The sequence below is a fragment of the Spirillospora sp. NPDC052269 genome (genome assembly GCF_040679435.1).
In the GTDB taxonomy this organism is placed as follows: Bacteria; Actinomycetota; Actinomycetes; order Streptosporangiales; family Streptosporangiaceae; genus Spirillospora.
In genome coordinates this window covers 587,713-629,219 of sequence record NZ_JBFAUU010000001.1, presented here as the reverse complement: position 1 = coordinate 629,219, position 41,507 = coordinate 587,713, and the positions used below count along the sequence as shown (strand labels likewise).

39 protein-coding genes (1 of these 39 running past the window's edge) are annotated in these 41,507 nt (G+C 70.8%); 27 read left to right on the top strand and 12 right to left on the bottom strand.

Annotated elements, in window-relative coordinates:
* Positions 1-155: 155 nt before the first annotated feature.
* Together AB0L06_RS02990 and AB0L06_RS02985 are read left to right on the top strand one after the other, a co-directional pair.
* Complete coding sequence (locus tag AB0L06_RS02990; RefSeq protein ID WP_500229205.1) at positions 156-2,336, top strand: hypothetical protein; 2,181 nt, start codon at positions 156-158, stop codon at positions 2,334-2,336.
* Positions 2,333-2,707 (top strand): hypothetical protein, encoded by a 375-nt coding sequence (locus AB0L06_RS02985; RefSeq protein WP_500229204.1) that lies wholly within the window; start codon positions 2,333-2,335, stop codon positions 2,705-2,707. Before AB0L06_RS02990 ends, AB0L06_RS02985 begins: the two co-directional genes overlap by 4 nt.
* 9 nt (positions 2,708-2,716) lie before the next feature.
* On the opposite strand, the gene AB0L06_RS02980 is transcribed toward AB0L06_RS02985, so the two are convergent.
* Positions 2,717-3,583 (bottom strand): GntR family transcriptional regulator, encoded by an 867-nt coding sequence (locus AB0L06_RS02980; RefSeq protein ID WP_500229203.1) that lies wholly within the window; start codon positions 3,581-3,583, stop codon positions 2,717-2,719.
* A gap of 121 nt (positions 3,584-3,704) precedes the next feature.
* Here AB0L06_RS02980 and AB0L06_RS02975 point away from each other — a divergent pair, with 121 nt between their 5' ends.
* The 5 genes from AB0L06_RS02975 (at position 3,705) to AB0L06_RS02955 (ending at position 10,029) form a co-directional block, all read left to right on the top strand.
* Positions 3,705-3,923: a hypothetical protein gene (locus tag AB0L06_RS02975; RefSeq protein WP_500229202.1), complete on the top strand. Its 219-nt coding sequence runs from the start codon at positions 3,705-3,707 to the stop codon at positions 3,921-3,923.
* Between the two features lie 601 nt (positions 3,924-4,524).
* Positions 4,525-5,919 carry a GH39 family glycosyl hydrolase gene (locus tag AB0L06_RS02970; protein WP_500229201.1) on the top strand — a complete coding sequence of 465 codons (1,395 nt, stop codon included), beginning with the start codon at positions 4,525-4,527 and terminating at the stop codon, positions 5,917-5,919.
* A gap of 142 nt (positions 5,920-6,061) precedes the next feature.
* Positions 6,062-7,330 (top strand): cytochrome P450, encoded by a 1,269-nt coding sequence (locus AB0L06_RS02965; protein WP_500229200.1) that lies wholly within the window; start codon positions 6,062-6,064, stop codon positions 7,328-7,330.
* Positions 7,331-7,402: 72 nt separating this feature from the next.
* Positions 7,403-9,667 carry a 1,4-alpha-glucan branching protein GlgB gene (gene glgB / locus AB0L06_RS02960; RefSeq protein ID WP_500229199.1) on the top strand — a complete coding sequence of 755 codons (2,265 nt, stop codon included), beginning with the start codon at positions 7,403-7,405 and terminating at the stop codon, positions 9,665-9,667.
* Positions 9,664-10,029, top strand: a complete 366-nt coding sequence (locus AB0L06_RS02955) for an ACT domain-containing protein (protein ID WP_500229198.1) — start codon at positions 9,664-9,666, stop codon at positions 10,027-10,029. The genes glgB and AB0L06_RS02955 overlap by 4 nt, the downstream gene beginning before the upstream one ends.
* A gap of 14 nt (positions 10,030-10,043) precedes the next feature.
* On the opposite strand, the gene AB0L06_RS02950 is transcribed toward AB0L06_RS02955, so the two are convergent.
* The gene (locus AB0L06_RS02950) at positions 10,044-10,916 is read right to left on the bottom strand and encodes an NUDIX domain-containing protein (protein WP_500229197.1); all 873 of its coding nucleotides are present in this window, start codon (positions 10,914-10,916) and stop codon (positions 10,044-10,046) included.
* A 118-nt stretch (positions 10,917-11,034) separates the two neighbouring features.
* On the opposite strand from AB0L06_RS02950, the gene AB0L06_RS02945 reads away from it, so the two are divergent.
* From AB0L06_RS02945 to AB0L06_RS02925, 5 genes are all read left to right on the top strand, one after another.
* A complete protein-coding gene (locus AB0L06_RS02945) occupies positions 11,035-11,595 on the top strand; it encodes a PaaI family thioesterase (protein WP_500229196.1) in 561 nt (186 codons plus the stop codon).
* 56 nt (positions 11,596-11,651) lie between these two features.
* Complete coding sequence (sppA, locus tag AB0L06_RS02940) at positions 11,652-13,355, top strand: signal peptide peptidase SppA (RefSeq protein WP_500229195.1); 1,704 nt, start codon at positions 11,652-11,654, stop codon at positions 13,353-13,355.
* Positions 13,340-13,831 carry a flavin reductase family protein gene (locus tag AB0L06_RS02935; RefSeq protein WP_500229307.1) on the top strand — a complete coding sequence of 164 codons (492 nt, stop codon included), beginning with the start codon at positions 13,340-13,342 and terminating at the stop codon, positions 13,829-13,831. Before sppA ends, AB0L06_RS02935 begins: the two co-directional genes overlap by 16 nt.
* 92 nt (positions 13,832-13,923) lie before the next feature.
* Positions 13,924-14,256 carry a cupin domain-containing protein gene (locus tag AB0L06_RS02930; RefSeq protein ID WP_500229194.1) on the top strand — a complete coding sequence of 111 codons (333 nt, stop codon included), beginning with the start codon at positions 13,924-13,926 and terminating at the stop codon, positions 14,254-14,256.
* A gap of 29 nt (positions 14,257-14,285) precedes the next feature.
* On the top strand, positions 14,286-14,765 hold the full coding sequence (locus AB0L06_RS02925; protein WP_500229193.1) for a cupin domain-containing protein: 480 nt from the start codon (positions 14,286-14,288) through the stop codon (positions 14,763-14,765).
* 69 nt (positions 14,766-14,834) lie between these two features.
* Here AB0L06_RS02925 and hutI read toward each other — a convergent pair whose 3' ends face one another.
* Entirely contained in the window at positions 14,835-15,998 is a 1,164-nt protein-coding gene (gene hutI / locus AB0L06_RS02920) for an imidazolonepropionase (RefSeq protein ID WP_500229192.1), read from the bottom strand.
* Between the two features lie 207 nt (positions 15,999-16,205).
* On the opposite strand from hutI, the gene AB0L06_RS02915 reads away from it, so the two are divergent.
* Positions 16,206-17,273 carry a C2 family cysteine protease gene (locus tag AB0L06_RS02915; protein WP_500229191.1) on the top strand — a complete coding sequence of 356 codons (1,068 nt, stop codon included), beginning with the start codon at positions 16,206-16,208 and terminating at the stop codon, positions 17,271-17,273.
* A 138-nt stretch (positions 17,274-17,411) separates the two neighbouring features.
* The gene (locus tag AB0L06_RS02910) at positions 17,412-18,509 is read left to right on the top strand and encodes an FAD-dependent oxidoreductase (protein WP_500229190.1); all 1,098 of its coding nucleotides are present in this window, start codon (positions 17,412-17,414) and stop codon (positions 18,507-18,509) included.
* Between the two features lie 28 nt (positions 18,510-18,537).
* Here the strand turns inward: AB0L06_RS02910 and AB0L06_RS02905 are convergent, their stop codons facing one another.
* Positions 18,538-18,993: a MarR family winged helix-turn-helix transcriptional regulator gene (locus tag AB0L06_RS02905; protein WP_500229189.1), complete on the bottom strand. Its 456-nt coding sequence runs from the start codon at positions 18,991-18,993 to the stop codon at positions 18,538-18,540.
* A gap of 28 nt (positions 18,994-19,021) precedes the next feature.
* Here AB0L06_RS02905 and AB0L06_RS02900 point away from each other — a divergent pair, with 28 nt between their 5' ends.
* A complete protein-coding gene (locus AB0L06_RS02900) occupies positions 19,022-19,912 on the top strand; it encodes an LLM class flavin-dependent oxidoreductase (protein ID WP_500229188.1) in 891 nt (296 codons plus the stop codon).
* On the opposite strand, the gene AB0L06_RS02895 is transcribed toward AB0L06_RS02900, so the two are convergent.
* Complete coding sequence (locus AB0L06_RS02895; RefSeq protein WP_500229187.1) at positions 19,837-20,793, bottom strand: LysR family transcriptional regulator; 957 nt, start codon at positions 20,791-20,793, stop codon at positions 19,837-19,839. The two genes, AB0L06_RS02900 and AB0L06_RS02895, sit on opposite strands and share 76 nt — an antisense overlap.
* Before the next feature lie 85 nt (positions 20,794-20,878).
* On the opposite strand from AB0L06_RS02895, the gene AB0L06_RS02890 reads away from it, so the two are divergent.
* Positions 20,879-21,823, top strand: coding sequence for a threonine ammonia-lyase (locus AB0L06_RS02890; protein WP_500229186.1), 945 nt, complete (start codon positions 20,879-20,881; stop codon positions 21,821-21,823).
* Between the two features lie 61 nt (positions 21,824-21,884).
* A complete protein-coding gene (locus tag AB0L06_RS02885) occupies positions 21,885-22,265 on the top strand; it encodes a Rid family hydrolase (RefSeq protein ID WP_500229185.1) in 381 nt (126 codons plus the stop codon).
* Positions 22,266-22,308: 43 nt separating this feature from the next.
* Here AB0L06_RS02885 and AB0L06_RS02880 read toward each other — a convergent pair whose 3' ends face one another.
* Together AB0L06_RS02880 and AB0L06_RS02875 are read right to left on the bottom strand one after the other, a co-directional pair.
* On the bottom strand, positions 22,309-24,498 hold the full coding sequence (locus AB0L06_RS02880) for a hypothetical protein (protein WP_500229184.1): 2,190 nt from the start codon (positions 24,496-24,498) through the stop codon (positions 22,309-22,311).
* Between the two features lie 87 nt (positions 24,499-24,585).
* Complete coding sequence (locus tag AB0L06_RS02875) at positions 24,586-25,536, bottom strand: SDR family NAD(P)-dependent oxidoreductase (protein WP_500229183.1); 951 nt, start codon at positions 25,534-25,536, stop codon at positions 24,586-24,588.
* A 106-nt stretch (positions 25,537-25,642) separates the two neighbouring features.
* Here AB0L06_RS02875 and AB0L06_RS02870 point away from each other — a divergent pair, with 106 nt between their 5' ends.
* Entirely contained in the window at positions 25,643-26,497 is an 855-nt protein-coding gene (locus tag AB0L06_RS02870) for a helix-turn-helix transcriptional regulator (RefSeq protein WP_500229182.1), read from the top strand.
* Positions 26,494-27,366 (top strand): phosphotransferase family protein, encoded by an 873-nt coding sequence (locus AB0L06_RS02865; RefSeq protein ID WP_500229181.1) that lies wholly within the window; start codon positions 26,494-26,496, stop codon positions 27,364-27,366. The genes AB0L06_RS02870 and AB0L06_RS02865 overlap by 4 nt, the downstream gene beginning before the upstream one ends.
* On the opposite strand, the gene AB0L06_RS02860 is transcribed toward AB0L06_RS02865, so the two are convergent.
* Positions 27,354-28,136 carry an arginase family protein gene (locus tag AB0L06_RS02860; RefSeq protein ID WP_500229180.1) on the bottom strand — a complete coding sequence of 261 codons (783 nt, stop codon included), beginning with the start codon at positions 28,134-28,136 and terminating at the stop codon, positions 27,354-27,356. The two genes, AB0L06_RS02865 and AB0L06_RS02860, sit on opposite strands and share 13 nt — an antisense overlap.
* A gap of 95 nt (positions 28,137-28,231) precedes the next feature.
* On the opposite strand from AB0L06_RS02860, the gene AB0L06_RS02855 reads away from it, so the two are divergent.
* Positions 28,232-29,113, top strand: coding sequence for a LysR family transcriptional regulator (locus AB0L06_RS02855; RefSeq protein ID WP_500229179.1), 882 nt, complete (start codon positions 28,232-28,234; stop codon positions 29,111-29,113).
* A gap of 28 nt (positions 29,114-29,141) precedes the next feature.
* Here AB0L06_RS02855 and AB0L06_RS02850 read toward each other — a convergent pair whose 3' ends face one another.
* Both AB0L06_RS02850 and AB0L06_RS02845 read right to left on the bottom strand, forming a co-directional pair.
* A complete protein-coding gene (locus tag AB0L06_RS02850; protein ID WP_500229178.1) occupies positions 29,142-30,059 on the bottom strand; it encodes a GDSL-type esterase/lipase family protein in 918 nt (305 codons plus the stop codon).
* Between the two features lie 181 nt (positions 30,060-30,240).
* A complete protein-coding gene (locus tag AB0L06_RS02845; RefSeq protein WP_500229177.1) occupies positions 30,241-32,283 on the bottom strand; it encodes an RCC1 domain-containing protein in 2,043 nt (680 codons plus the stop codon).
* Positions 32,284-32,640: 357 nt separating this feature from the next.
* Here AB0L06_RS02845 and AB0L06_RS02840 point away from each other — a divergent pair, with 357 nt between their 5' ends.
* Positions 32,641-33,213: an RNA polymerase sigma factor gene (locus AB0L06_RS02840; protein ID WP_500229176.1), complete on the top strand. Its 573-nt coding sequence runs from the start codon at positions 32,641-32,643 to the stop codon at positions 33,211-33,213.
* A 2-nt stretch (positions 33,214-33,215) separates the two neighbouring features.
* The gene (locus tag AB0L06_RS02835) at positions 33,216-34,232 is read left to right on the top strand and encodes a CU044_5270 family protein (RefSeq protein ID WP_500229175.1); all 1,017 of its coding nucleotides are present in this window, start codon (positions 33,216-33,218) and stop codon (positions 34,230-34,232) included.
* 131 nt (positions 34,233-34,363) lie between these two features.
* Here AB0L06_RS02835 and AB0L06_RS02830 read toward each other — a convergent pair whose 3' ends face one another.
* Positions 34,364-36,412: an RCC1 domain-containing protein gene (locus AB0L06_RS02830; protein ID WP_500229174.1), complete on the bottom strand. Its 2,049-nt coding sequence runs from the start codon at positions 36,410-36,412 to the stop codon at positions 34,364-34,366.
* A 282-nt stretch (positions 36,413-36,694) separates the two neighbouring features.
* On the opposite strand from AB0L06_RS02830, the gene AB0L06_RS02825 reads away from it, so the two are divergent.
* The gene (locus AB0L06_RS02825; RefSeq protein ID WP_500229173.1) at positions 36,695-37,246 is read left to right on the top strand and encodes a hypothetical protein; all 552 of its coding nucleotides are present in this window, start codon (positions 36,695-36,697) and stop codon (positions 37,244-37,246) included.
* Between the two features lie 58 nt (positions 37,247-37,304).
* Here the strand turns inward: AB0L06_RS02825 and AB0L06_RS02820 are convergent, their stop codons facing one another.
* Positions 37,305-38,240, bottom strand: a complete 936-nt coding sequence (locus AB0L06_RS02820; RefSeq protein ID WP_500229172.1) for an oxidoreductase — start codon at positions 38,238-38,240, stop codon at positions 37,305-37,307.
* Positions 38,241-38,347: 107 nt separating this feature from the next.
* On the opposite strand from AB0L06_RS02820, the gene AB0L06_RS02815 reads away from it, so the two are divergent.
* The 4 genes from AB0L06_RS02815 to AB0L06_RS02800 form a co-directional block, all read left to right on the top strand.
* Positions 38,348-38,992: a TetR/AcrR family transcriptional regulator gene (locus AB0L06_RS02815; RefSeq protein WP_500229171.1), complete on the top strand. Its 645-nt coding sequence runs from the start codon at positions 38,348-38,350 to the stop codon at positions 38,990-38,992.
* Between the two features lie 243 nt (positions 38,993-39,235).
* Positions 39,236-39,724: a hypothetical protein gene (locus AB0L06_RS02810; RefSeq protein ID WP_500229170.1), complete on the top strand. Its 489-nt coding sequence runs from the start codon at positions 39,236-39,238 to the stop codon at positions 39,722-39,724.
* Positions 39,725-40,537: 813 nt separating this feature from the next.
* On the top strand, positions 40,538-41,179 hold the full coding sequence (locus AB0L06_RS02805) for a TIGR03085 family metal-binding protein (RefSeq protein ID WP_500229169.1): 642 nt from the start codon (positions 40,538-40,540) through the stop codon (positions 41,177-41,179).
* Between the two features lie 308 nt (positions 41,180-41,487).
* A protein-coding gene (locus AB0L06_RS02800) for a phosphotransferase (protein ID WP_500229168.1) crosses the window boundary here: on the top strand, positions 41,488-41,507 show its start. It continues 664 nt past the right edge of the window; only the first 20 of its 684 coding nucleotides appear in the window; it begins with the start codon at positions 41,488-41,490; its stop codon lies off the right edge, out of view.

Sequence of the window (41,507 nt, the reverse complement as noted above, 5' to 3'; positions counted from 1 at the left end):
TGGACTACCAGGGTATCTAATCCTGTTCGCTCCCCACGCTTTCGCTCCTCAGCGTCAGTACACGCCCAGCCCCCGGCCCGCGCGCACGAGGCCGGTGAGCCGGTCGGGCCGGCGGGTGTCTTCCCCGCCGGCGGAGGGCGGGATATCAGTTGAGCATGACGGTTCGCCAGGAACCGGAAGAGCGTGCCCGGCCGCTGCCGCGTTCCCCCGAGCCCACCGACCGGTGGGCGACGCTCGCCGCGGCGGCGCTGCTGGTGTTCGGCACCGCGCTCTTCTGGTCCCCGCTACGGCACGTGGACCTGGACGCGGCCAACGGGTTCGGGCTGATCAGCGTGCTGCCCGGCGCGACGCTCGTGGGCGCGGCGGTGGTCGTCCTGTCGTTCATGCTGACGCTCGCCCTGCCGCGTCCGCATCGGGTGCTGCTGGTCGCCCAGATCCTGGTGCTCATCGCGATGCTGCACGGCGTCGCGCAGGCGCTGGAGCCGGAGGCGCGCTTCCCGACGGCCTGGCAGACGGCCGGGTTCATCGAGTACATCGAACGCACCCACACGGTCAGCTGGGATCTGGACGCCCGGTTCAGCACGCCCGGCTTCTTCGCCTTCGTCGGGTTCATCATGAAGGCGGTCGGGCAGCACGACATCTCGCCGGTGCTGAAGTGGGCGCCGCCGGTCACCGATCTCATGTACCTCGTCCCGTACATGCTGATCCTGCGGGTGCTGCGGGCGACGTGGCGGGCGAAGTGGTTCGCCGCATGGCTGTTCATCGCCGCCAACTGGGTCGGGCAGGACTACCTCTCCCCACAGGCGTTCGCCTACCTGCTCTACCTGTACTTCGTCGCGATCCTGGTGAACTGGTTCCGCCACCATGACGAGACGACCCAGCGCGCCGGACGCCGCCGATCAGCCGAAACCGCACAGCGCACCGGTGGTTTGTGGCGTCTCTACAACTGGCTGTTCGGGCCCAAGGATCCGGGAGAACTGCCCGCACCGCAGGCGTCCGTCCGCGACCGAACGATCCTGCTCTGCCTGCTGTTCCTGCTGATCCTCGTCGGCACGGCCGCGCACCAGCTCACCCCGTTCCTGATGACCGCCTCGTGCGCGGGCCTGGTGCTGGTGCGTCGGTGCAGCCTGCGCGGGCTGCCTTTCATCGCGGGCGTCGTGTACGCGGCCTGGGTCAGCTTCATGACGGTCGGATACTGGTCGAGCCGCAAGGGAGAGCTGTTCGGCGGGCTCGGCAACGTGTTCCAGAACGTCCAGCAGAGCACCGGCGGACGGATCAGCCAGACGAGCCCGCAGACGGCCGACGTGCAGCAGCTGCGCATCGTCATCGCCGTCGTCGTCGTCGGCCTGGCCATCCTCGGACTGCTGCGCCGACGCGCGCGCGGGATCGACGACCGGGTGGCGCTCGTCCTGCTGCTGGTGCCGTTCTCGTCGTTCGGGCTGCAGAACTACGGCGGCGAGATCGCCCTGCGCATCTACTTCTTCATGCTGCCCGCCGCATGCCTGCTGGTGGCCTACCTGTTCTTCCCCGCGCCGTTCGACGCGCCGCGAGTGCGCGACCCGCGCGTGCGCATGAGGCTGGGCCGGTTGCGCACGGGGTCGCGACGCCATTGGCCGGCCGTGGCGGCGGCGTCCGTTTTCGCGTTGCTGCTGGTCGGAGGGTTCCTCACCGTCCGGTACGGCAACGAGAAGTACGAGCAGGTGCGGCCGAGCGACGTCCGCGCCTTTAATGTCATGACGCAGAAGACCAAGGGCGTGATCGGCGTCGTGTGGATGAGCGCCGACAATCCGGACCTCGTCGGCGGCACGCCCGTGATGCCCTGGTCGTACCGCGACTTCGAGCGGTTCAACTACACCCCGGTGATCGCGAACCGGGGCGATCCGGCCGACCTGTCGGAGATCATCCAGCGGCTGCGCGAGCAGGGGCCCGGCGGGTTCTTCGTCACCACCCGCAGCCACGAGGACTTCCAGGTCCTCACGGCGGGCCTGGCGCCGGACTTCGCGCCCCGGATGCGCGCCGCGCTCGCCGCCGACCCGCGCATCGAGACCGTCTACGCCGACCGCGACGCCGCCGTGTACCGCCTGCGGCAGCCCCCAGGCGAGCCGAACCCGCCCGTGCCCAGACCGTCGGGGCTCGGCCTGCGCTCGTCGCCGTGGACGCCCGCGGGCCTGATCTACCTGCCGGTCCTGCTCGGCGTCCTGTTCGCGCGTGAGCTGCGGCGGCTGCGGCTGCCGCCGAACGAGCCGTGGCGGCTGCGCCCGCTGACCGTCCTCGCCGTCCCGCTGTTCCTCAGCGTCGTCGCCGTGATCGTCGAGAGGTTCGTGGTGATCTCATGACCCTGGCGCTCGCGCTCCTGCTGTTCGCCGCGCCGGCGGCCGCGTGCTGGCTCCTGCTGTCCGGCCTCGACCCGCTGGGACGCCTCGTCGTCGCCACCGCGGGCGCGTTCGCCGTCCTCGCCGCCACGGCTCAGGTCATGCTCATGGCGAACGCCTGGAGCCCGCTCCACGGCGTCGTGGCCGTCGTCCTCCTCAGCGCCCTCCTGGCGGCTCTGAGCCGCGTCCACAGGCCGTCCCGTCCGTCCAGGCCCGCGGCCGCGCCGCCTCCCGAACCACGGCCTCACGCGCCCGCGGCGACCCGCCATGACCTCCCCCTGCCCCGCGCCCGCCGCGACGACGGCGAGGAGGAGGACTGGCTCTTCAAGGAGTGACCCAAAGGGTCAGCGGGTGTCCCGGTGGCCGTTCGGGTGGGGCGTGGGCGTGGGCGTGGTGTCGGGGACGGTCGGGTCGGAGGCGGTCGGGTCGGGGGCGGGGGTGAGGTCGATGGCGTAGTCGAGGATGGCGCGGTCGGCGGGGATGACGATGTCGCGGCAGACCTCCAGGACGCGCGCGTCGGAGATCATGCGGCGGGTGATGGTGAAGACGGGGACGCCCGGGGCGGTGCCGAGGGTCTCGACCTCCTCGGGGGTCGGCATGCGCGCTCCGACGGCCTCCTCGACGCGGGTGGGCGGGTGGCCCAGGTAGGCGAGCTGGGCGAGGGTGCCGCCGGGCCACGGCTCGCGCGCGGGGTCGGAGACGGGGGTCTCGGCGACCAGGTCCCAGGGCAGGTAGTTGACCGAGATCTGCTGCGGGTCGCCGCGCGCGTAGAACACGAATCGACGGCGCAGCAGTTCGGTGCCGACGGGGAGTTCGAAGAGCGCGGCGAGGTCCGGCGTGGCCTGGGTGCGGGTGAACTCGCGGTCGAGCCGGTACTCCTGCCAGCCGATCCGCTGGTCGTGGGTGAAGGTGGTGGCGGGCGCCGGGGCGTCGCGGCCGGAGGGCGGCACGGTGAACCTGAGGTACCGGTCCATCGCGATGCGGCGGATCGGAGGCGTGTGCCGGACGATGGTGCCGGCGCCGCGCCGCGACTCGATCAGCCCCTCGCCCCGCAGGAGCGCGAACGCCTGCCGGACGACGATCTCCGAGACGCCGAACCCGTCGGTGAGATCCCGCATGGTGGGCAGGCGGGATCCAGGTGGATACGTGCCCGAGCGGATCTGGTCGCGGATGGAGTCGGCGATGCGCAGGTAGGCCGGGCGTTCGGCCACGGGCTCACCTCCCTAGGCACTGTCCGTGAGGGGACGGTCCACTTACGGACAGCTTGACACCTCTTCGACCGAGTAAGACTTTTGTATACAGAACCGCCGCCCCAGGGAAAGGACGACCTTGATGGGCGACTTCGAGGATCTGAAGACGACCATCGAGCGCGAGTACCCGGGCTGGCTTGTCTGGCGCAGCGACGCGGGGCGGTGGTACGCGACCCGCAGCGGCGACCTCACCGACGCCCAACTCCAGGCCGGATATGCGATGACCGTGGCCGCGGACGACTCAGGCGGTCTTCGTGAGCTTCTGGCCGAGCAGTCCCGGCGGGACGGCGGCGAGCGGTGAGGCGGGCTTTCGGGACGCCGGAGCCCGGCCCGGACTCGGGGGCGGGCCGGGCTCGACCGGGCCGGGGCGACAGTGACCTGTGGCGCTCAGGTGACACAGGAATGGAGCTCTGGTCGGTGGGGTGCACGTCACCCCACGGGCCAGGAGAACGTGACCGCACGGATGACACATCGGCGCGACCCCAACAAAAAGTCGTGTCGTCCGTGCGGTCGCGCAGAGTGGTTCTTCCGCTGGAGCGGGCTCACTTCGACGGATTCTCCTGACGCACACCTCCCATCCGTCCCGCAGCGATTTGCCCGAGGCTTTGCCATGGCCGGTGGGGCCCGATCGTGCAGGGGACGCAGCCGGGTCGTACGGGTGCGGGTTCCGGGACGGGGCGCGCAGGGGTTAGTCAGATATGACGGCCAATGCGAAGACGGGGGCGAACCCGGCCCTCGTCCACGGCGTTCTAACAGACGTGCGCGCATGACGCCGATCACGGGAGGCGCACGTGGACGTTCGGTCGCGGACCCAGGGCATGGCGGAACCGGGTCGCACCACGTTGGTCAGGGGGCGGCGCGGGTTGTTCCGGGGACGGCAGGGAGAGTTCCGAGGACAGGGAGTGTTCCGGGGGCGCGGGGTGTTCCGGGGGCGGCAGGGGAGGCATGGACGGACGCGTCGCCGGGGCCTGGTCCCGGTCGCGCTTCTCGCGGCGCTCGCGGGGGTGCTGACCTCCGCACTGGTGATCTGGGCGACGGGATGGGAGGCCGGGAGCGTCGGGCTCGGGCCGACGCGTCCGGCGGGGGCGGTCTCCAAGGTGGCGCCGGGCGCGCCGAAGGGCTGGCCCGCGTGGGGCTTCACCCACACCCAGGTGTCGGTCGACACGCAGCAGGGGCCGGCGCAGGCGCTCCATGACCTGTCGCGCGAGGCGATGCCGCAGGTCACACCCATCATGGGGTGGGGCCTGGACAATCCCGAACCGAGCCAGGGCGAGTACAACTGGGCCTCGCTCGACCACCGGATGAGCGTGATCCGCCAGACCAAGGGCACGCCGGTGGTCACGCTGTGCTGCTCGCCGGACTGGATGAAGGGCGGGGCTCAGGGGCAGACCGACTGGACGCATCTCGAGGACGCGGTCGAGCCCCGGCATTTCGATGATTTCGCGAATCTCGCGGCGAAGGTCGCCCAGCGCTACCCGGACGTGAAGTACTACGCCGTCTGGAACGAGTTCAAGGGCTTCTGGAACAACGGCGCCAACCGCTGGGACTACGAGGGCTACACCAAGCTCTACAACAAGGTGTACGCGGCCCTGAAGAAGGTGAACCCGAATCTCAAGGTCGGCGGCCCGTACATCGTCCTCAACAGCGACGCCCCTGGCAGGGCCACGGGTCCTCCTTCGGAGCTGCACGGCGTCTGGGGGAGCATGGACCAGCGCGGCCTGGACGCGGTGAAGTACTGGTCCAAGCACAAGGCCGGTGCGGATTTCCTCGCGGTGGACGCCTCTTCCTTCCCGCAGGAGAAGGACCCCAAGGTGGACGAGTTCCAGATGCTCGCCAAGTTCTCGGACACCACGAAATGGCTGCGTGGGCTGGATCCGAAGCTGCCGGTGTGGTGGGCCGAATGGTACGTGGAGCCGGACGGTTCGGGCTGGTCGGACGAGCACCGGGGCGCGGTGCTGACGGCGGCGTTGATGGAGTTCGCGCGGAGCGGGGCGTCCAGCGCGTTCTACTGGAGTCCGCAGACCAGCACGTCCGGGAGCTGCGCCGGTTGCCTGTGGTTCGGCTCGTCGGAGGGCGGGGGCGGAACGCCGAACCTGGTCATGTTGCAGAACTTCGCCCGCTGGTTCCCCCCAGGGACCAGACTCGTGGACGTGCGGTCGTCCGACCCGTCCGTGCGGGTCCTCGCGCAGGCGCACGAGATGGTCCTCGTGAACACCCGGAGCACCCCCGTGTCGGTCCAGGTGGGCGGGCACAGGTTCGACTTCGCGCCGTACGAGGTCAAGTGGGCGGGACGTTGACCGAATCGCGTGGTCGAACGCGGAACTCGGACGCAAGGGCCGGGCAAATAGGCCGGACGCAAGGCCGGGCAAATAGGCCGGACGCAAGGCCGGGCACAAGGGCCGGGCACAGGGGAACGTGATGGCCACAGGGGAGAACGTGATGGCGCTCGCCGTTGACATCGACCTGGTCGATATCGGGTTCTGGGACCGTCCGCCGAACGAACGGCTCGCGGACTTCACGCGCCTGCGCGAGCGCGGCGCCCCAGTGCATTTCGCCGAACCGCGGGTTCCGCTCGTCCGCTCGGGGAAGGGCTTCTACGCGCTGGTCCGGCATGCGGACGTGGTGGCGGCCAGCCGCAACGCGAAGGTGTTCTCCAGCGAGCCGGCCGCGACGTCGCCGGAGCCTCCGCCGTGGCTGTCGAAGGTGTTCGGCACGCCGATGGTGAACATGGACGACCCCGCGCACGCGCGTCTGCGGCGCATCGTGTTCCGCGCGTTCACGCCGAAGATGCTCGCGAAGATCGAGGACGACATCAGCGCCACGGCGGCGCGCATCGTCGAGGACGTCTTGGCGGCGGGTCCGGGCGACTTCGTCGAGCAAGTCGCGGCGCGGCTGCCGATCAACGTCATCTGCTCGATGATGGGCATCCCGGAGGAGACCCGTCCGTACGTGCTGTCCCGGATCGACGCGATGACGGAGTACTCCGGCGTGCGCGGATCCCTGGCGAGCCCCCGCACGATGCGGCTGCTGGCGGGGAACCTCAAGGCGATCGTGGATCTGCACCGCCTCGTCGCGCGCCTGGGTGAGGCGCGCAGGGAGAACCCCGCCGACGACCTCGTGTCGGCGCTCGTCAACGCCAATCCCGACGGCGAACGCCTGTCGGTGAAGGAACTCGGGTCGTTCTTCGACCTGCTGCTGGTGGCCGGCAACGAGACCACGCGCAACGCGCTCGCGCACGGGCTGAAGCTGTTCACCGACCACCCGGACCAGCGCGAACTGCTGTTCTCGGAGTACGACGAGCGGATCGGGACGGCGATCGAGGAGCTCGTCCGGTACGCGTCCCCCATCATCCAGTTCCGCAGGACGGTCACCACCGACCACGAGCTGAACGGGCATCCGCTCAAGGCGGGCGACAAGGTGGTGTTGTTCTACCTCGCCGCCAACCGCGACCCCGAGGTCTTCACCGACCCGGACGTCTTCGACATCACCCGCTCCCCCAACCCGCACGTGGGGTTCGGCGGGCCGGGACCGCACCTGTGCCTGGGGGCGAACCTCGCGCGCATGGAGTTGCGCATCATGTTCCGGGAGCTGTTCGACAGGTTGCCCGGCCTTCGCGCGTGCGGGGAGCCGGAGTACCTGCTCTCCAGTTTCGACAACGGCATCACGCGCCTCCCCTTCACCTGGGACCGGCACCCCCGAACCGGGTGAGAGCCGCGCGTCTCGGGGCATGGCTACGGAGGCACGCACACCCCTCACGCCCTCACCCCGGGAGGAGCGCCGATGACTCGAGTGACCCGCGCGGAGATCGACCGGCTCGTCGGAGGCGACCATCACGATCCGCATTCCGTCCTCGGCGCGCATCCGGGGCGGACGGGCGTGACGGTCCGGGCGCTGCGCCCGCTCGCGGAGCGGGTCGAGGTGCTGCTGCCGAACGGCGACCGCAAACGGCTGCGCCACTATCAGGCGGGCGTGTTCACCGGAACGCTGCCGCCGGGGGCGTCGCTGTCCAATACGTCCGGTCCGCCGCAGGCGGTGCCCGACTACCGGCTCGCCGTGACCTATCCCGGCGGCCCTGAGATCGTCCAGGACGACCCGTACCGGCACCTCCCCACTCTCGGTGAGCTGGACCTGCATCTGCTCGGCGAGGGGCGGCACGAGGAGCTCTGGCGGGCGCTCGGGGCGCGCGTCCGGACGTACGACTCGACGTTCGGTCCCGTCTCCGGAACGGCGTTCGCGGTGTGGGCGCCGACCGCGCGCGGCGTGCGCGTCGTCGGCGACTTCAACCAGTGGGACGGACGCGGCCACCCGATGCGGTCGCTCGGTTCCACGGGCGTGTGGGAGCTGTTCGTCCCGGACGTCGGCCACGGCGACGCCTACAAGTTCCAGATCCTCGGTGAAGACCATGTGTGGCGCACCAAGGCGGACCCCATGGCGAGGTACACCGAGACGCCTCCGGCGACGGCCTCGCGCGTGTACGAGTCGTCCTACGAGTGGGACGACGGCGACTGGATGGACCGCCGCAAGGGACACAACTGGGTGAACGAGCCCATGAGCGTGTACGAGGTGCACCTGGGTTCGTGGCGTCCCGGCCTGAGCTACCGCGAACTCGCGGACGAGCTGACCGGCTACGTGCGCGACATGGGCTTCACACACGTGGAGTTCCTGCCGGTGGCGGAGCATCCGTACGGGCCGTCCTGGGGATATCAGGTCACGTCCTACTACGCCCCCACGTCCCGTTTCGGCGCGCCGGACGACTTCAGGCATCTGGTGGACCGGCTGCACCAGGCGGGCATCGGGGTCATCATCGACTGGGTCCCCGCGCATTTCCCCAAGGACGAATGGGCGCTCGGGCGCTTCGACGGAACGGCCCTCTACGAGCACTCCGCCCCCGACAAGGGCGAGCATCCGGACTGGGGAACGTACGTCTTCAACTTCGGGCGCGCCGAAGTGCGCAACTTCCTCGTGGCGAACGCCTGCTACTGGCTGGAAGAGTTCCATATCGACGGCCTCCGCGTGGACGCCGTCGCCTCCATGCTCTACCTGGACTACTCCCGGAACTATGGCAACTGGTCGCCCAACGTCTACGGCGGACGGGAGAATCTGGAGGCCATCTCGTTCCTCCAGGAGATGAACGCGACGGCCTACAAGCGAAGCCCTGGGATCGTCACCATCGCTGAGGAATCCACGGCCTGGCCTGGGGTTTCACGCCCCACGCACCTGGGCGGGCTCGGGTTCGGCCTCAAATGGAACATGGGCTGGATGCACGACACGCTCAACTACCTCGAGCACGATCCCGTGTTCCGGAACTACCACCACAACGAGATCACCTTCTCAATGGTGTACGCGTTCTCGGAGAACTACGTCCTTCCCCTGTCACACGACGAGGTCGTGCACATGAAGGGCTCACTGCTGGAGAAAATGCCCGGCGACACCTGGAAGAAGTTCGCGGGGCTGCGGACCCTGCTCGCCTATATGTGGTCGCATCCCGGAAAACAGCTTCTGTTCATGGGCGGCGAGTTCGGGCAAGGGGCCGAATGGTCCGAAAGCCGCTCCTTGGACTGGTGGCTCATGGACAACGCCGCCGAAGGCGCGAACCACATCGGTGTGCAGAAACTCGTCCGCGACCTCAACCACGCCTATCGCGAACTGCCCGCGCTGTGGGCCTGCGACGCGTCCGCTGACGGGTTCCAGTGGATCGACGCCAACGACGCAGAGGGCAACGTCCTCTCGTTCGTCCGGTACGAGGAGGACCGTTCCTCCTTGGACGGTACGCCCTTGGTCTGCGTCGTGAACTTCTCCGGGGACGCGCACGAGGGCTATCGCGTCGGGTTGCCGCGGGCGGGCGGCTGGCGAGAGCTGCTCAACACGGACGCGTACGAGTACGGCGGCAGCGGCGTCGGCAACATGGGACGCGTCGAAGCCCTCGATGAGCCGTTCCACGCGATGCCCGCCTCGGCCGAGATGCGCGTCCCACCACTCGGCGTCGTCTGGCTGGTTCCCGAGCCGCCGACAGGGGACGCCGACGCGAATACAGTGGCGGAATGACCGTTGCCCAGACCCTTGGCGTCGTCCCGAACCAGTTCGTCCTGGAGCACCTGCCGAATTCGGTGTTCCCCGAGGACGACGAATGGGTGGCCCTCGTACGCGCGCCCGAGGGCCTGACGGTCGTCCGCGAGGCCCCGCCCTATGTGGAGGCCGACCGCTGGGTGGGTTTCTACGGCGGGGCCACGGCGCACTCCCTGGACATGCCCGGCATGCTCGCCGCCATCGTGGTTCCTTTGGCCGAGGCTCGCGTGCCTGTGTTCGTGGCGTCGACCTATCACGCCGACCTCGTGCTCGTGCCCGAGCACAAGCTCGAGGTCGCGACCGCGGCGCTCCAGGACGCCGGGCACAAGATCCAGCCCTAGCCCGCTTCCTCGGCTCAACCCTGGCCGGGGCCGCGCAGGCGGCCGAGGAGCCAGCGGGGTCCGGCGACGGCTCCGCCGGCCGCCGCCACACGGTTCTTGAGTTCGCGGTCGGCGGTGATGACCAGCGCCTTCTCTCCCGGTCCGACGCCCGCGACGAGCTCGACGATGTGATCGTCCCCGCTGCCGGGAGCCGAGCTGACCTCGACCCACTCGGACGAGGACACCGAGCGCGCCGCCCCCTCCACCACCTGGACGATGTCCGGGTAGACGGTGTCGTAGGGAACCGGCACGCCTGGCAAGTCGGCAACGCCCTCGGCCAATACGCCCAGGTCGTCGCGCAGGCGCTCGTTGGCTCCGGCACGGTCACGCCACCAGCCGTGCTCGGCGCGCGCGCCCACCACGTTTGCGGCGTCCACGATCAGGACGACCCTGAACAGCCCCTCCCGCAGCACTGGCCAGGTACCCGCGAACGGCGCGAAAAGCTTGAGCGACTCGACCTCGCCTACGGGCACCCACGCGGCGCGGCGTGTCTCGAAGGAAACGCCCTTGACGGCGACCATCTCGGGGACGGACGCGATGACCGAGGTGAACGACCAGCCGCCGTGGTCCTCGACCCGGGTGCCGACCAGATCGATGTCGGACCCGTCGAACGTGCTCTCCTCGCCCGTTTCGCGGATGGCGCCCGTGATCGGGTCCTCGTGACTGTGGTTGGCGCCGCCGAACATGCCCCACGTCCCGCCGCCGAGCCCCCAGGCCCCGCGCTTCTGCAGAAGGACGTGGACAGCGCCGTCCGGGCCCTCGTGATAGGGCAGCAGTCCGGACGCGCCGAACCGGCCCCAATGCTTATGGCCCTGCTCGCACCGCGCCCAGCCGTCACCGTCTCCCATGCCCGCGACCCTAGTCGTGACGAAGTGCACAGTGCCCGCGCATCGCCACCCCGAATACTCTTCGGTTTGTCGGTTCCTCCTTATCCGTCCGTCAATCCGTCCGCACAAGGGAGCAGCGTTGAGCGCCCAGCCCCGGCCCGCAGCGTCCGCCCGGCCCCGGCCTGCAGCGTCCGCCGGACCCCGGCCCGCCGTGACCATCGAGGCCGAGCACGCCCGCATGTGGGACGAGCTGTCCGGCGCGGAGCTGGTCCAGGCGATGGCGGACGGCAGGTTCCCGCACGTCTCCCAGGTGGACGAGCACGTCGGCATGGAGATCAGGTCCGCCGAGCCCGGTCTGATCGTCCTCGACTGGACGCCGGGCGAGCACCTCTGCAACCCGGGCGGGATCGTCCACGGCGGCTACGTCGCGATGATCCTCGACAACGCGGCGTGCCTCGCGGGGACGTCCACCTGCGACCGTTTCATGCCGATGCTGACGCTCAGCCTGAACATCGACTACCTGCGGCCCGTCCAGGCCGGGGCGTCGTACACGGTGACCGGCACGTGCGTGCACCCGGGCCGCGCCCGCATGGTCTCCAACGCCGCGATCACCGACGCGGACGGCCGCGTCCTCGCGCAGGCGAGCGCGTCCGTCCTGCCCAACCGCGCCTTCGAGCGCGGCGGCGGCGACGGCCGCTGATCCTCCCCCGGCCAGGCACCCGTCGGGAAGGCGCATCCGGCGCATAGGGTGGGGGCATGGTGGATCCCGGCAACGTTGTCAACGTCATCCGGCAGGCGCGCGAGCGGCGCACCGCTCCCCTGGTCCTGGAGCTGGACCTGACCGACGGGATCGTGGACGCCCCGCCCGGCGATCCGCTGGCGGCGTTCCTCGCGATGCGGCGGACGCATCTGCGCGACGTCCTGGACGGCCTGCGCCGCGCCCGCTCGGACGCCCGGGTCAAGGCGCTGGTGGTCAAGGTGACCGGCGGGGTCGGGCTGGCGCTCGTCCAGGAGATCCGGGACGCGGTCACCGCGCTGCGCGAGGCCGGGACGTACACCGTCGCGTGGGCCGAGACGTTCGGCGAGGCCGGGCACGGCACCGTCCCCTACTACCTGGCGTCCGCGTTCGACCGCGTGTACCTGCAGCCGACCGGGGAGGTCGGGCTGACGGGCGTGGCGCTGGTGGAGCCGTTCTTCGCCGGGGCGCTGGAGAAGGCGGGCGTCCAGCCCCGGTTCGCCAAGCGCTACGAGTACAAGACGATGGCGAACACCTTCATGGAGAAGGCGTACACGCCGGAGCACCAGGAGTCGTCCCAGCGGCTCGTCGCGTCGCTCGGCGAGCAGCTCGTGAACGGCATCGCGGAGGCGCGCGGGCTGAGCCCCGAGCGGGTCCGCGAGCTGACCGACAAGGGCCCGCTGCTGGCGGACGAGGCCCTCGAGGCCGGGCTGGTCGACAAGCTCGGCTACCGCGACGAGGTGTACGCGCACCTGAAGGCCAAGGCGGGCGAGGACGCGCAGCTCAGGTACGTCGCGCGGTACAACCGGACGCACGGCCTGGCGAAGCGGATCCCGCAGCCCGGACGGCAGGACGGCATCGCGCTGATCAACGGGCACGGGCAGATCCGGCTCGGCCGCAGCGGACGCGGCGGGCCGCTCCCCGGCCAGAGCGTCGCGATGGGCTCGGACACGATCGGCGCGGCGTTCCGCGCGGCGGTGAAGGACGACAAGGTCAAGGCGATCGTGTTCCGGGTGAACAGCCCGGGCGGGTCGGCGGTGGCGTCCGACGCGATCTGGCGCGAGGTCGTCCTCGCGCGCAAGGCGGGCAAGCCCGTCATCGTGTCGATGGGCGACGTCGCGGCGTCCGGCGGCTACTACGTCGCGATGGCCGCCGACACGATCGTGGCGCAGCCCGGCACGATCACCGGCTCGATCGGCGTGGTCGTCGGGAAGGCCGTGGTGAACGGGCTGCTCGAGCGGATCGGGGTCGGGCTCGGCTCGGTCGAGGCCGGCGCGCACGCGCGCATGTTCAGCGCGACCAAGGACTTCAGCGACTCCGAGTGGGAGCGGATCAACGCCTCGCTCGACAAGATCTACGCCGACTTCACGGGCAAGGCCGCCGAGGGCCGCGGGATGACGCGGGAGCGCGTCCACGAGCTGGCCCGCGGACGGGTCTGGACGGGCGCGGACGCGCAGGCCAGCGGCCTGGTGGACGAGCTCGGCGGCCTCGACCGGGCGTTCGACCTGGCACGCAAGCGGGCAGGGCTCGCGGTGGACGCGCCGATCCGGACGTTCCCGCACACCTCGCCGCTGGAGCGGCTGCGTCCGCCCGAGTCGAGCGAGGACCGCGCCGCCGCGTCCGCGCGGTTCGACGGTTGGGGCTCGCTCGGCGGCCTCGCGGCGCGGCTCGGGCTGCCCTCCGCCGGCCCGCTCACCCTTCCGGGCAGCTGGGACATCCGCTGAACGAGGTCGAGTTCACCGAGGCCGTCGCCGGGTTCGCGACGGGGGTCGTGGTGCTGACCGTCCGGGACGAACGGGACGATCTCGGCACCACGGTCACCTCGTTCATGTCGGTGTCGATGGAGCCCCCGATGGTGCTCGCGGGGGTCGCGTCGGACGGCTACCTCGCGGAGGTGCTGGGGCGCCGTCCGCGCTGGGCGGTGACGGTGCTGAGCGCGGAGCAGCGGGCGCTGGCCGGGCGGTTCGCCGCGGCGGGACGTCCGTCCGCGCGGATCCTGCTGGCGTCCGAGCCGCACCACCGCGGCCCGCACTCGGACGCGCTGATCGTGGAGTCCGGCCTCGCCGCGCTCGAGTGCGAGACCCGGCAGACGATCGAGGCGGGCGACCACCTCCTGTTCGTCGCGGAGGTGCTGGCCGCCGATTACGTCGCGCGCCGCCGCTCGCCGCTGATCAGGGTGAACCGCCGCTACCTGACCTGAGCCGTTCCCGCGAGAGGCGGCGGCTCAGGGGCAGCGAAGTGGAACGGATCATCGATACGCTCCGGGCAGGAAACGCCCATAAGGAGCACGACATGACCTTCTCCCTCGCCGTGAGCGACGCCGTCCTGGACGAGGACGAGCTCGACCCCGCGACCGTGCTGGCCGGAGAGCCGCGCACGTTCAGCAAGGTCCTGCACGAGGACGGGACGGTCCAGCGCGGGATCTGGGAGATCACCCCGGGTACGGTCACGGACGTGGAGGCCGACGAGATCTTCACGGTCCTGACCGGCCGCGCCACGATCACGGTCGAGGACGGGCCGGTGCTTTCGGTTGGCCCCGGCGACGTGGGCGTCTTCACCGAGGGCGCGCGCACCACCTGGACCGTCCATGAGACGCTCCGCAAGGTCTACCAGATCACCCTGTAGAGGACCGATCAGCCCGTGGAGGACCCGCGATGACCTATCCAGAGCCCCGGTACCGCGGCGAGGGGGGCGAGATCAACGCCACCTACCGGCCGGACTCGTCCGACCCGGACTACGTCTACGCGAACGGCACCCGCGTCCATTACCTGGCGACGGGAGAGTCGACGAACGGGCAGTTCGGGCTGTACCGGTGGGAGATGGGCGCGGTGCCGAGCGGCCCGTCGCCGCACTTCCACCGGTCCATCTCCGAGTCGTTCTACATCCTGGCCGGGACGGTCCGGATCTTCGACGGCGAGAAGTGGATCGACACGACTCCCGGCGACTGGGTGCACGTCCCGGAGGGCGGGGTGCACGGCTTCCGCAACGAGTCGGGCGAGCCGGCGTCCATGCTGCTGCACTTCTCGCCGGGCGCGCCGCGCGAGGGGTACTTCGAGGGCATCCCGCACCTGGGCGAGATGACCGACGAGGAACGTGTCGCGTTCTTCCTCGAACACGACACCTTCTGGGTCTGAGCCCCGGACGCGGCCCGGGTCCGAGTCCCAGGCCGCTTCGGCGCCGCCCGGGGCTCGGGCGCGGCGGTGTCAGACGCGGCGGCCGCGCTTCCAAACGGCGGCGACCTGCGGGACGCCCGGCCGGTAGGCCAGGTGGATGTGGGACGCGGCGGACAGCGCGAGCACGTCCGCCCGGGCGCCGACGCCGAGCCGTCCGACGTCGGTGCGGCGCAGCGCCCGCGCTCCGCCCGCCGTCGCGGCCCAGACCGCCTCGGCGGGCGTCATCCGCATGTCCCGGACGGCGACCGCGATACAGAACGCCATGCTGGAGCTGTAGCAGGACCCGGGGTTGCAGTCGCTCGCCAGCGCGACCGTGACCCCGGCGTCGATCAGCCGCCGGGCGTCCGGGTAGGGCTGCCGGGTGGAGAACTCCACGCCGGGCAGCAGCGTCGCGACGGTCGAGGAGTCGGCGAGCGCCGAGACGTCCGCATCGCTGAGGAACGTGCAGTGGTCGGCGGACGCCGCGCCCAGCTCCACCGCGAGCTGGACGCCCGGCCCCTCGCCGAGCTGGTTGGCGTGGACGCGCGGCATGAGCCCGGCCTTGATCCCGGCCTCCAGCACCTCGCGGGTCTGGTCGGCGTCGAACGCGCCGCGCTCGCAGAACACGTCGATCCAGCGTGCGTGGGGCGCGCACTCGGCGAGCATGTCGCCCGCGACGAGCCGCACGTATCCCTGCTGGTCGTCGGCGTACTCGGCCGGGACGACGTGGGCGCCGAGGAAGGTGACCTCGTCGGCGTACTCCGCCGCGATCCGGACGGCCCGCTCCTCGTCCTCGACGTTGAGGCCGTAGCCGGACTTGCACTCGACGGTGGTCGTGCCCTGCCGGGCCATCTCGTCCACCAGCCGCCGCACGTTCGCGCGCAGTTCGTCGTCGGACGCGGCGCGCGTCTTCGCCACGGTCGTCCGGATTCCGCCCGCCTTGTACGGCTGGCCCGACATGCGTGCGGCGAACTCCTCGGCGCGCTCCCCCGCGAACACCAGGTGCGCGTGCGAGTCGACGAAGCCGGGCAGGACGGCGTTCCCGCCCGCGTCGTACGCCTCGTCGGCCGCGGGCGCCTCGGCGCTGGGGCCGACCCACGCGACCCGCTCGCCCTCCAGGACGAGGGCGGCGTCCCGGACGATCCCGAGCGGCCCCTCCCCCAGTCCGGGCTCGTTGGTGACCAGTTCCCCGATGTTCGCGATGACGATGCTCACCGCCCCAGCATCGCACCCGCCGCCTCGTACGCCACCCCGCGCCCCACCTGTGAACGTCTCGTATCCGAGACGTCCGGCCCCGGCCGGTAGCGGACAGCGCGGACGATCCACAGCGTGCCGGTCCGGTGCCAGAGTGTGAGAACTTCCCGGGCAATCAGGACAGGCCGAGCACCGGCCGGAAGCCCCGGGAGCGAAAGGCAGGTCGCCATGACCGAGCAGCATGTCGGCGGTGTGGCCCCGCAGGGACGGTGGCGCGTCCGCGACGGCTCGTACGCCGTCACCGCGCGCCGGTCCGAATCGGACGCCGACATCACGGTGAACGTCGCCGAGTTCGTCATCGGGGACGTGGCGGGAGACCGGGTCAAACTCCGGATCGTCCGCGCGGGCGCGGACTGGGGCGTGGCCTCGTGGTCGGTCACGATCCCGGAGCGGGACCTCGCGGCCCTGGTCGGACGGTCCGTCAAGGAGCCGGACCTGGTGTCCGGGCACGACCAGCTCGGCGGCTACTTCGCGCCGGCGTCCGAGCTGTTCCGCGGTGCGCCGCACCCGTCGGACGTCACACAGGGCCTGGTCGGGGACTGCCGGGTCGCCTCGGCGTTCCAGGCCGTCGCCGCCTCGAAGGACGGCCCGGCGCTGCTCCGGTCGCTGATCGCGGCCGTGGACGGCGGCTACCAGGTCCGGCTCATCCCCACGACGGGACCGAAGGCCATGCCGGCGTCCGGCGCGAAGCCGGAGACCATGACGATCAGCGGATACCTGCCGGTGACCAGGCACAACCGGGACCCGCTGTACCTGCTGAGCGGGTCGCCGTACGGGCCTTCGTCGACGGCGGTGCTCTGGCCGGCCGTCCTGGAGAAGGCGTTCGCGACGATGTGGGGCGGCTACGCGGCGCTGGACGGCGCCGAGGAGCGTCCGGTGCTCGCCGCCCTCGGGCTCACCGACTTCGTCCACTTCAACTGGATGAACGATGAGGAGAACAAGCCCGCGGCGGCGAGGGCGAAGATGCCCTCCCTGGCCGCGGAGGGCTACGCGCTCACCACGGCGGCGCGCGCCAAGCGGCACAACTACGCCATCCTGAGCGTCGCGGAGGACGGCGTCCTGGTCTCCGACCCGAACACGGCGCGCGGCGACGACGCGGCGAAGCGCTGGACGTCCCCGGCGACCGTCAAGCGGGCCGACCAACTGCCGACCTCCGCCGAGTTCCCCCTGCTGTTCACGTGGGACGCGTTCTTCCAGACCTTCATGTGGTACTACGCGGCCCGTCCCGCGAAGTGACCGTCCGCGCGTGACCGCGCGCCCCTGGCCCCGCACCCCCGAAGCTCCCCGGTGACCTGGGCCACATCCCATTGCAGTTCGCACTACGAACCAATTATGGTTCGTAGTGCGAACTTAAGCACCGAGGGAGTGGACATCATGAGCGAAACCGTTGTGGTCGTCGGTGGGGGTTACGGTGGCGCCGCCGCCGCGAAGGCGATGGACGAGCACGCCGACGTGATCCTGGTCGAGCCGAAGGACGCGTTCGTCCACTCGGCCGGGGCGCTGCGGTCGCTGGTGGATCCGGAGTGGGCGCCGAACATGTTCTTCCGGTACGACCGGCTGCTGACCAACGGACGCGTGGTGCGGGCGCGCGCCGCCTCGGTGGACGCCAAGGGCGTGACACTGGAGTCGGGCGAGCGGATCGACGCGGACCACATCGTCCTGGCGTCCGGTTCGGGATATCCGTATCCCGCGAAGATGCGGACGGACGTCGCGGACGAGGCGATGGCGCACCTGCTGGAGACGCATTCGGAGCTCGCCGGAGCCTCCCGGGTTCTGATCACCGGCGCCGGGCCGGTCGGCCTGGAGCTGGCGGGCGAGATCAAGGCGGTGTGGCCGGACAAGCACGTGACGATCGTGGACCCGGCCGAGCGGATCGTCCCGGCCTTCGACGACGAGATGCGCGCCGACCTGCGGCGACAGCTGGACGAGCGTGGGATCGAGCTTCGCCTGGGCACCGCGCTGAGCGCCGAGCCGCCGGTCGAGCCGGGCCGCGCGGAGACGTTCACCGTGGACGGGATCACCGCCGACATCTGGTTCCGCGCGCACGGCGTGGCCGTCCAGACGGACTACCTGGGCGACGACCTGGCCGCCGCCCGCACGCCCGGGGGACGGATCCGGGTGACCGAGAACCTGAACGTCGAGGGCTTCGAGAACGTGTACGCGATCGGCGACATCACCGACCTGGACGAGGCGAAGATGGCCGGGTACGCGCTGCAGCACGCCGAGGTCGTGGCCGCGAACGTCGCGGCCCGGGTGCGGGGCGAGAAACCGGAGGCGACGTACACGCCGTCCCCGATCCCGTCGGTGCTGCTGCCGCTCGGACCGGACGGCGGCGTCGGCCAGTTCCCCAGCCCGGACGGCCCGCTCGTGCTCACCGCCGAGACGGTCTCCGAGTACAAGGGGCGCGACCTGTTCATCGGCCGCTTCATCGAGCTTTTCAACATCGAGACCGAGACCGCGAACGCGGTCTAGGACTGCCGGTGCGGGGGCCCTGCCTGGTCTAGGGCTCGTCCATGAAGATCTCGGGGACGTCGTTCTCGTCGACGACACGGGCGAGCAGCTCCACCAGGGCGTCGCGGTCGGCGGCGCTGAAGCCGGCGGGCAGATCCTCGACCCGGCGGCAGGTCTCGGTGTAGAAGTCGTCGGCGAGCGCGGCGCCGGCCTCGGTGAGCGCGACCAGGACGGCGCGGGCGTCGTCCGGATCCGGTTCGCGGCGGACCAGGCCGCGCCGGGCGGTGCGGTCGACCAGCCCGGTCAGGCTGGACTTGGCCAGGCCGAGCATCGAGCCCAGCTCGCCCATCCCGATCGGCCGGGGCATCAGGACGCAGATCAGCTGCCCCTGCTGCGGGGTGAGGCCGTACTCGCGCGCGGCCCCGGCGTACACGGCGTTCACCAGAAAGGACGAGCGGACCAGCGCGGTCGCCACCGCCATCCGCTCACCCGTCGACTTTCCCATGCCGACACAGTATCTCTAAGGAATGGCAATGCGTACTTCGCGTCACGAACTTGTCTTCGGCCTCGGGCTTTCCTCGGCCGTCCGCACGACCTCGGCGATGCTGGAGCAGGCCGTCCGGGCGGACCGCGACGGCCTCGACATGGTCAGCGTCTCCGACCACCCCTACTACGCCGACCGGCTCGACGCGTACGCCACCGTCGGCGTCCTGCTCGGCCGCACCGAGCGGGTGTCGGCGTTCGCGAACGTCACGAGCCTGCCCGTCCGCCCGGCGCCGCTGCTCGCCCGGACGATCACGTCGCTGTCCGAGCTGTCCGGGGGACGCGTGATCCTCGGCCTGGGCGCGGGCGGGCTGTGGGACGAGGCCGCGCGCATGGGCGTCGACCGGCTCACGCCCGGTCAGGCGGTGCGGGCGTTCGAGGAGGCGTTCCAGGTCGTCCGGGCGCTGTCGGGCGGCGGTGGACAGGTCACCTTCGAAGGCGAGTTCTACCAGGTCACGGACCTGGAAGCGGCCGCCGCGCCGACCCCGCCGATCTGGACGGGCTCGAACGGGCCGCGTTCGCTGGCCGTCACCGGACGGCACGCTGACGGCTGGATCCCCGGGCACGCCGCCGACTGGCTGAGCGAGCGGTACCAGTGGTCGCGTCCGCTCATCGACGAGGCCGCGCCGGCGGTGGGGCGCGACCCGTCCGACGTCAAGACCATCTACAACCTCCCGGGGCGCATCACCGCCCAGCCGCTCGCGGAGACCCGCGACGCCGAGGGCCGCTGGGTCGGCGGTTCGGTGGGCCAGTGGACGGAGGAGCTGACCGGCGCCGTCCTAGAGCACGGCGCGTCCGGTTTCACCTACTTCGGGAGGGAGGCGGACGCCTGGGCGCGCGAGGTCGTCCCCGCCGTCCGGGAGGCCGTGGCGTCCGCATGAGGCTCGTCGAGGGCGGTGGAGGCGGCTCTGACCAGGTGTTTCAGGACTTCCGCCGTCGCGGGCGGATCGGGTGGCTCGCCGTGGACGACCGCGGTGACCAGGCGGGTCTGGCCGGGCAGGCGGACCGTCCGGACGTCGTCGTCCCGGACGGCGCGCAGCGCGAGCGCGGGCAGGGTCGTCACCCCGAGCCCTTCGGCGACGAGCGCCTGCACCGCCACGTAGTCGTCGGTCATGAAGGCGATGTCCGGGGTGAAACCCTCGTCCTCGCACGCGCGAACGAGCTGTTCCCGGCACTGCTCGCAGCCTGAGATCCACCGGCCGGTCGCATGGTCGGAGAGGCGTTCGCCTCCCGATGCGCGCGGGGTGACGAGGTGGACGGGCTCGGTCAGGAGCGGGACATGCCGGAGACCGTCCGGGGAGGCGGGCGGCGTGTGGGCGAACATGACCGCGATGTCGATCTCCCCCGCCCGCAGCGCGCGGACCGCCTCGGAAGGCTCGGCCTCGCTGAGGCGAAGCTCCACGTCGGGGTGGTCGGCGGCGAACGCGGCGGCCGCGCGCGGGACGAAGGTGCCGAGTGCGGAGGGGAACGCGGCGAGCCTGACGCGCCCGGCGCGCAGGCCGGTGTGGGCGGCGAGTTCGGCCTCGGCGGCGTCCAGGCGGCCGAGGATCTCCTCGGCGCGTTCGGCGAGCATCCGTCCGGCGTCGGTGACCCGGACGCCCCGGCCCACGCGCTGGACGAGGCGGCTTCCGGTCTCGGCCTCCAGGCGCGCGAGGTGGTGGCTGACGGAGGGCTGCGCGTAGCCGAGCGCGCGGGCGGCCTCGGTGACCGAGCCGTGCCGCGCCACCGCGGCCAGCACGCGCAGTCGGACGACGTCCAGCATTACTCGAACGTATCAACGGGTTCGATGCGTTACAGAGAAGATTGGCATTGGACCTATGGGTCCCGCCGTCGCGAGCATGGGGCATATGCGACTCCCCGTGTTCGACGACGTCCTCGCCGCCCGTGACCTGCTCTCCTCCCGGCTGCCCGCGACTCCGATGTGGTCCTACCCGGTGCTGGACGACGCGACGGGCGCGTCGGTGTTCGTGAAACACGAGAACACGCAGCCCACGGGCGCTTTCAAGGTGCGAGGGGGGCTGACGTTCCTCGCCGGGCTGACGCCGGAGCAGCGTAGGCGCGGGCTGGTGACGTACTCGACCGGAAACCACGCGCAGTCGATCGCGTACGCGTGCGCCGAGTACGACGCGCCCTGCACGGTCGTCATGCCGGAGTCGGCGAGCGAGGAGAAGATCCGCGCGACGCGCGGCTACGGCGCGCGGGTGCTGCTGAGCGGCGCGGACATGGCCGGGGCGCAGAAGGCGGCGGAGGCGCTCTCCGATGAGTTCCTCCTGGTCAGTCCGGGTGACACCGTGGAGCTGATGGCCGGGGTCGGCACCGCCTACCTGGAGGTCTTCGAGGCGCGGCCGGATCTGGACGCGGTGGTGGTGCCGGTCGGGAGCGGCACGGGCGCGGCGGCCGCGTGCCTGGTCGCCGCCGCCGTCGCGCCGCGGTGCCGGGTGATCGCCGTCCAGTCGGCGGCCTCTCCGGCGGCGCACGACTCGTGGCGGGCCGGAAACACCGTGGAACGTCCCAACAGGACGGTCGTCGAGGGGCTGGCCACGGGGCGCGGTTTCACCGTCCCGCAGCAGGTGCTGCGCGGTGGGCTCGCCGAGTTCCGGCTGGTCTCGGACGAGCGGATCCGCGAGGCGCAGCGTGTTCTCGCGACGCACGCGCACACTCTCGCGGAGGGCGCGGGGGCTGCCGCGCTGGCCCCCGTCCTCGACGCTCCGGACGACTTCGCGGGCCTGCGCGTCGCCGTGGTCTGCACGGGCGGCAATGCCCCTTCATCCGAAATCGCCGCTCTTGCCTGATTGCCTGAGAATTCGGTAATGGGCCTGTTCGCCGGGTCGCGGCCGCCGCTACCTTCGTCCGGTGGATGAGATCGCTGGACTAGAGCCGGGCTACGACGAGACCCTGGCCTTCCCGAAGGCCGTGCGCGTCGGACAGTCCGTGTGGACGGGCGGGACGACGGCGGCCGGCCCGGGCGGCGCGGTCGGCGGGACCGACGTCATCGCCCAGGCCACCGAGGTGCTGCGCCGCATCGACATCGCGCTGCGGCAGGTCGGGTCGGCCCTGGACGAGGTCGTCCGGTTCCGCGTGTACCTCACCGACATCGGCCGCCGCGCCGAGATCGTCACGCTGCTCCGGCAGTTCTTCCCGCACCGCCCGGCGGCCACGATGGTCGAGGTCAGCAGCCTGTTCGCGCCGGGACTCCTCGTCCAGATCGAGGCCGACGCCGTCGTCCGCCCCTAACCTCGCGCCCTCGCCGGGCGCCGGGGATCCCCGGCGCGGGAGGTCAGGCGTCCAGGTCGGCGAGGAGGGCGAGGAGGCGGGCGCGTTCCTGCTCCTCCTCGTGGATCTTGCGCCCGTACGATCCGAAGCGCGAGGCCGGGCCATCGCCGTCGGCGAGCCTTCGGAGTTCGGGCAGGAGCTCGGCGGCGTCGGGGCCGAGTTCGCGGAGCGGCTCCTCCAGCCATCCGCCGGCTCCAGGCCACGCCAACCGCCGGCGGACGGCGGCGACGAGCGGTTCGGACTCGCCGGTGATCCGGTGCAGAGCGCGCGCCGCGGCGAGGTCGTGGAGGGGGTCACCGAGACACGCCCGCACCCTCTGCTCGAACTCTCCGGCGGCGGCGCGTCCGAACCGGCCCGCGAGTTCGAGCGCCTCCGCCGTGGCGGTCCTCTGGTCGAACGCGTCGGCGGCCGCGCGCATCGCCGGGTCGGCCTCGCCCTGGTCGAGCAGGAGCCCGGCGGCCACGATCCGCTTCCCGAAAGCGGCCAGGTCATCGGGGTCCGTGACCCGGGTGGCGGTGGCGCGCAGTGCGGGGAGGAGATCGTCCACGGGGAGGCCGTGGCGGAGCGCGGTCTGCACCGCGAGCGAAGGATCCCCGTCGCCCGTGACCGCCGTGGCGGTGACGCACGCGGAGAGCTGGGCGACGTCCCCGGTGATCGCGGCGATCGCCTCCGCGCACTCGAGACGCCGTTTCCAGGACGCCGACGTGTCGCGGACGCGGGTCAGCGCGGGCACCGCCTCCGAGGCCGCCGCACCGATCGCGCCCAGCGCCCGGACCGTCCACCAGTTGTCGTCCGGGACGAGCGGGACGAGGTCGGGGACCGCCTCGGCCGCGTCCGGTCCCCAGTGGTGGACGAGCCGGGTGAGGGTGTTGATCTCGTTGTGCCGCGACATCGTGGCGAATGATCCGCAGTTGGGGTCCCCGCAGTGCTCGCACCCGTGGTTCTGTCCCTGCCCCGCCCACCAGGCGGCGATCCGCCGCCGGACGGCCCCGAGCAGGGCGTCGTCGCAGGGCACGTCCGCGTCGATCAGCGTTCCCAGCGCGTCGTCGATCCTCGCGCCCGCGTCGAGCGCGAGGACGAGCGGCTCCCGCCAGCGCGCGTCCCCGAGCGTGATCAGGATGTCGAGGGCGATCGAGAGCAGGCGGTCGTCCTCCGACAGGTGGGTGAACCCGTCGTCCGGCGGAGCGGCGCGGACGACCGGCGACGAGGTGATCCGGGAGGCCTGGGCGGCCAGCGCCTCCACCGCGAGCGGCGCGGCCTCACGGACGTCCAGGACCGCCCCGGCGGCTTGGAGGCGGATCCCGGGATCAGGGTGCTCGACGGCCTCGGCCAGCAGGGGCGCCAGGTCGGCGCGGGCCGCTCGCGACTCCAGGCACCGCTCGGACATGGCGTTGACCGCGGCACTCGCGGCCTCGGCCGTTCCCTCGGCGAGGATGGCCCGGCTCACGGCGGCGAGGGACCGGGCGTCGAGCCGTTGGGAGATGTCCTCGTAGGGCCGGTCCGACCAGACCCAGTACTCCGGGAAGGGGTCGCCGTTCAGCCAGCATTCGGTGAACGCCTCGGTCGACGCGTCCGTCCACGGAAGCCCGGCGGCGGCCGTGGCCCAGAGCGCTCCGGCTCGCACCGTGTCCGGCCTGCCGGGCGCGATCTCCTCGGCCAGCCATTCGGCGCTGGTTTCGGGGGCGATGCGTCCGGCGGCGGCGAGCAGCCCGGCCACGACGATCGGCTCCTGCTCGACCGTCCGGCGCGTCCGCAGGGCCGGCAGCACCTGAGCCGCGGTCTCCTGCGGAAGGTGGCCGAGCAGGAGGGTGGCGATGTGGCGGGCCTCGGCGTCCGGGTCGTCCAGGAAAGGGAGCATGAGGTCGATGTCGCGGACCAGTGCCGCCTCGACGTCGGCGATGACGTCCAGGGACGCGTCGCCGGTCTCGGCGATCCGGCCCAGCAGGTGGATCAGGCCCGCACGATCGGGCGTGGCGGGATCGGCGGCGGCGCGGACGATGAACGGAACGGCGTGGGGAGTCGCGGAGTACAGCGTCCCCTGGTGGTAGATGGTGCCGAACAGGTCGTGGAGCGCCTCTTCCCGCACGTCGGGGTCGGGGTCGACGGCGTTTTGGAGCATCTGCGGGAAGTAGTCCGCCGGGCCGTACGCGTCGCTGAGCGAAGCCCAGTCGATCTCGTCGATGCGCTTGGCCATGCGCGGCCGTCCTTCCGTCCAGGGTGCAGATCGGCGGTCAGCCTAGCCACGACGTCCGACAGGACTCACCGGACGGTCAGCTTCGCCCTACCGGACGGTCAGCTTCTCGGAGAGCGTCCACAGCCGGTCGGCGCGGACGGGGTCGAGGATGCGCGGGAGGTAGTAGCCGGTGGGCGAGTCATCGTCCTCGGTCCAGGGCTCGGCGATGGCGCAGTCCTCCAGGTAGTGGCCGCCCTTCCCGGCGAGTTCGGGGGCGACGGCGGCCCAGATCGTGGTGGCCGCGCCCTGTTCCACGGTCTTCCAGCCGGACGGGACGACGCGGTTGCCGTCCTCGTCCGCCCAGCCCATGCCGATCAGCTCGTCCTGCGGGATGTGGCGCTGCAGGCCCGTCACGATCCCGCCGGGCATGAGGGAGTTGGAGGTGACGCCGTCGTCCGCCCAGCGGTCGGTGAGCCCCACGGCGAACAGGGCGTTCGCGCTCTTGGACTGGCCGTACGCCTCCCACGGGTCGTACGGACGGTGCTCGTAGTTCGGGTCGTCGAAGTCGACGTCGGAGCGCCGGTGCGCGCGGGACGACACGACGACGACGCGCGCACCGGAGGCCGCGCGCAGCACCGGGCGCAGGGCGGTGGTGAGCGCGAAGTGGCCGAGGTGGTTCGTCCCGAACTGGGACTCGAACCCGTCCGCGGTCCGGGTGAGCGGCGTGGCCATCACCCCGGCGTTGTTGATCAGCAGGTGCAGCGGACGTCCGTCGTCCAGCCGGCGCCCGGCGAACGCCTGGACGGACGCCAGCGAGCCGAGATCGAGCACCGAGGCTTCGACCTGCGGGTTTCCCGTCTCCTCGGCGATCCGCCCGGCGACGTCCGCGCCTCGGGACACGTCCCGGACGGCCAGCGTCACGTGCGCTCCGGCGGAGGCCAGCGCCCGCGCCGTCTCCGCGCCGATCCCGGACGTCGCGCCCGTGACGATCGCGTTCGTCCCGCTCAGATCATGTCCCGCGATCACGTCGGCCGCGGTGGAGGTGCTGTCGAAGGTCATGGACCGACCCTGCCCCGGACGGCCGCCGCGGTGAAGGTGGCGCCGTTCCTGGCAGCGCCACTACCAGGATGATCATCCGATCCCGGGCGGGTGGCAGACTGGTGCGATGCCTTCCACCAGCGCGCTCGGCGCCTTCCTGCGGGCCCGGCGCGCCCGGCTGCACCCCACCGACATGGGCCTCCCCGCCGGGCCGGGGCCGCGCCGCACCCCCGGCCTCCGCCGCGAGGAGACGGCCACGCTGGCCGGGGTGAGCATCGACTACTACATCCGCCTCGAGCAGGGAAAAGAGACCAACCCGAGCCCGGCCGTCCTGAACGCGCTGGGCCGCGCGCTCCGCCTGGACGGCGAGGAGCGCGCCCACCTGCTCGCACTCGCCGACCAGGTCTCGGGACGGGCCGCCCCGGCCCGGGTGCCGCCGCCGCGTCCGGTCGTCCGGACGGGTGTTCTGCGCCTGCTCGAGCGGGTTCGTCCGTGCCCGGCCTACGTCCTCAGCCGGACCAGCGACATGCTCGCCGCCAACCCCGAGGGCCTGGCGCTGTTCGCGGGCATGGACGAGTGGCCTTCGGAACGCCGGAACACGATCCGCTACGTCTTCCTGCATCCCGCCGCCCGCGACGTCCTGGCGGACTGGGAGAAGGCCGCCGCGACCAGCGCCGCCCAGCTCCGCAGCCTCACCGCCACCCTCCCGGACGCCCCGGACCTGACCGCCCTGATCGACGAGCTCACCGCCGCCAGCCCCGACTTCGCGCGCCTCTGGAACCGCCACGACGTCCAGGCCAGGCGCGGCGACCGCAAGTCCTTCCACCACCCGCGCGTCGGCGACCTCACCCTCGACTACGAGATCCTCCACCTGAACGCCGACGGCCAGCGCATGACCGTCTACCAGGCCGAACCCGGCTCCCCCGACCACGACGCCATGGTCCTCCTCTCCCTCGGCACCACCAGCGACCAGTTCTCATGACCGAACCGTCCTCGCAACTCCTGACGTGGGTCGAGCAGTGTGTGGGCGGCCCGGTCGAGATCATCCGCACGCTCACCGGCGGCACTCACGCGGACACCCGCCTGCTCGGCACCGCCGCCGGGCCCTTGGTGCTGCGCGCCTTCCCTTCCGGTGACAGTGCTGCCTCGATCGAGGAAGACGTCCTGAGCTCGCTGGACGGTCTCGCGGGGTGGATTCCGTCCCTGGTCGCCGCCGACAGAGACGGATCCCGCGCCGGGCGTCCCGCCACGCTGATCACCGTCGTGCCGGGCCGCACCGACGTCCGGCCGGACGATCCGGGCCGGGCCGCCGCGCAGCTCGGCCGCGCCCTGGCGCGCGTCCACGCCACGGACACCGCATCCCTCACGCATCTGCGGGACGGCCTGGCCAGGGCGAACGCCTCGTCCGCCCGACGGGGCCCGGCCGCGCCTGTCGTGGAGGAGCACCTCGAAACCCTGGTCGCGGAGCCTCGTGTCCTGACGCACTACGACTTCTGGTCGGGCAATGTCCTGTGGGCGGGCGACGGCACCCTCACCGGCGTGATCGACTGGGCGGGCGGCTGCCTCGCGCCACGCGGCTTCGATGTGAGTTGGTGCCGCCTTGACCTGCACCTTCTCCACGGCCCGGACGCCGCCGACGCCTTCCTCCACGCCTACTGTCAGGGGGTCGGCGCACCCGTCGCGAACCTCGAACTGTGGGACCTGTTCGTCGCCCGGAACTCCCACATCTCAGTCGAGACCTGGACGGACAACTACGTCCCCCTGGGCCGCCGCGACCTGACCCCGGCGGCCCTACGCGCCCGCCACACGGCGTGGACGGCGCGGTGTATGGAGTTGTTTCAGCGCTTGTGAGATGCCACGCAGAGCTGGACGAGTTCGGGGACGAGTTCGGCGAGGAGGGCCTCGTCCGCCGGGTCCGAGGGTGTGTATTCGGTGATGCCCAGGCCCACTACCTGGTGGCGGGCCGACAGCTTCCTGACCTGTGACAACAGCTCCTCTGCCGGGAGGCCGTCGGGTTCCGGGCAGCCGATCGAGGAGAAGCCTTCGAGGACGTCCAGATCGAGGTGCAGGTACAGGACGGCGTCCTCGGGAAGGGATGCTAGGTCACCGAACGGGTTGCTCTGGATGTAGTCGCGCTCAGCGGGGTCCATAGCGCGGACACCGGACAGGGCGACCTGGGACGGCAACAACGGCAGCGGCGGAACGAGCTCGTCCGGGCCTTCGCCGAGCAGCGTGCGCAGGACCATTCCGTGGAACGCGCCCGAGGGCGACGATTCCGGCGTGTTGAGGTCGCCGTGCGCGTCGAACCACACGACCACCAGCCGCTCCCCGAAACGGCGGACCGCCGCGGCGATCGGCTCCAGCTCCACACCGCAGTCCCCGCCGACGGTGACGGTCAGTCCCTCCGCCGGGAGGACGTCCCGGACCCGCGAGGCCGTCTCCGCCAGCGTCGCGCCGCAGGTCACCTTGACGTGTTCCGGCCCTGGCAGCGAGGCCGCCACACTCGACGCCCGCTCGTCACCGGTGATCAGTCGCGCGATCCGGGCAGCGCCTTCGACGAGGTCCGGTGCGGTCGGCGAGGACGATCCCTGCCACTGCGGCACTTCGACGACGGTGAACATCGTGGCCCCCTCTCGGACGGTGTCATGGCAGTGTCCTACGAACCATCCGCGAAGGTCCACTAAGCGTTTCTGGGGTGGCATGTAAGTTGAGCTTGATGTTGGATCTCACGCGCCTGCGCCTCCTGCGCGACCTCGCCGAGTACGGGACGATGACCGCCGTCGGCGAGGCCGGCGGCATGACGTCCTCCGCCGTGTCGCAGCACCTCGCCCGGCTCGAGCGGGAGGCGGGCGTGCCGCTCCTGATCCGCGAGGGCCGCCGCGTCCGGCTGACACCGGAGGGACATCGGCTCGTCGGCCACGCCCACACCGTCCTGGACGCCGTGGACGCGGCGGAGAAGGATCTCCACGAAGCGGGCACCCCGCGCGGCCCGGTCCGCGTCGCGACCTTCGCCACCGCGGCCGCCCGCCTCCTGCTCCCTGCCGTCCGCATGGCGAGGACGCGTTTCCCGGAGCTGCGCGTCATCATCCACGAGCACGAACCGGTCGACGCCGTCGCGGCCCTCCGAGAAGGCCGCTGCGACCTGGCGATCACCTACACCTACAGCCTGCTCCCGGCTCCGGCGCCCGATCCGCCCGGCCTGACCCGCCATCCCCTGCGGCGAGAGCCCGTGCTGGTCGCGCTCCCCGTCGGGCACCCGGCCGCCTCCGACACCGTCGACCTGCGGAAGCTGTCCTCCGAGCAGTGGATCGTCGGCTCGCGCGTCACCGCCGACCATCAGCTCATCGAACGGGCCGCCGCCTTCGCCGGCTTTCATCCCGAGACCAGCCACACGGCCGACGACTACACGCTCATCCTCCAGATGGTCGGGCACGGGCTGGGCGTCGCCCTCGTCCCCGAGGGCGGGGTCAGCGGCGCCCCGCCGGACGTCCTGCTCCGGCCTCTCGGCGGACTCCCCCTCACCCGCGACGTCCACGCGCTGACCCGGCATCCCGCCCCGGCCGTCCACGCCGTCCTGGAACTGCTTCAGGCCGGCTGACCGAAGGCCGCGCTCCCGGCCGAAGCGGTCAGCGGGCCTGGGTGCTGAGGTGCTGGTAGAGGGCGCGGTGGCCTTCCGGGGTGGGGTGCAGGCCGTCGGTGAACAGGTGCGGGCTGTCGCGGAGCGGGTCCCACATGTCGACGTAGTCGATGTGGTTGCCGGCACACCAGCGTCGGACGAGGTCGCGCAGGGCTTCGGCTCGGGCGAGGGTCGTGCGGCGGCGTCCGAACGCGGCGGCGCGGGGCTCGTCCAGCCAGGCCGGGCCCAGGACGACCAGGCGCGCGTTGTGCTCGAGGGCCGTGGCGGCGAGCGCGGTGAGGTTCTCGGCGACGGACGCGAGCCAGTCACCGTATCCGGCGGAGTCGTTGATGCCCGCGGCGACGATGAGGGTGTCGGGCAGGCGGGGCGACAGGAGCGCGGGGACCTCCTCGCGGACGCCGTCCAGGGTGTTTCCGGGGATGGCGACGTTGAAGACGCGGTGGTCGAGCTCGTTCTCGGCGATGTGCCCGGAGGCGAGGCGGGCCGCCCATCCGCCATCGGGGTCGGAGCGTCCGTAGGCGATGCTGTCGCCGGCGATCACGATGCGGGACGCGGGACGCAGCGGCTTCGCGTCCAGGTAGGCCCAGGCGGTTTCACCGGACGTGAGGCGGACGCGGCGGCGGACATAGTCGTCGACCTCGTAGGCGTCGGCGGCGGCGAGGTCCTCGTCCGTGAGCCTCAGGACGGCTCCCTCGACCTCGGCGCCGATCTCGCGGGTCAGCGTGAGGTGCACGTCGAGGCCGCTGGTCGCGATCACGGACGGGTCGGTGATCCGCAGCGGCCGGGTCGCGTATCCCGCGAGAGCCGCCGGTTCACTGGGAACGGGGCGTCCGAAGAGGGTCTTCTGCACCTGCTCGTCCAGGAGCGTGCCGAACGAGAACAGGAGGTGCGGACGGGAGGGGGTCACCGGGGCCTTTCTTCCGAATACGACCAGGTCAGCCTACCTATTCCGGAGCGAGGGCCGTGCCGTGGATCATGGCCGCAAGGAGCTGCGGGATGGCGGCGGTGCCGAGGCGGCGGCCGGAGGCGGCGGCCGATTCGCCGTGGCGCTCGCCGCCCCCGGGGCTCGGGGGCGGCGAGCGCGGCGGTCATTTGTAGGTGACGTCGACTCTCAGATGGGCGTCGTTCGAGTTGATCCTGACCCCGTCGTCCGTTCTGGTGCCGGAGGCGAAGGCGGAGTTGTCGACGAAGCCCCGGGACTTCTCCTTCGGAGTGACCTTGTGGGTGCCGTGGCAGGTGACCTCCCACCCCGGGTGCAGGGTGTAGGGCGTGCAGGTGACGGTCCCGGTCAGGGAGTCGTGGATGGTGATGGTCTTGATCGGGACGTCGCCGGTGTTGGTGACGACGAAGCGGTAGCGGATGGCCTCGTGCTCACGCCAGGCGCTCATCATCTGGGCGTCGCGCCCATGCGTGGCGTGGTGCTTGGCCTTGGTCCCGGACGGTTGGACGAAGCCGTCGAAGTGCTTGTCCAGGTGAAGGCCAGCATGGACGGGTTCGTTGGTGATGGTGACCACGACGGTGTTGGACGTGGACGGGAAGCAGGCGCCGTCACCCTCGTAGTAGGCGGTGATGTGATGCTCACCCTCGCCCAGGCCGGTGGTGGTCAGGGTGGCGGTGCCGTCCGAGTTGAGTTCGGCTGTGCCGATCGCCGTCCCCGCACCGTCCGTGAACCTGACCGTGCCGGACGGGCTCCCGGCGCGCACGGCCGGGAGTCCGACCAGCGCGGTCGGGGTCGGCCCGACGATGCAGGCCACGTGGGCGGTCAGGGTGACCTGCTGCCCGAGTGCCGCGTGAGTGGGGTGAACCTTCAGTGATGTGTGGCTGGTACCGGCCGGCTCGGCCAGAACCAGCGAATGGCCGTTGCCCGCGGCCACCTGGGTCGCCACCGTGGACGGGGGCAGCGCCATGGACACCGGGGTGTACCGGTCGGTGTTCGTACCGTCGCCCAGGCCTCCGTCGCCGTTGAAACCCCAGCCCAGGCCCCGGCCGTCCGAGGTCACCGCCAGACTGACGGACCACCCGGCGGCGACCTGGGTGACGCGGACGCCTCCCGGCAGGTGCGCCTCCACCGGAGTGTGATGGTCGTCCTGAGTGCCGTCCCCCAGCGTCCCCCAGTAGTTGTATCCCCAAGCCAGAACGCGGCCGTCCGAGGTCACCGCCAGACTGTGCTGCGGGCCGGCGGCGACCTGCTTGACGGTGACCCCCGACGGCAGGTGCACATACACCGGAGTGTGGCGGTCGGTGGTTGTGCCGTCTCCCAGCTGCCCATCGCCGTTGTATCCCCAGGCCAGGGCCCGGCCGTCCGAGGTCACCGCCAGACTGTGCGTGTCGGCGGCGAGCTGCGTGACGTGGACCCCGGACGGTGTGTGCACGTACACCGGAGTGTGGCGGTCGGTGGTGGTGCCGTCTCCCAGCTGCCCCTGCCCGTTGAAACCCCAGGCCAGGGCCCGGCCGTCCGAGGTCACCGCCAGACTGAAGGACGCCCCCGCCGCGACCCGGGTGACGGTGACGCCGGTCGGCAGGTGCACCTCGACCGGCGTGATGCCATTGGTCCTGCTGTCGTCCCCCAGCTGGCCATTGAAGTTGGCGCCCCAGGCGAGGACCCGGCCATCGGAGGTCAACGCCAGGCTGTGGAGATCGCCCGCGGAGATCTGGGTGACGGTGACCCCGGCGGGCAGATGTACCTGGACCGGTGTGTAGCTCCCGGTCCTGCTGTCGTCCCCCAACTGGCCGTAGGTGTTGCGCCCCCAGGCCAAAACCTGGCCGTCGGCGGTCAACGCCAGACTGTGGCTGAAGCCGCCGGAGACCTGGGAGACACGCACACCCGCAGGGAGCAGCACCGGAGTCGGCGTGTTCGGGGAGACGTTGGTGCCGTCTCCCAGCTGCCCAAAGCGGTTGTACCCCATACCGAAGGCAAGATCGGTCGGCCAAGCCGCGGCCACCGGGCGCTGCCCTGCGGCCACCGGACGCTGCGCCGCAGCCACCGGACGCTGTGCCGCGGCCAGGCCCCCGACCGCGCACACCACGACCATCAGCACGGCCACCACCGCGCGCCAGCACAGCCGCGCCCGGCGCCATCGCGCCCGGCCGCTTCCCCGGCTCATGGGCCGGCCGACCTGCCCAACACTCATCACGCATCCCCCCGATGCTGGTCCCATGCCGCTGATCCGCCACTCCGGCTCCCCTGCACAACAACGACACGGGTGGCCACTGCCAACGGACGTCCGCGCACGTCGGAGGAGAACGGCAAGATCAACTCATTGCGGCACAGCGTATCCATTTGGAAACGGAGAGTGTTGACCAGGGCCTGCCAGGCGGTGTTGGTGAGCAGGGCCGACGTTGGAAGGCATCGGACTGACACGATCGGGCCCCCTTCCGCCGTCCAGGTCGCCGGGCCCCGTGAAAGCGATGCGGGGACTGAACGAAGTAGGAGTGATGACCATCCTCCCGGAGATGCCCATGCCGACCCCCACGGAACGGACGCCAGCGTGACCGTCCCACCCGAAACGGCCCTGACGGACGCCGAACTGCTCGCCACGTCCGTCCGCGACGGCGACCTCTTCACCGCCGTCTACGACCGGCACTACGCCGACATCCACCGCTACGTCGCCGGACGCCTCGGACCGCAGACCGCCGACGACGTCGTGGCCGAGACCTTCCTCGCCGCGTTCCGCAGCCGCGCCGCGTTCGACCCGTCCCGCGGGTCCGTCCGGCCCTGGCTGTTCGGCATCGCGACGAACCTCATCGCCCAGCACCGCCGCACCGAGACCCGCCGCTACCGGGCGCTCGCGCAGCTCGGCGCGGAGCCCGATCCCGGCGGTCACGAGGACCGGGTCGCGGCCTCGGTGTCCGCCGAGGGACTCCAGCCGTCGCTGGCCCGCGCGCTCGCCGCACTGTCCCGCAAGGACCGCGACGTCGTGCTGCTCAAGGCCCTCGCCCAGTTCAGCAACCAGGAGATCGCCGACGTGCTCGGCATCCCGTCCGGGACCGTCGGATCCCGCCTGAACCGGGCGCGCAGGAAGCTGCGCGCGGCACTCCCCGCCCACTCGGAAGGACTGTGACCATGGACGAATTCCAGATGATCGCCACGATGCTGGACGAGCCCCCCACCCCGGACAACGAGGCCGCCGTCCGGCACCGCCTCCTCAACGGCATGCGCGAGCCGGCACGGCCGACGCGCCGCGCGAGCCGCCGTCCTGTGCTGTGGAGCGGCTTCGGCCTGGCCGCCACCGCCGCCGCCGTCGCGGGCGCGGTCGTCCTGTCGTCCGGGACCACCCCACGCGCCCCGGACCACGGCCACGGGCCCACCGCCACGCAGCCGATGTCGGCGAGGACCGTGCTGCTCACCGCCGCCGAGCACGCCGAGGGCGCGCCGGCCTCCGGCAAGTACTGGCACGTCCTGCGCATCCAGTCCAGGGCCATCCACGACACGCGGAGCGGTTACTGGATTCTCGGACAGCAGCTGATCGGGCAGTGGAGCCGCCCCGACGGCCGGTCCTGGACGGGGTACCGGACCCTCGGCGCGAAGCCGATGTCCGCCAAGGACGCTCCCGCGTTCCAGAGGGACGGCTCGCGCGACCCGAACCCCGTCCCCCCTTCCCTCAACAAGGATGCCAAGACCAAGACCTTCTCGGTCTGCGACAGTGCGATGACGTTCAAGCAGGTCCAGGCGCTGCCTACCGATCCCGGCACGTTGAGGGCCGCCCTGCGGCGGATGGTTCCGCCCGACCATCCGACCGCGGGCCGGACCGTGGACGAGGTCGTGCGGAACTGCGTGACCGACCTGCTCAGCTTCGTCCCCGCGCCTCCCAAGGTCCGCGCCGCCGCCTTCCGCGCGTTCGCCGCCATGCCCGGGGTCACCTCCCTGGGCCCGGTCACCGACGAGCGCGGACGCACGGGAATCGGCCTGCGCATCCAGTTCCGGCGCGGTTTCACCGACACCGTGATCATCGATCCGGACTCCTCGCTCGTGCTGAGCGACTCGGTCACCGGCTCCAAGGCCCCCGAACAGCTCGGGAAGGTGCTGTACATCCAGGTCGGCTGGACCGACAGCGCCCCGAAGGTCCCCACCCTCCCCTGACGCTCCTCCGCTGGCGCTGACCCGTGGCGTGTCGCCCTCATGTGCAGGGCGACACGCCACAACTCGTCGCGAACAGCTCGCCGGATATCCGAGCCGCCGCCCCTGGGGTTCGAAGGCGGCGGGCGCGGCGGTCATTTGTAGGTGACGTCCACTCTCAGATGGGCCTTGTTGGAAGTGACGATTTCTCCGTCGTCCCTGCTGCCGGTCGCGGTGGCGGTGTTGTCGACGTAGCCCCGGGACTTCTCTTCCGAGGTGACCTTGTGGACACCGTGGCAGGTGACCGACTGTCCGGGTTCCAGGACATGGGACGAGCAGGTGATGGTCCCGGCGTGGGAGTCGTGGATGGTGATGGTGCTGATCGGGACGTCACCGGTGTTGGTGACCACAAAGCGGTAGCGGATGGCGTCGTGCTCACGCCAGGCGCTCATCAGCTGGGCGTCACGCCCGTGCATGGCGTGGTGCCTGTGCTTGGCCTTGGTTCCGGACGGGCTGACGAAGCCGTCGAACTGTTTGTCCAGGTGAAGGCCGGCGTGCACAGGTTCGTTGGTGATGGTGACCACGACGGTGTTGGACGTGGACGGCATGCAGTCGGTGTCGCCCTCGTAGTAGGCGGTGATGTGGTGTGCACCCTCGCCCAGGCTGGTCGTGGTCAGGGTGGCGGTGCCGTCCGCGTTGACGTTGGCTGTGCCGATCACCGTCCCCGCACCGTCCTTGAACCTGACTGTGCCGGACGGGCTCCCGGCTCGCACGGCCGGGTTCCCGACCGGCGAGGTCGGGGGCGGCCCGACAATGCAGGCCACATGGGCGGTCAGGGTGACCTGCTGCCCGAGTGCCGCATGAGTGGGATGAGCCGTCAGTGATGTGTGACTGGTGCCGGCCGGCTCGGCCAGAACCAGCGAGTGGTCGCTGCCCGCGGTCACCTGGGTCGCCACCGTGGACGGGGGCAGCACCATGAACACCGGGGTGAAACGGTTGTTGCCGCTGGTGCCGTCCCCCAGGCGTCCGTCGCCGTTGTAGCCCCAGCCCAGGCCCCGGCCGTCCGAGGTCAACGCCAGGCTGAAGGACCACCCGGCGGAGACCTCGGTGACCCGGACACCCGTGGGCAGGTGCACCTCCACCGGAGTGTGATGGTCGTCCTGAGTGCCGTCCCCCAGCATCCCCCAGTAGTTGTATCCCCAGGCCAGAACGCGTCCGTCCGAGGTCACCGCGAGACTGTGGGACACACCGCCGGCGACCCGGGTGGCGCTGACCCCCGCCGGCAGATGCGCATACACCGGAGTGTGGCGGTCGGTGGTGGTGCCGTCTCCCAATTGCCCGTCGCCGTTGACGCCCCAGCCCAGAACCCGTCCGTCCGAGGTCACCGCCAGACTCTGCGCTTCGGCGGCTATGTCCGTGAGGTGGACACCGGACGGCAGGTGCACCCACACGGGCGTGAGGCGGAACGTCGTCGTGCCGTCTCCGAGCTGCCCTTCACCGTTGTATCCCCACCCCAGAGCACGGCCGTCCGAGGTCAGCGCCAGGCTGTACTGCGCTCCGGCGGAGACGTGGGTGACGTGGACACCCGACGGCAGGTGCACCTCGACCGGCGTGGTGCTCTGAGTCGTGCTGTCATCCCCTAGCTCGCCGGCGGTGTTGCTGCCCCAGGCGAGGACCCGGCCGTCGGAGGTCACCGCCAGGTTGTGGTAGTAGCCCGCGGAGACCTGGGTGAGGGTGACGCCCGAGGGCAGGTGCACCTCTATCGGGGTGTAACTCGTGTTCGTGGTGCCGTCCCCGAGCTGCCCGTTGGTGTTGCGCCCCCAGGCCAGGGCCCCGCCGTCGGAGGTCAACGCCAGACTGTGGCTGAAGCCGCCGGAGACCTGGGAGACACGCACACCCGCAGGAAGCAGCACCGGGGTCGGAGTGGCCGGGGTGACGGTCGTGCCGTTCCCCAGCTGCCCGAAGCGGTTGTACCCCATGCCGAGGGCGAGGTCGGTAGGCCAAGCCGCCGCCACCGGCCCCCGGGCCACAGGCACCGGACGCTGCGCCGCGGCCGCCGGACGCTGCGCCGCGTCCAAGCCCCCGGCCGCGCACACCACGACCATCAGCACGGCGACCACACCGCGCCGACATGCCCGCGACCGGCCCCATCGCGCCCAGCCGCTGCCCTGCCTCAAGGGCCCGTCCACCTGCCCAACACTCATCCTGCATCCCCCCGATGCTGGTCCCATGCCGCTGCCCTGCCACTCGGCTCCCCTGGACAGGACGACACGGGCGGCCACCGCCGACGACATCCATGCAGGCGAGAACGGCAAGATCAACTCATTGCGGCACAGCGTATCCATTCGGAAACGGTGAGTGATGATCAGGGTTCGGGTATGGCGATCTGATTACCGACACGGTCGTCCCGGTGATCCCCCCGCGGAGGGAGGATCTTCCCCCGTCCGGGCGATCACCAGCCGAGACAAGTCGGGAATGCTGAGGGCATGGCGAACGAACGAACTGAAGTGCCCGTCCCGCGTTGGACCGTCCGGGCGGCCTATGCGTCCGCACTTTCGGCGACCATCGGATTCATCCCTCTGCACGCGGTTTGGGCCCTGGGTTATCCACTGTGGGCCAACGTGGACAAGTTCAAGGACTGGTACGCGCAGGGCGGCGGCCCCTACCTCCTGGTACTCAGCGGAATGGCCTTGCTGGCCGGAGTCCTGGCGGTGAGCCTCGTCCGCCCCTGGGGCCGGATCTTCCCGCGCTGGGTGCCGTTTCTGTCGGGGCAGCAGGTGCCTCGGCGGACGCTGTTCAGCACGGCTTTCGCGGTGTCGGCGTTCTTGCTGCTGTACACGGCATGGGCGGCATGGCAGTTGGCCAACCAGTTCAACGATGACGGCATCTTCAGCCCGTGGATCGTCGTCTACGGCATCCCGCAGTTCCTGGTCTGGGGCGGCGGCCTGTTCATGGCCGCCTGGTCATACCGCGACCGCACCCGCCCGACGGCAGATGAGCCCGCCCTTCCCACCGGGCTCGCCCCGCAGGCTGGATGACGTGCACCGCGCCCCGAATCCGGACGAGGTCGGCAGGCGGGGACGGCCGAGGCTTCCCTCAGGTCGTGACGGCGAAGGGAAGGTCGGTCAGTTGTTCCGAGAGCTCCCACAGGCGGCGGCCGGTCTCGGGGTCGGTGGCGGTGGGGGCCAGTTGGACCTGCTTGGGTGCGCCGCGCAGTTCGGCCATGCCGCTGGGGCCGATGAGCTGTCCGCCGTCCGCGTTCAGATCGGTGGCCGCGTACAGCTGGGGAAGCGCGCCCTGTTCCGGCGACTGGGCGAGCGGGGCGAGGATGCGGCCGAACAGCAGCTTCGTCATGCCGACCGGAGTGCTCGTCTGGAGGTTGGTGGACGTGTAGCCGGGGTGGGCGAGCACGCTGCGCACCGGGCTACCGGACGCGGTGAGCCGCCTGTGGAGCTCCCAGCCGAAGACGGCGTTGGCGAGCTTGGACTGGTTGTAGTACTTCATGGGCGAATACTTGCGCTCACCGGTGAGGTCGTCGAAGAAGATCCGCGCCTGCCGGTGGTTGGTCGAGGTGACCGTGACGACGCGAGGGTCGTCCCCCTTCGCCAGCAAATCGAGCAGCAGGCCCGTGAGCGCGAAGTGGCCGAGGTGGTTGGCGGCGAACTGCAGCTCGTGGCCCTGCGGGGTGAGCGTCCGGGGCGGAGCCATCACGCCTGCGTTGTTGACCAGCACGTCCAGGCGTCCGAGGTCGGAACGCAGCCGGTCGGCGAAGACGCGGATCGACTGCGGATCGGTGAGGTCGAGAGGGCGCACCTCGAGGCGGGCGCCCGGCTGGGCAGCGCTGATGTCCGCGACGGCGCGGCGGCCTTTGACCTCGTCGCGGACGGCGAGGACCACATGGGCGCCCTTGCCCGCGAGCGCTCGGGTGGTCGCCAGGCCGAGACCGCTGTTGGCGCCGGTGACGACGAACACCCTGCCGGTCTGATCGGGAATCTGCTCGACGGTCCAGTTCGCGCGTCGCTGATTGCTCACGGGGGTCTCCGGTCCAATGGAGGACGATACGACAACGATCGTTGTCGCACGTACGACAATGAGCGTTGTCGTATGCTGGTGTCAAACGACCGTTCGGAGAGGCCCCATTGCGAAGCTGGTCGGACGACAACCCCAAGGCGCAGCTCATGCGCCGCAAGCGGACGGCGATCGTCGACGCCGCCCGCGAGGCGTTCCTGGACACCGGGTACGCCGAGACATCGGTGCATCGCATCGCCGCGGCGGCGGGCGTCTCGATCAAGACGGTCTACCGGCATTTCGACGGCAAGGACGACCTGTTCAGCGCCGTGATGCAAGACGCCTGCTCAGTGCCCGAGGGCTTGGAGGGCGAGCATGCGGACCTGCCGTGGTTCACCGAACCACCGCAGGTCGGGCTGCCTCTGGCGGGCGTGGACTATCTGCAGCGAGTGCTGTCCCCGACCGAACTGGCGCTCTACCGGGTCGTCACGCGGGACGCCCCTCGCTTCCCCGAGCTGGGGCAGCGGTATCGGCAGGTCATGGACGTCCGAGTCCAGGCGCTGGGGCAGTACCTGGACCACTGGGCACCAAGTCAGGGCTGGAAGGTCGGGAACACACGCTCGGCGGCAGCGATGTTCGTGGCACTACTCGGCAGAGACCTTTTCGAGGACGCCCTGCACGGCGTCCGAGAACCCGCCGAAGAGGAACTCACCGACCGAGCCCACTCTGCGGCAAACCAACTGACAACACTGCTGACGAGCGGCGTCATCGGCTGACCACACTCAAGGCGAACCAATACGGGCAGCGGTTTCCGCAGTGGCCCAAGCCGTCCGGCCCGAGCATTTCGTTCAGCAGCCGCCGTCCGCCCCTCGCGCAGGGCAGCCACACTACCGGCGAGATCTCGCAGTGAGTACGCCGCGCCGCCGTACGTGGAACCTCACGATCCCATCCCTTGGGCACGCCTGTCCCGAAACATCAAGGGCGAGAACGTGGCGCCTATCGCGCAGGTGGGAGTCAGCGTGCCTCTTCCAGCCGAAGTGGCACGGCCGGCGGGCTGGCAGGATGTTCCCTACGAACGACGCGGCGACCACTACGTCCAGTTTCTGGACGAGGATCAGCTCACAGCGGTCAGCCACGGCGGGTACGCGTTCACCACAGCAGCTCTGTTCTTCCCACTACATGTGGACCTGCCCGACGTCCCAGCCTCCGCGGATTCCGACGACCTGGCCTCCGTCGCCGCCGCCTACATCGAGATTCTGGCACCCGTACTCAACGATGCCGTCGGACCCGCGATCGAGCCCCTGAAGCCAGTTTTGTTGCCCCAACCCCTTACCCCTGCACCCACTATTCGACAGGGTTGCCGAATTACGCGGACGCCAAATGAATGGGATGACCCTCATTTGCAGTGGAGCGCAGCGAAAATTCGCACTCTGTGGCCACCGACGGAATTCACAACCATCGGTGGCCACGAGCGCGAGCGATTATCTATCGAACATCAACCCCAATAGAGCCGCCAAAGGTGCAGACCTGGCTCGCGACCTCGCTCCCTTGGATCGGGCCTACCACCCAGGGGCCGTAGAGGGTCGTCGTGTACGGGTACCGGTCCGTGTTGCACTGTGCGGCGACTCGATAGGAAGTATTTCCCTCGCATTGCGCGAATGCCCAGGAAAATCTGCTGATTGGGTCCCACTGCTTCGTGGTGTACTTACATCCCCACACTGAAGCGTGGGCCGGGCTGGAAACTGCGACGGGGATGCCGGTCGCGACAGAAAGTGTCACGACCGACACAAGAAGCTTCTTGCGTATTTTCACTTCAGGCTCCCAATGACGACTTCCCGCTTGCACCTCTCGTGGCTTGCCGGCGACTTTCTTTGACGGTCGCACGTCCGATCACACGAGAGTCGTTGCGGGTTCGGCCTCTTCGGTCGGTCTCGTTACGGAATGAAGCGCGGCGGAGAGTCGTTCCGGTTTCGCCTGGGTCCCGTCAAGGCGTGGTTGCCGGATCCGTTCTTCCGTTCCGCCGATTCTGACCCTACGAACAATTGGTTAGGCCGATGCATGCAATCCGTGCGGTCCTTGTGCACAATGCGTGCAGCGGGCGCCATGGACCTCCGAGGGACCGCAGCGAGGCGACCTGGTGTAGTTCTTCACGTGCGATCGGTGCGGTCGGCCTGGTCAATGCCCGAGGGCCTGGACGGCGAGCATGAGGTCGCGGCACCATCGCCAGCCAAGTGGCACGGCTGGAGGGACGCTCTTTGGAAGAGGGCGTGCCCCCACATGACGCTCGTTCCTGTCGAGGTCGGTGTCTAGACTTGATTGATATGGCCGAAGTGAACTTCGATGCCGTCGAGCGAGCACGACTCTGCGACTTGCTGGAAGAGCTCGGGCCCGAGGCTCCGGCTCTCCTCACGCCGTGGACGAACCGCGACCTGGCCGCTCACCTGGTTTTGCGCGAGCGGGATTATGTGGCCGCTCCGGGGCTTGTGCTTCCCGGGGCGTGGGGCCGGTTCACCGAACGTCGCCGACGAGCTCTCGCGCAGCACGATTTCGCGGGCCTCGTCGCGAGGATCCGTTCGGGGCCGCCGCCAGGCTTCTTCCGCATCGGATGGGTGCGCGGCGGCCCGAACCTGAACGAGTTCTTCGTCCACCACGAGGACGTCCGCAGAGCGAACGGTCGCGGTCCTCGAATGCACGAGCACGCGATGGACGAGGCTCTGTGGCGGAACGTCCGGCTTGCTCCTTGGTTCCTGGCGCGACGACTGCGCGGCGCCGGCCTGGAACTTCACCGCGCCGGGACGACCGAGACCGTCCGGGCGCGGCGCGGTGAGCCCGTCGCCCGCATCTCCGGGGCTCCAGGCGAACTGCTGCTCTACCTCTTCGGACGGAAGGACTCGGCGCAAGTCGAGATCACCGGCCCACCCACGGCGGTCCAGGCCGTCCGCTACACCCAGTTCGGCATGTAGCAGCCGTTCGGGCTCTCGCTCAGGCATCACTGGTGCTCTCCTCTCGGCCTCGACCGCGGCACACTTGGAGGACGCGCTCGCCGTCTTCCAACGTGAGCCGCTGCCGCCTGACCACCTCCGGGAAATCTGCCGTGTTCTCCGAGCCTGACGACCCAGCCGTTCGAAAACGAATGCACGCCGCTTTCTCCACAGCGGCCTGGAAGCTCCATTGCAGCCGTCGGCCAGACACCTCGTGGGCGTGGGGCCACGGCGGACGGACCCTAGGCGCCCCGGTCATCGACGGCGCCACGACCGCATGGCTGCGCGTCATGGAGACCCTCGAGCACAA

Excerpts from the sequence above, each read along its gene's own strand:
- AB0L06_RS02990 (WP_500229205.1), top strand. The coding sequence starts at position 156 with ATGACGGTTCGCCAGGAACCGGAAGAGCGTGCCCGGCCGCTGCCGCGT.
- AB0L06_RS02985 (WP_500229204.1), top strand. The coding sequence starts at position 2,333 with ATGACCCTGGCGCTCGCGCTCCTGCTGTTCGCCGCGCCGGCGGCCGCG.
- AB0L06_RS02975 (WP_500229202.1), top strand. The coding sequence starts at position 3,705 with ATGGGCGACTTCGAGGATCTGAAGACGACCATCGAGCGCGAGTACCCG.
- AB0L06_RS02965 (WP_500229200.1), top strand. The coding sequence starts at position 6,062 with ATGGCGCTCGCCGTTGACATCGACCTGGTCGATATCGGGTTCTGGGAC.
- glgB (WP_500229199.1), top strand. The coding sequence starts at position 7,403 with ATGACTCGAGTGACCCGCGCGGAGATCGACCGGCTCGTCGGAGGCGAC.
- AB0L06_RS02955 (WP_500229198.1), top strand. The coding sequence starts at position 9,664 with ATGACCGTTGCCCAGACCCTTGGCGTCGTCCCGAACCAGTTCGTCCTG.
- AB0L06_RS02950 (WP_500229197.1), bottom strand. The coding sequence starts at position 10,916 with ATGGGAGACGGTGACGGCTGGGCGCGGTGCGAGCAGGGCCATAAGCAT.
- sppA (WP_500229195.1), top strand. The coding sequence starts at position 11,652 with ATGGTGGATCCCGGCAACGTTGTCAACGTCATCCGGCAGGCGCGCGAG.
- AB0L06_RS02930 (WP_500229194.1), top strand. The coding sequence starts at position 13,924 with ATGACCTTCTCCCTCGCCGTGAGCGACGCCGTCCTGGACGAGGACGAG.
- AB0L06_RS02925 (WP_500229193.1), top strand. The coding sequence starts at position 14,286 with ATGACCTATCCAGAGCCCCGGTACCGCGGCGAGGGGGGCGAGATCAAC.
- AB0L06_RS02915 (WP_500229191.1), top strand. The coding sequence starts at position 16,206 with ATGACCGAGCAGCATGTCGGCGGTGTGGCCCCGCAGGGACGGTGGCGC.
- AB0L06_RS02910 (WP_500229190.1), top strand. The coding sequence starts at position 17,412 with ATGAGCGAAACCGTTGTGGTCGTCGGTGGGGGTTACGGTGGCGCCGCC.
- AB0L06_RS02905 (WP_500229189.1), bottom strand. The coding sequence starts at position 18,993 with ATGGGAAAGTCGACGGGTGAGCGGATGGCGGTGGCGACCGCGCTGGTC.
- AB0L06_RS02900 (WP_500229188.1), top strand. The coding sequence starts at position 19,022 with ATGCGTACTTCGCGTCACGAACTTGTCTTCGGCCTCGGGCTTTCCTCG.
- AB0L06_RS02895 (WP_500229187.1), bottom strand. The coding sequence starts at position 20,793 with ATGCTGGACGTCGTCCGACTGCGCGTGCTGGCCGCGGTGGCGCGGCAC.
- AB0L06_RS02890 (WP_500229186.1), top strand. The coding sequence starts at position 20,879 with ATGCGACTCCCCGTGTTCGACGACGTCCTCGCCGCCCGTGACCTGCTC.
- AB0L06_RS02880 (WP_500229184.1), bottom strand. The coding sequence starts at position 24,498 with ATGGCCAAGCGCATCGACGAGATCGACTGGGCTTCGCTCAGCGACGCG.
- AB0L06_RS02875 (WP_500229183.1), bottom strand. The coding sequence starts at position 25,536 with ATGACCTTCGACAGCACCTCCACCGCGGCCGACGTGATCGCGGGACAT.
- AB0L06_RS02870 (WP_500229182.1), top strand. The coding sequence starts at position 25,643 with ATGCCTTCCACCAGCGCGCTCGGCGCCTTCCTGCGGGCCCGGCGCGCC.
- AB0L06_RS02865 (WP_500229181.1), top strand. The coding sequence starts at position 26,494 with ATGACCGAACCGTCCTCGCAACTCCTGACGTGGGTCGAGCAGTGTGTG.
- AB0L06_RS02860 (WP_500229180.1), bottom strand. The coding sequence starts at position 28,136 with ATGTTCACCGTCGTCGAAGTGCCGCAGTGGCAGGGATCGTCCTCGCCG.
- AB0L06_RS02855 (WP_500229179.1), top strand. The coding sequence starts at position 28,232 with ATGTTGGATCTCACGCGCCTGCGCCTCCTGCGCGACCTCGCCGAGTAC.
- AB0L06_RS02845 (WP_500229177.1), bottom strand. The coding sequence starts at position 32,283 with ATGAGTGTTGGGCAGGTCGGCCGGCCCATGAGCCGGGGAAGCGGCCGG.
- AB0L06_RS02835 (WP_500229175.1), top strand. The coding sequence starts at position 33,216 with ATGGACGAATTCCAGATGATCGCCACGATGCTGGACGAGCCCCCCACC.
- AB0L06_RS02830 (WP_500229174.1), bottom strand. The coding sequence starts at position 36,412 with ATGAGTGTTGGGCAGGTGGACGGGCCCTTGAGGCAGGGCAGCGGCTGG.
- AB0L06_RS02825 (WP_500229173.1), top strand. The coding sequence starts at position 36,695 with ATGGCGAACGAACGAACTGAAGTGCCCGTCCCGCGTTGGACCGTCCGG.
- AB0L06_RS02805 (WP_500229169.1), top strand. The coding sequence starts at position 40,538 with ATGGCCGAAGTGAACTTCGATGCCGTCGAGCGAGCACGACTCTGCGAC.